This window comes from Bacillus sp. FSL W7-1360 (genome assembly GCF_038592975.1).
GTDB classification, from domain to species: domain Bacteria; phylum Bacillota; class Bacilli; order Bacillales; family Bacillaceae_D; genus Shouchella; species Shouchella lonarensis.
This window is the reverse complement of the sequence record NZ_CP151950.1, coordinates 461372-518701: the sequence shown is the minus strand read 5'-3', so window position 1 is coordinate 518701 and position 57330 is coordinate 461372. Positions and strand designations below refer to the sequence as shown.

Genomic DNA, 57330 nt, shown 5'->3' with positions numbered 1-57330 from the left:
TCTGCAGCACCGTCACGTGTAAACATATAAGCGGTCACCAACACAATGACGATGAGAAACCCGCCACCACCAATGAGCAACAACTGCCGATGTTGCATGTATTTTTTCATATCGACTCATCCTCCTGTCACCTTTAAAAATTCACTTCATCCCGAAAAAATTTTCTCTATAGTGAATGATGAAAGACACACCTTGCATACGTTTAATAAAGGAAAAAAGAAAAGGGGGGGATCCTATGAAGATCGGTTTTATTGGTACAGGTAGCATGGGTAGCATGCTAATTGAAACATTCCTTGCCTCAGGAACATTGAAAGAGGAAAACATTGTTATTACAAACAGAACGACAGAAAAGGCCTACGCTATACAAGATCGTTATCCCAATATAACTGTGACGAAACATATTGCCACTTGTATTGCCCAAAGTGACTGGTTATTTCTTTGTGTCAAACCAAAAGATATGCCAGGATTGTTCCAAAAAATGGCACCGCTCGTCCGAGCTGAACAACTTGCAATCTCGATCACAAGTCCCATTTCCACTGCCGCACTTGATAGTGCTTTACCGTGCAAAACATGCCGCGTCATCCCAACAATTTTGAACCGTGCCCAAGCGGGAGCGACGTTGATGAGTTTCGGTGAACGCTGCACAACGAGTGACAAACACGACGTATACACATTCATGTCAAAAATATCCACACCGCTCGTCATTGAAGAAAATATTACGCGTGTCTCTTCAGACATTATTAGTTGTGGTCCCGCCTTTTTTAGTTTTCTTGCACAACGATTAATTGAAGGCGCATGCAGCCAAACGCATATCTCAGAAGAGAAAGCGACTGCATTAACCACATCGATGTTAATTGGGCTTGGGAAATTACTTGAAGAAGGACATTACACATTGCCCGCACTACAAGAGCGGGTATGCGTGCCTGGTGGCATTACAGGGGAAGGGATTGCCGCGCTCAGTCAAGCGCTAGGAGATGGGTTTGACATACTATTTCAACGGACACATGAAAAATATGAGGAAGAGAAAAAGCATCTAACAGAAAGACTGACGTATCAGTGAAAGAAGACAAGGTTCCTCCTCCCTTGTCTTCTTTCTACATCCTCTGACAGAAATCCTGCTATTTTTTTATACATTTGAAAAAAAGTCGCTCACTATGTTCTGTCGGTGCTGCTTCTGTGAAATCGGCTGTCACGACTACCTCAGAAAAACCCGTTTCATAAAGCCACTGCTCATACTGAGATACGAGAAATGTCCGCTCTTCATGTACTTCCTCAAATCGAACATACATCCCCGTCTCGTCTTGAACAAAAAACGTCAGCTCATGCACGACGCTTAATGGCCCTTCATCTGAAAACGACTGCCAAATGTAAGAGACATCCTCACTCGCATCTGCAAAAGTGAGCCCAGGAAACTTTCTCATCTTCTCAGGCGAATGCACATCGAATAACAACACCCCACCCGGCTGTAATGACGCAAAAAATCGGGCAAATGCTTGTTTGACAGCATCTTCGTCTGGTAAATAATTAAGTGAGTCACAAAAGACCGTGATCACATCAAAATGACCTAATGCTGGCAGCAAACTCATATTAGCTTCGTACAATTGCGGTTTGTACCCAGAACGAATTAGTTTATCATGTGCAATGGATAACATTTCAGGGGAGAGATCGACACCAACAGGTTGCCAACCTTTTTCATGCATGAGTAACAACAACGCCCCGGTTCCACAACCGACGTCAAGGATCGTTTTCATTCGTCGTCCACTCTGCTCCTCCACTACCTTTTCAACAAGACGAAGCCAATCATCATACGGTACATGGCTCATAAGCCGATCATACCAAGCTGGAAAATACGTATAACTCAACGGAAAGCACCCCCCAGCATTCACTTTTTCGTCGAAGAATCTCGTAAATATGTCCAGCCATCTCGTTGCTCAATTTTGCCTTCCTTCATCAACTTCCCAAGCGCACGCTTAAATGCTGATTTGCTCATTTGAAACCGACTCACAATTACATCTGGCGTCGATTTGTCACCATAAGGCATACGACCGCTCCGTTCTTGCAATACGTGCAAAATTCGGTTGGCATCCGTTTTTTGCTGTTCTGTTCGCAATGGACGTGCTGTCACATTGACGCGACCATCTTCACGAACGAATTGCACGCGACCGGTGATGGCTTGTCCCAAACGTGGCATACCGAGCGCTTCATCGCGATGTAAAAAAGCAATCGGACCGTCTTCAATGAACAGTGCCGCTCCTTCTTCAAGAAAATGATAAATCGTTCCCGTTACTTCACGTCCAAGCCACGTCTCGTCTGCCGAGATAGCTTGCGACATGACCGGTGCTCCTTTCACAAGGCGCCCCATTAACCGACCTTTTTTATCCCATGTCAATGAACAAAAAAGACGATCTCCAACAGCAGGCCACGCTTCACGTTCAGTAGGTAGCTCATCTATAGATACAAACAAATCTCGGGAAACCCCGTTATGAACAAACACACCGTGGTGTGGCTTCACACCAACAACGGTTAACCAACCGATCTCGTCATTTTTAATAATCGGCTCTACCATCGTTGCTGATAAACGGTTGTCATGGTCATGATATAAAAAGACAGTAACCTCATCCTCAGGCATTAGCGTCGTAGTCGCCTCACGATTATGCAGTAGGATGTCTTCTGTCCCGTTACTCAAAAAATAGCCAAATGCTGCGACACGAACAACCGGCAATGTCACCATCATTCCTGGTTTTAACATGAGGACAAAATCTCCCCTACATCAACGCGCGGTGCGTCGCCCCACAACTTTTCCAAGTTGTAATATGTCCGCTCATCTTTATGAAATACATGTACGACAATATCACCTATATCAACAAGTACCCAGCGCGCTTGGTCATAACCTTCCAGACGCTTCAATTCAATATTTGCTTCTTGCGCACATTTTTTTAATTCATGGGCAATCGCTTGCACTTGTTTTTCAGAATTGCCGTGACAAATGACAAAATAATCTGCTACTGGTGAAATCCCTTGCACATTTAAAGCCACCATTTGCTCGGCTCGCTTATCATCAATCGCTTTTACCGCTAATTTCAACTGTTCATTCAATGGTTGAACGCCCCTTTCTTTTTAAAAACGCGTGGTATGCACAAACCGTCTCTGGATGAATCGGCACTTCTTTCTGTAATAAGAAAGTCATTGTTTGTTGTAAAGCATATAAACACGCGCTGTCTAGGCTTTCTTCTGCAAGCAGGCGCGCCTTTTCTACACCTGGAAATGCACGATTGGGCTCAATATAATCAGCAACAAAAACAACTTTTTCCACTATACTCATATGGGCTCGTCCTGTTGTATGCGATTTAATTGCTGCTAAAATGTCGTTATCACAAATCCCCAAATGATGTTGCACATAATGTGCGCCACACGGGGCATGAAGTAATTCGTCTCCATACTGTGCCCAATGCGGTTCTTTTAACACCTCGGTCACTGTTTGTCTCATATCACGAACGTCGTGCTCTTTACAAATATCATGTAAAATGGCTGCGAGCTCACATTTTTGTATGTCCGCACCATAGCGTTTCGCCAGTGTGATGCTCACTTCGTGTACACCAAGTGTATGGGTATAGCGAGGCGGGGAAAGATGTGGGCGTACATGTGCGAACGCTTCTTCAATCGTCATCAACATATAAATGTCGCTCCTCTATCGTGCGGGCCACACCAAAAGGCACGAAATATTGAATGGGTCGACCGTGCTTGAGACGTGTTCGAATCATCGTTGAGGAAATCGGCCACGCTTCAAAATCCACCACGTCCACATTTGCTTCTGTACGATCGATTTGTGCACCCGGACGTACAAACGCTACAAACGTCACAAGCGTGCGTAATTCATCAATGTGTCGCCATGATGAAAGGGTCTCCACCATATCGCCACCAATAATAAAAAAGAAAGCTGTCTCAGGATGTAATACCTTTAATTCACGCACTGTGTCTATTGTGTAGGACTTTCCTTCACGTCTTAATTCAATATCTTTAATCGCAAACCGCGGCTCATCTTCAATCCCTGCTGCGAGCATTGCCACGCGATCTTCCCCACTTGTCAACGTGTCTCTTTCTTTATGTGGCGGCGTCTGCACAGGAATAAACCAAACCTCATCTAATTCACATGCATGGAGTGCTTCTTGGGCAATTAAAAAGTGTCCGATATGGGGTGGATCAAATGTCCCACCAAGTAAACCGACTCGCTTTAACATGATACACGCAACCTTTCCTTATGATTCTGGCAACATGATCTTCGGTTGCTTTTGCGCACGCTTATATAAAACAATGGTGTGCCCAATCACTTGCACAATGTATGATGCTGTCCCTTCTAATAATGCTTCGACAACATCTTCTTGATCCATCATACAGTTTTGCAATACCGTTATTTTAATTAATTCTCGTGCTTCTAATGCTTCGTTTATTTGCCGAATCATTTGCTCGCCCACGCCAGCTTTCCCCACTTGGAAAATTGGCTGCATGTGATGAGATTGTGCACGTAAAAATCGTTTTTGCTTTTTCGTTAACATGGACATGCTCCGATCCCGAAATAATGAATTCAGTCGCCAACAGGCAAATTTTCAAACGTTCACCTCTGGAAACACCCTTTATTCACTTCGTTAATTTTAATACTGTCTCAGTCATTGGCACACGATCAGGCCATCGCTGTGTCCAATAATAAATAGACAGCGCGGCTTGCTCGACAAACATGCCAATACCTGGACTTGTTTTGTTCCCACGTGCTTTAGCTGTTTTTATTAATGCTGTCTCAATCGGATGATAAATGATTTCACTCACAAACGTATGCTGAGCCAACGTCTCAAGAGATAATGGGATTTCTCTCACATGGGGGGTCATCCCAACTGAAGTCGTCTGAATCAACACATCATAAGGAGATAAATCCTCTTCGACTTGTAAGAGTGGTGCTGCTTTAACTGGCCACTGCGGAAAATGAGCAACAAGCTGTTGTGCACGTGTAAGCGTACGATTGGCGACCGTCACGTAACCGACACCATGCTTACATAACGCATACACGATCGCCCTCGCTGCACCGCCCGCGCCAATGACAAGCACATTTGCACAAGCGAGTTTTCTTGCATCGACATGTGCCAGTAAAGCGGTCATATAACCTGTCCCATCAGTATTCTTTCCAATCAAACGATGACCACAGCGTACAATCGTATTGACTGCCCCAATCGCGTGCGCATCTTCATCAAGCTCGTCAAGGTATGGCAGAACAGCCACTTTGTGAGGTAAGGTCACATTTAGTCCATCTATATTTCCCGCTCGTACCTTATGCAACATTGCTTTTAGTTGCACAGGGGGCACATCCATTGCTTCATACGTCGCATCTAAATGTAACGACTGATATGCAGCAGCATGCATTTGCGGACTTAAACTATGGCTAACTGGGTGACCAATGAGACCATATTTTCGCTCCATGAAAGTCACCTCGTGTTCCGTAATACAGCATTCAGTCGCCAGAAGTCTTTTCTTACTCTGACCTCTGGCCCCTGACTTCCGACTTCTGGCTATGCGTGCATCGACATTCTTACAGAAACGCCAATACCGGCGGGTGCGTACGCTTCAATTGCAACACCATCACTTTGTACCGTCACCCAGCCTAATCCAGCATATACGACATCCACGCGTCCTGCTTGCAGTCGAAAAACATGTCGTTCCAGCGCGGGCAACGTCTCCTGCGGAGTAGGAGGACTAAGTAACGTCCCAATATGTTGTTCAAAAAGCGCATCTGCATTCGACAACTTTGTACGATGAATTGGAACACTATTTGCTGCGTACACAATAAACGAAGCAGGCGCACCTTTTTTAAAATCCAGTCGTGCAAGACCGCCAAGAAACAACGTTTGCTCTTCTTGCAACTGGTATACACGTGGTTTCAATTCTTTTTTTGGCGTAACAGCCTTTAAACTTTCTGGAGACAAAAGATGTGCCATTTGATGGCGATTAATTAATCCAGGTGTATCAACGAGCATACGCTCATCTTCTAATGGAATTTCAATAAATTGTAACGTCGTTCCGGGAAAATGAGACGTCGTTACAAGTGGCGGGTGGGCATCTTTGGCACTACGTGACAAAATGTCATTAATAAAAGAGGACTTACCTACATTTGTACAACCAACGACATACACATCTCTCCCACGACGATACGTATCAATGTGCGCACAGACGTCTTCTACATTTTCACCTGTCTCCGCGCTCATGAGTAAGACATCAACTGGTTTTAATCCAAAGTCAGCAGCCATTTTCTTAAGCCAGTGACGGACTTTTCCACGATTCGTTGATTTCGGTAACAAATCCACCTTATTTGCAACAAGCAAAACTTGATTGCGACCAACAAATCGCTGTAACCCCGTAATCCAGCTTCCGTGTACATCAAATACATCAATCACTTTTACAATAAGCGCATGCTTGTCGTATAACGTTTGAAACAGTTCGGAAAAATCATCATCCGACATTTGTACAGGCTGCATTTCATTGTAATGTGTCAACCGATAACAACGTCTACATACAACAACATCGCGCGCGCATGCTACTTTTGGCGCATAGCCTAGCTGTTGTGGGTCATCTGTTTGGATTGCGATCCCACAACCAGAACAATGCAAGCTTGTTGTCTTCTCTGTCATGACTTGTCCTCCCAAGTAATATACCCTTTTCTCCTCATCCATTTTAACACAATTCGCTCCATCCGCCGGTTCATCCTTGTCATCCATCCATCCGTTTTGACGACCGGCACAACAAGAATTGTATGTAGGCCGGCTCGGTTTCCACCTAATACATCCGTAAACATTTGGTCACCTACAACAACGGCTTCCTCGGGACGAACCGCCATTTGCTTACACGCTTGCTGAAATGCACGCTTGAGCGGTTTTCTTGCATTATAAATAAATCTTACTTTCTCTGGATCGCAAAAATCCTTTACACGTTTTTCATGATTATTTGACACAACCATAATTTGGAAACCAGCTTTTTTCAGAGCCCCAAACCACTCACAAACTTCAACCGTTGCTGTCGGGTAGTCCCACGCGACCAATGTGTTATCTAAATCTGTAATTACTGCTTTTACACCGCGCTCACTTAGTTCTGCCACATCAATCTCATAGATGTTCTTCACATATTGATCCGGTAGTAAATGTTTCAACATCATATAAAACCTCTTTTCTTATGTACATGACGAACCGATGTCTCTAAACTTCTGCAAAAGAACTTATCAAACACTCACTATACCGTTAAAAACACATTTTATCAATCAAGAGAATTCATCCGATATGTGTCGAACTAAAAAAACTTTCCGACAAAACCAGACACCACTTCCAACTGTGGATAACGTTGTCCACGAAATAAATCCTTTTATGTCAATAAAAATGAGTACACATTCACACAATGCCCACAAGCTATCCACATAGTTATGTGGATAGCTAGAACGATTGTTCCAGTTCTACAAACGTGCTACACTGTGCTTAGTAAATGATTTGTCCCTTTCACAAGCATTCAAACGTTATCTTATCTCAATTGTGCACATGAAACAGCAATTGATCTAATACCCATCACTATATTTTCGCGAGGAGGTGAACCTGTCGCTCTTAACGACGGGACCTAATGCACACGCTATCAGACGAACTCTTGATCGAGACATACCATAAAGCAATTGAATTAGAACTTCAACAAGATTTTATTGATTTAATCCACGATGAGCTCCATCGTCGCTCTCTCATTGATCGTATTAAGCTGTCTTCATAACCCTACCCTCAATTGATATAAAAAAGGACCGTTACAGGTCCTTTTTCTGTTGTTCGCCCGTATCTTGTGGAAACCATTTAATATATTCACGCGGCAAAAAGCGGTTTGGATCATTTTTTTTTATAGAAATTCCGGAACGATCTGGTCCACGTGTATACGTTTCACCTAAGCTATCCAACCACCATCCACTTACACACAAAATCATGAACACAGCTATACAAATGAGTACTTTAGGTTTTAATCGAATAAGCCATCACCCTTTCTAGCGAACAGCAGTCAGCCACCGGAGACACAAATTTTATGTTCAGTATTTCCTCTCTCAACCGCTTATATTCTATATTTGAACTTCCGACCTTCGACTTCTGTTATCATAGGTTTGACATTTTAGGGCACAACTTATACTGACACCTTTTTAATTTTTTTTTTGCTAAAATCACCTCGTTTGTACATATTAATAAGTCTGTTTTTGAGCAGCGTTACACGTATCTCAGGGGGTGCACGTCTGCTTCATTTACGTTATAATGACGAAGATCCCCTCATTTGACGATCAACGGGACATCTATAAAAAAGGAGGCAGGACATGTCTAGTGTTCATTTAGCTATTCTCGCTCCATTTATCGTGGCGGCTATCATCCCTATGATTTACCCATACACGAAAAAATTACATACAGGCTGGTTTGTTTTATTCGTTCCAGCTTCATTGTTTATTTTCTTTATCTCATTTCTACCGATGACGACAAGCGGGGAAACCATGTTATTGACCCTCCCTTGGGTACCGTCACTAGGCATTCACTTTAACTTATATGTTGATGGGCTCAGCTTACTATTTGCCTTATTGATTACCGGTATCGGTACGCTTGTCGTTTTTTACTCGATTTACTATTTAAATAAAAAATCAGAGCGGCTCCATCATTTTTACATTTACCTCCTGCTATTTATGGGTGCGATGCTTGGTGTCGTATTATCCGACAATTTGATCACGCTTTATATTTTTTGGGAACTCACAAGCCTTGCCTCGGCGCTCTTAATTAGTTATTGGTTCCACCGAAAAGAATCCATCTATGGTGCGCAAAAATCGATGCTAATTACTGTGTTTGGCGGGTTTGCCATGCTTGCTGGCTTCTGTTTGCTTTATGCCATTACAGGCACTTTCAGTGTACGTGAAATCATCGACCAGTTAGATGTGGTCGTCTCCAGTCCACTTTTCATTGCGACAATGCTTTTAATTTTGCTCGGTGCTTTCACAAAATCAGCGCAGTTCCCATTCCATATTTGGTTGCCAGATGCGATGGCTGCGCCGACACCTGTTAGCGCCTACTTACACTCTGCCACAATGGTGAAAGCCGGCATTTATCTCGTTGCCCGCCTGACGCCTATTTATGGTGGGTCCCCTGAATGGTTTTGGATTTTAACCATTTTCGGGTTGCTCACCTTAACTTGGGGATCGATTTCCGCTGTGAGACAAAAAGATTTAAAAGGGATTCTTGCCTACTCTACCGTCAGTCAGCTTGGACTCGTCATGTGTTTATTAGGCGTTGGTTCTGCCCCACTTCTCGATCCTGAATTTTCTATTGCCGTGATCACAACCGCTGTCTTCCACTTAATTTCACATGCAACGTTTAAAGGAAGCTTATTTATGACAGCAGGGATCATCGACCATGAAACAGGCACACGTGATATTCGTAAACTCGGTGGGTTAATGGCGATCATGCCGATCACATTTACGATTTCCGCTGTTGGACTCGCTGCCATGGCTGGTTTACCACCGTTTAATGGCTTTATTTCTAAAGAGATGTTCTTTACAAGTATGATAAAAGCAACCGAGCGCAGCTTTTTTGGATTAGGAGACGTTGGCCTCTTGTTGCCAATCATTGCTTGGATCGCAAGTATTTTCACCTTTTTATACTGTGCAGTTATGTTCTTTAAAACGTTTACCGGACAATTTGAACCATCATCGTTTAAAAAGCCGGTTCACGAAGCACCGCTTGGGCTACTCATTAGTCCACTCATTCTCGGATCGCTTGTGATTATTTTTGGGTTATTCCCGAACGTACTCGCGAACACCATTGTAAAACCAACCGTTGAGAGTGTGCTCCCTACGCTTCCACCTGGGCAAATTAGTGTGATGTTAAGTCTCTGGCATGGCGTGAATACTGAACTAATGATGACGATTGGTGTTGTTTGTCTTGGAAGTGTGCTGTTTATTTTCATGAAGAAATGGCAAAACCTAGCGCTCTACAAACGAGACCGTGATCCACTCCATTGGTTTTATGATCAAGGGTTAATAGGGTTAACGGCGACATCACAAGCCATTACACGAACACAAATGACTGGGCGTCTTCGTGACTATTTCGCTTACATGATCATCTTTATCTTGGCATTGCTCGCGTGGACGTTCTCCTATACAAATGCGTGGTCTTTCCGCATCGATCATATGACTGACATTCCATGGTTTATGTATATCGCTGCATTGATTTTCATTGCTGCGACCATCGCCTTACCGTTTATTAAACAGCGCCTCACACTCATCATCTTTGCCGGGATTATTGGCTATATGATGGCCCTATTTTTTGCGCTTTTCCGGGCACCAGATTTAGTATTGACCCAGCTCCTTGTTGAAACCGTCACAGTTGTGTTACTCGTACTCGCCTTTAGGCATCTACCAGAGATCACAAAGGAAATTCGCTCAAAGAAAACAAAAGTTTTTCACATCGCCATTTCCGCAGCTGTCGGTCTCTTTGTCACTGTCATTGCCATTAGTGCGTACTCGTTTGGGACAGAAATTGGACTACGCTCAATTTCCGATTACTATATTGAAAATGTATACGAGCTTGGCGGCGGTACAAATATGGTCAATGTCATTTTAGTTGACTTCCGTGGTCTGGATACCATGCTTGAAGTACTCGTTCTCGGCATTGTCGCACTTGCAGTGATTATGCTTGTCAAACATCGCTTTAAGGGAGGAGAAGACGTATGAAGTTTTCACGATCACACGACATATTACAACGAACATTTATTACAATTGTGATCTACTTCCTGCTCGCATTTGCACTGTATTTGTTCTTTGCAGGTCATAACAACCCTGGCGGCGGCTTTATCGGCGGATTAATGGCAGCATGTGCCTTTATTCTCGTCTACGTTGTTTTAGACAAAAAACAAGCGACGGCGGTGTTGCGCATCTCCTTCGTCCCGGTCATTGCCATCGGGTTATTGCTGACGATTGTCGTCGGTTTCATCGGTGTCATCTTTGGAAAAGCGTATTTAGAACATTTTTTTGATTACTTCCATTTCCCTTTATTTGGGAAAACAGAACTGACGACGGCGTTACCCTTTGACCTTGGCATCTTTCTCGTCGTCATTGCCGTCACCATGGTCATCACATTAACAATTGCGGAGGATGATCAGTAATGGAATTATTAGTATTTGTGATGATCGGTGTCCTCTTCGCAGTTGGCACCTACCTTTTACTCAGTCGTAGCATTTTACGTATCATCGTTGCACTCATGATCTTCTCTCATGGCGCGCATTTACTCATTCTTACCATGGCTGGACTCGGGGGGAAAAACCCACCTTTATACCACCTTGGTGACGGAGACTTTATGGATCCACTACCACAAGCATTAATTTTAACAGCGATTGTTATCGGCTTCGGGATTACAGCTTTCCTCGTTGTCCTTGGCTACAGAACGTATAAAGTACACAAAACGGATGATCTTGAAAAATTGAGGGGATCTGCTGATGAATAACTTACTCATACTACCAGTCATACTCCCCTTTGCGGTAGGGGCTTTGTTAATTCTCTTTGCAAAATATGGGCGCCTTCAGCGCATCATTAGTAGTATCGCCGTCATTTCTCTGCTATGTGTTTCCGTCTACTTAGCCTATCGTTCCTATATAGACGGGACACAAACATTGGAATTAGGCAATTGGCAAGCACCTTTTGGCATTGTCTTTGTCGGTGACTTATTTTCAACCTTTATGGTTGTCCTTTCTTCCATCGTCGGTGTCGTTTGCTTATTCTTTGCCTTCTGCACACTTGACCGAAGAAGAGAACGCTTTTACTTCTATCCGTTCTACTTTTTCTTGCTTACTGGCGTAAATGGTGCTTTTTTAACAGGAGACTTATTTAACCTCTTCGTATTCTTTGAAGTCATGCTCCTATCGTCTTATGCTCTAATCGCTTTTGGTGGCACCGGTTATCAACTACGTGAGGGATTTAAATACACTGTCATTAACGTATTTGCCTCTGCACTCTTCCTCGTTGGTGTCGCTTATTTATACGGCATCACGGGCACATTAAATATGGCAGATCTTGCTGTTCGTATTGGAGAAATCGGTCAAACCGGCACACTGCAAGTTGTCGCGATGATTTTCTTTATTGTCTTTGCAATGAAAGGCGCCCTCTTCCCCCTTTACTTCTGGTTGCCAAACTCTTATTACGGACCACCAGCAGCAATTGCAGCATTATGTGGGGGGTTACTAACAAAAGTTGGAATTTATGCGATCATCCGCTCTTTTACGTTAATCTTTACAAACGACACGGGTTTCACACACACACTATTGCTATGGATTGCTGGACTGACGATGTTCTTTGGGATTTTAGGTGCGGTTGCTCAATTCGACTTCAAGCGAATTCTCCCTTACAACATCATTAGTCATGTCGGGTATATTATTATGGGACTCGGTTTGTACACGCGTATTGCCCTTGCTGGTGCCGTGTTTTACATCGCCCACCATATCATTGTCAAATCATCACTGTTCCTATTCGAAGGCGCGACAAAGAAAGTGACCGGAACAAGCGATTTAAGGCAAATGGGTGGCTTACTAAAAACGCATCCATGGCTGGCATGGCTGTTCCTCATTTCCGCTTTATCATTAGCTGGTATTCCACCATTTAGTGGCTTTTTCAGCAAACTTCCGTTAATACGCGAAAGCTTAACGATCGGAAACTACTGGATTGCCGCTGTCGCTTTAGTCGTTGGCATTTTAACGTTGATTTCAATGATGAGGATTTTCTCACATGTCTTTTGGGGAGAACAAAAACATACAGAAGAACAAGCAGCCATCTCACTCAAAAAACCGTTGCTTGCGATTGTGCCGTTAGTTATATTAACCATCATTCTTGGATTGGGAGCCGAACCGGTCTTCTTGTATTCACTAGAAATTGCCGACCAGCTCCTAGATCCAACCACTTACATTGATGCGGTATTAGGGGAGGCGAAATAGCATGATGTTTCAATTAGCAGTAAACTTCACGATTGCCTTCTTATGGATATTGTTTCAAAATAGCTTAACAATGGCAGACTTCATTGTCGGCTATGCAATTGGTATGGTCGTTGTCCTCGTCCTCGTCCATTTTCAAGATGGGTACTTTTACATGCATCGTGTATGGTCATTGATCAAACTGATGGGTGTTTTCTTAAGAGAATTGACGTTAGCAAACATTGACGTAATGAAAATCCTGTTACGGAAAAACATGAATATCTCCCCCGGCATCATTGCTGTGCCGACAGAATTAAAAACGAATAGCGAAAAAGCCTTATTCGCACTTTTAATGACACTCACACCTGGCACGTTGTCCATTGAGTTTTCTAAAGATGGCACCCAAATTTTTATTCATGCATTACAAGCTGAAAATCCTGAAGACGTGGTCGCTCAAGTGAAGCGAACATTTGAGGCGAGCATATTGGAGGTGACCCGCCGCCATGTTTAATACATGTTTATCGGTCGCGCTAATCATTTTAGGAATCGCCGCGCTCCTCTGTCTCGTTCGCGCGGTCATTGGACCGACCGTATATGATCGGATCGTCGCCTTAGATACATTAGGATTGTTATTAATTAGCTTCATTGGCATTCTCATGATGCTACACGATACAGTCGCTTATACCGAAGTCTTACTTGTTATCGGCATTCTTGCTTTTGTTGGTTCTGTTGCAATGGCAAAGTTTCTTGAGAGGGGCGATTTATTTGACAGTGATTGAATGGGTTATTATTGTTTTGGTCATTGTAGGTTCCTTATTCGGTCTATTGACAGCCGTTGGCATCATTCGCTTTCCTGATGTGTATTCTCGCCTACATGCAACCGGAAAAAACGCTACTTTTGGTGTCATGATGATTATGACAGCGACGTTCTTACATTTTCTTATCCATCACGGACAATTTATTGGGAAAGTATTGCTCACCATTTTGTTTGTTTTTATGACGGTGCCTATTTCGGCACTTGAAATCTCGCGCTCTGCTTACCGCACCGGCATCCCCCTTCATCCGTCTTCTACACGTGATGAAATGGCACCTTACTATGCGACAAAGCGAAAGAAACAACAGCAGTCATCTGAGTGAACAGTGAACCTCAAAATCGGTGAGGCTCCATGCCTGGGAACAGACGAACCATATGAAAAGCACCTCTCCTTACGGTATTGCGGTTGTTCCATCCGCATCACTGCAAGGGTGAGGTGCTTTTCGTTTTTCAACTATGGGATGTACATCCATCTGGATCAGCACTATGTCATTACATCTACCAAAATAGGACTGTTTTTAAAGATCACAATGATCTTTAAAAACAGTCCTGATGCCTTTTACAACAACTCCCCAATCACTTCCCCCATTCTCACCTCGTCCCCATTTTTTACTTTTATATCGACTGTTCCGTGCTCATAAATCAAAACGACCGTCGAACCAAATGAAAAATAAGCAACTTCTTCTCCTTTCTTCCATATGTCACTTTTATTCGTTCGGATAATACTGTTGACATTTGTCGCGCCAACATTTACAAGTGCCATCTTTTTTTGAGATGGTAACAATAGTTCGAGCACTTGTCGGTAGTTTTTTGATAACGCCTGTTTGCCGTATTTGAGCCCTAATTCGTTCACGGGGTACGAACGCCCGCCAAGCACTCGTTCACATACACATGTCGCATCAACCGGACTATGGATACGGTGATAGTGGCTCGGGCTTAAATATAAGACAACGTATTGTCCCTTTTCATATTGGCTCGCCACATCTTTCCCTCCAAGGAGTTCTTCAGCTGCGTACTGTTTTCCCTTCACTTGAAAACACATCTCAGGCGTCATTTCACCTGCCTCCACGCAAACCCCATCGACAGGAGCAACCATTTCATTCTCACCTAAAGCGATCGGCCTTGCACCTTTTTTTAATTCTCGAATAAAAAAGTGATGGAGACTGTCAAAGTCATCTATTGGCGCTTTTGCTTCAGATACGTCAACTTGATATGTACGACAATACCACGGGATCAAACCTTTACTCATACGTGACTGCGAAAATTTTTTTAACAATGCGCTTGCTACTTTGTGATTATGTAGTTCAATACACGCACGAAATAATTGTTTTTTCATGAAATCCTCCAACGGCATCCTTGTATATTTACTTCCAAAATAAATTGATACGCGATATATTCTTCGACTCCTCATTGTTTTATGATATAATATACGTTCAAGAAGGGGATCGACCTTCTAGAGAAGAGGTGAACAACATATGTTTTTGCTCGAACAACTTTCCATCACAACAAAAAAGATAAAAACACAACTTGCAAACATCGCCACGCTGGCCAATTTAGGTGCAGGCGTCACGGCTATCCTTCTGACATTGCAAGGAAATACGAACGCAGGACTTTTATTTATTATTATTGCTGCCATGCTCGATCGTTTAGATGGCTATCTTGCCAGAAAATTAAACATTACCTCTGAACTTGGAAAACAATTGGATTCTTTAAGCGACCTTGTCTCATTTGGCGTCGCACCTGCTGTTCTCATCTTTCAACTAAGTTTAACGGAAATTGGTTTTATCGGTGGGGTGGCCGTTGTTCTCTTTATCACTTGTGGTGCACTACGCCTCGCCCGATTTAATATTACTGAATCGCAAAATGAATTCATCGGGCTACCCATTACTGCTGCTGGCTGCTTACTCGTTTTCTTTTCATTATTTCATGGCAACATTGGCGCACCCATGTATACCGTGCTCATGATTTCATTGGCTGGGCTCATGATTAGTAACATCAGAATTAAAAAAGCATAAGCTTGGGAAGTCCTCTTCCAGTGTACCAAATTTTTCATCATAAGAGGAGGCTTCCAAGCCAAAAACAAAAAAAATCCTACTCTTTTTCTCTTAACCCTTGACATCACAAGCATTCCTAAGTAAATTAAGGACAGGCATCACGTCTCTCCTTGTCCTTGTGACATTTGCAAGCCATGTACTTAAGTAAGAACGAACGCCATTCTATAATAAGAAAAGGAGTTTTTCAAAATGAACAAAACAGATTTGATTAATGCAGTTGCAGAAGAAACAGATATCGCAAAGAAGGATGCCTCAAAAGCTGTTGACGCAGTTTTCGAGAAAATTACATCTGCACTTGTAGAAGGTGAAAAAGTACAACTTGTTGGTTTTGGCAGCTTTGAAGTCCGCGAACGCGCTGCTCGTAAAGGTCGTAACCCACAAACAGGTGAGGAAATTGAAATTGCAGCAACAAAAAATCCTGCATTCAAACCAGGTAAGCAATTAAAAGACGCTGTCAACGGCTAATTCCCCACCCGTGTTTTATATACGCTTGTAGGATTCATCCGTACAAGCGACCTTAAAAAACCACTTCTCACATGCAGAAGTGGTTTTTTACGATTTCATCCCAACTACTTTTTAATGAATTGACATCGTACAGACACACCAGCCCAATTCAGTGCATACATTAAAACAACGCATGGGAGGGGGAATGTGCGATGTCTAGCATCCTTGCAGCTATGACGTACTTTATAAAAGAAATTGTTGTTTTTGTTTCTTATGTTAAAAATAACGCCTTTCCACAGCCATTAAATAAATCAGAAGAAAAAAAATGCCTTGAATTAATGGCCGAAGGAGATATTGAAGCACGGAATCGTTTAATTGAACACAACCTCCGTCTCGTAGCACATATTGTCAAAAAGTTCGAAAATACACGTGAAGACACAGAAGACCTTATTTCGATTGGTACGATTGGTCTGATTAAAGCAATTGAAAGTTATTCCGCCGGGAAAGGCACCAAACTTGCCACGTATGCAGCACGATGCATTGAAAATGAAATCCTTATGCATTTAAGATCATTAAAAAAAGTTAGGCGCGATGTTTCTTTACAAGATCCTATTGGTACGGATAAAGAAGGCAATATCATTTCTCTTATTGATGTCATTCAAGAGGAATCTGATGACATTGCTGATATTATCCAAAAAGAGATGGAGAAGAAACAACTACATGAATATATCCATATTTTAGACGCACGTGAGCAAGAAGTGATAATGAGTCGGTTCGGTTTACAAACGGATAAAGAAAAGACACAACGGGAGATTGCAAAAAAATTGAACATCTCGCGTAGTTACGTCTCAAGGATTGAGAAACGTGCATTAATGAAATTGTTCCATGAGTTTTACAAACAAAGCCGGGGGCATTTACATCCTCAAAAAAGAAGTCGGGAAGAATGAACGCCCCCAGCTACTGCGGGATTTTTGTCATAGGCAGTTAATCTTTCACCTTAAGCAATCGTAAGCTATTTAAAATGACGAGTAACGTCGCGCCAACATCAGATAAAATTGCAACCCAAAGTGTGAGCCAACCTGGGATCACAAGCAATAAAGCGAACAATTTTAAGCCGAGCGCAAAAGAAATATTTTGTTTAATAATCGCTAAAGCCCGTCGACTTAGTTTCATCGCGTACGGTAACTTTTTTAAGTCATCTGACATCAGTGCGACATCGGCTGTTTCGAGTGCGGTGTCGACACCCGCGCCACCCATCGCAACGCCGACCGTTGCAGCTGCCAATGCTGGTGCATCATTTACCCCATCGCCCACCATGGCAACTTTTCCGTGCTCCTCGCGGTACGACTTTACTGCATCAAGTTTATCTTCTGGCATGAGCGAGGCGCGTACTTCTGTGATCCCAACCATTTGCGCAAGCGCCTGTGCTGTCGTCTCATGATCACCTGTTAACATGACCGTTTTCTTTACCCCAAGTTGTTGTAACTTCGAGACGACGTGCTTGCTTTCTTCACGTACTTGGTCAGCAATTGCCAGCACGGCGATCAAGTCGCGATCTGTCCCAAATACAATTACACTTTTTCCTTGACGTTGAAAGGTGGTAATTTCAGCTTGTAATGACGCGTTCTCCACTTCCTTTAAACGTGACTGAAAAAATGCCGGACGACACGCGTAATATGTGATACCATCAATCACACCGCAAATCCCTTTCCCAGTCATGGAAGAAAAATCGTCCACTTCCAACTGTTGAAAAGCAATCCCTTCCGCAGAGATCTGCTTTAACACCGCAGATGCGAGCGGATGCTGTGAACGGCTCTCAAGCGCCGCCAGACAAGCAAGTGCTTCTACCCGATCGAACACCCCATGCATACGTACATCGGTCACAGCAGGCACGCCAGCTGTCAATGTGCCCGTCTTATCAAATGCGACGACTTTCATGGAGCCGAGCGCTTCTAAATACGCACCGCCTTTAATGAGCACACCGTGTTTTGCGGCGTTGCCAATCGCAGTCACAATGGCAACTGGTGTGGAAATGACAAGCGCACATGGACAACCTACAACGAGCACCGCTAACCCTTGATACACCCACGCTGACCAAGAGGCACCAAATAACAATGGTGGGATGATCATTACAAGTAATGCGACAATGATAATTGCCGGCGTGTAATATTTAGCAAACCGATCGACAAACGCTTGTGCTGGCGCGCGCGCTGCTTGCGCTTCTTCAACGAGTTTAATGACTTTCGCAATCGTTGTATCGGCCACATGTTTTGTAACCTCGATCTCTAACCAGCCCTCTTCATTCAACGTCCCTGCATACACTTGGTCTGTCACTTTCTTCTCAACTGGCAAGGATTCACCTGTAATGGCGGCCTGATTCACTGTCGAATGCCCCGTTACAACCGTCCCATCTAATGCAATTTTCTCACCTGGTTTCACAATCATCATTTCACCAATTGTGACATCCTCTACTTTTACACTCACCTCGTGACCATCACGTTTCACTGTGGCAGTCTTCGGTGTCTTTCCCATTAACGAACGAATGGACTGTCGGGCGCGATCCATCGAAAATCGTTCCAACGTCTCACCAACCGCAAACAACACAACGATAATTGCTCCTTCAACCCATTCACCGAGAATAGCGGCACCAATGACTGCAATCGTCATTAACGTCTTCATATCAAAGCGGGCGTGCAGAAGATTACTAAATCCTGTTATAAACAGTGTATAGCCACCAATAATCATCGCAAGTGCAAACGGCAAAATTGTAAAAAGCCAATGCGCACCTGTGTAGAAAGTCAGGATCAATCCAGCAACCACAAGAAACGACGCCATGAGAATATGTCCATACCTTTCTATTAATGAGGTGCTTTTCACATCTTCTGCGGCATGACCAGCTTCTTCGTCTACTTTAACAACGAGCTTTTCAAAAGCGCCTGCCTTTTCTAATGCGGCTATCGTGGTTGTGCCATAAACCGTAATCTTTTCAGCCGTAAAGTTTACTTTAGCGTCTTGCACCCCGTCTAGCCGTTTCACATTTTTTTCAAACGTTTCAGCACATCCAGGACAACTAAAGCCTTTCACACGGTAAATTTCTTTTTTGTCTTCACGCGCGAGTGATTCACCCATGACCCGACATCTCCTTACTATGGATATTGGCAATATGAACCAAGTCTTTTACATGGTCGTCTTGTAAAGAATAAAACACGAGTTTCCCCTCTTTGCGACTCTTTGCGATGCCTAACAAGCGTAAATGCCGCAAGTGATGCGAGGCTGTCGCCGTTGTTGCACCAATGATTGTGGCAATGTCGCACACGCATAGTTCCTTTTCTTGTAACAAGCAATAAGCAATTTTCAAGCGTGTCTCATCTGCTAATGCTTTAAATATATTTGCGACTGGCGCAAGATCCTCTTTTGCTACTAATAAGGAAACACGTCTCACTTTTTCTTCGTCATAGCAAAATGTTTCACACACTTCTTTCGTTTGCTTCTTTGTTGTCATCCGCCACCCACCTCAATCAAATGATTATTTGATTATTAGTTTATACATAGGCTACCCTTTTGTCAATATGTTATTCAAATAAATATTTGAGTGTGCTTCACTCGACCTTTCTCCTTAAAGACGGTATACTTTAGTTGATGAATCACACGAAAGGAGCCACTCACATGAAGTTTATTGACAATGAACAAATTACTGATCCACGTATTAATCTTGCCATTGAGGAGTGGGCATTGAAACATTTGAACGAGGATGAAACATACTTACTGTTTTACATTAATGAGCCTTCGATTATTATTGGCAAAAATCAAAATACGTTTGAAGAAATTAACTTAGATTATATAAAGGAAAATGCCATTCATGTCGTGAGGCGACTATCCGGTGGTGGCGCAGTCTATCATGACCTCGGCAACTTAAACTTTAGCTTTATTACAAAAGATGATGGCGCATCTTTTAACGATTTCCAAAAATTTACTGAGCCCGTCGTCCGTGCACTTGCGGAACTTGGCGTTGATGCAAAGCTGACTGGACGTAACGACATTCAAGTTGGGGAGCGAAAAATTTCTGGTAATGCACAGTTTACAACGAAAGGACGGATGTTTTCACACGGGACACTGTTATTCAATTCAGAAATCGAACATGTTGTGTCGGCATTGAACGTGAAAGATGAAAAAATTCGTTCCAAAGGGATTAAATCGATCCGCAGTCGTGTTGCTAACATCGCCGAGTTTTTAGCTGAACCTATGTCGATGACAGACTTCAAAGCACATCTACTCAAACACATTTTTCATACAAACGAAACCATCCCAACATACAAACTGTCGCAACAAGATTGGACAGACATTCACTCGTTATCTGAAGCACGCTATAAAAATTGGGATTGGAATTTCGGCAAGTCCCCCGCGTTTGATATCCAACGCGCCAAGCGTTTCCCCATTGGCACAATTGATGTGCGCTTAAATGTACGTAAAGGAGTCATTACATCTTGTAAAATTTATGGTGATTTCTTCGGGACGCAAGATGTTGCCGAGCTTGCAGATGTGCTTATTGGCACACGGTATGCGTTTGAACCTTTACAACAAGTGCTCGCTCCTGTCGATTTACAAGGCTACTTTGGCACTATTGACGCTGATGATTTTCTCCAGCTTCTCTATGCGTAACAGAATACTTCGTTGAAAGGAAGATGCCTTTTGCCTACAATTGACCAAATCGAACGGCTGTTTACAGCACACCCAGCCCCATCATCTCCACCTGCTAAACAAGCGGCAGTTATTTTGCCGCTTGTCACTATTGGTGGACAGACGCATGTACTGTTTCAGACGCGCGCACATACATTGAAAAAACAACCTGGGGAAACATGCTTTCCCGGCGGGCACGTAGAACCATTTGACAATACCCTCGCGCACGCTGCGATTCGCGAATGTACTGAAGAGCTAGGGCTTGCACAAACAGATATTACCATGATCGCACCGTTGCCAAAAGTTGAAGCCCCTCATCAACAGCTTGTCATCCATCCATACTTAGCAAACATTCGTGATGTTCACCAGATCACCATCGATCCAAGTGAAGTCGCCGATTGGTTCACGATCCCACTCGCCTACTTATTGACGAATCCACCACAGATTGGACACTTCAATGTAACGGTCGAACCAGCTGAAGATTTCCCAATCGAAAAAATTGCAAATCAAGGGGGGTACATCCGTCGTACCTACATGTTACAAGAGTTTTTCTACACATATAAAGGTCGAACCGTTTGGGGATTGACAGCACGAATCTTACAGCAATTCCTTAGTCATTTGCAGCAGGAGATGACGTCTTCTGATCACCTTTAGGGACAAATATGTTTACAATGAAAATGCACACTGCAAATATGGCAATCGCAATGAAAACGGCTGACAACCCACTAGAAAGACTATTTGCAATCAGTGTCTTCTCTGCCTCAGGGAGCACTGATTGTTGATTCAGCAGTTGATTCACTTTCTCAAGCGATGGCTGTTCAGTAAATGATGTTTGCAGTCGTGACAACTCGGTCGCTAAACGCGCATTTAACAGACCACCTAAAAAAGAAACACCCATGACCCCACCTAGCTGACGCGTGAACATTAGCATCGCTGTCGCCTCACCACGTACATTCCAAGCGACACTGGACTGGAGAGACACAATATACGTCATCGAGCAAAAGCCCATTCCGACACCAATAATTAAAGACGCACACGCAGCGAGCCACACTTGTTCTGTCACATGCAACAATACATATAAACTCGCACCTATTAATAACGCCACAGCCCCAATTGCTGCTGTTTTTTTGAACCCCGTTTTTAACATCATCTTTCCGGCAACAACGGCAGACGTCGACCAACCGACAGAAAGCGTCGTAAGTGACAGCCCTGCAATGAGCGGAGACACTTGCAATACCCCTTGCATATATGTAGGCAAAAAGCTCGAGATGCTTAAAATGATTGCCCCAATAAATAAACTGCCGACATTGATCGTCCATACCGTCCGCCGACGCCAAAGTGGCAACGTCATCATTGGATGTGTCGTGCGCAGCTCATGTTTAATGAACAAAAACAAACTGAACGCACTAACGATTAACAACAACCAAATAAAGATAGACGTTTGTAAAAATGATTGTTCCTGCACAAGGACGAGCATGAGTGTCATCGTTGCCACAAGTAACAACGCAGCCCCTTTGTAATCAATCGGTTGCTTCTCTTTTGGAACAGACTCCTTTAAAAAGAGGATAATTCCAACGACTGAGATCAACCCTATTGGCACATTTAACCAAAAAACCCAGGACCAATGTACGTACGTAATTAGCAACGCACCTAAAAAAGGGGCTGTCACCGCCGCAATTGCCCACACACTAGACAAATAGCCTTGAATACGCGAACGTTCTTCCTTCGTATATATGTCACCAACGATTGTCGTCGCAATTGGTTGCACCGCCCCCGCGCCTAAACCTTGTATACAACGAAAAACAATGAGCCAGGCCATTGACGGTGCAAAGCCGCACAGGACAGATCCGATTAAGAATATTAACACACCAATGGTAAAAATACGTTTTCTTCCATAAATGTCCGCGAGTTTACCATAAATTGGAATGGTGACAACTTGCATTAGTAAATAAGCTGAAAACACCCAGCTAAACAATGAAAATTGACCAAGGTCACCAACAATTTGTGGCATAATGGTTGCCACAATCGTTGCCTCCACCGCAGCCATAAACATTGCAAGTAATATGGCTGCTAGTACAAATGGGCGTTTTGTTCCTCTCATTTTTACGCCCCCTCTTCTTGTGACATCTTTCCCTCATTGAGAAAAAGCCATGCAAATGCACGGCTTTTTCTCATCATACTTACTCATTCATTTGCTCACGTGCCCGCTTTGCTCGCACAGATAACCAACAAAATATAGCTGCAACCATAAATGTGACAATCACAATGAGAACATACATCGGCTGTGCTTTCACATCTATTCGGTAGCCTGGTGGCAATAAAAAGCCTAGCGTCAAAAATAGCCCTAATGATAGAAATAAACAACTAAACCGATGATAGTCTTGCTGTGCTGCCTCCAATTGTTTCTCCATCTGCTCGTCCTCCTAAGATATAGGACATCTTTATTCTTTATCTACAAAAGTGTCTTCTTTTGTATCTTAACAAATATGATAGATGACGTGAGAAGAGAAATTTTGGTATTATGCCGCCAAAGCACGCAACATGTGTAACACTTGTTGCGCTGAGTGATCTGCAGCCTTCTTTAAAAAGGTTTCATAAGATCCGTGTGCCTCGCCCCCAGCTACATCTGACAACGCCCGAATAATGACAAACGGTGTTTCAAATTGATGACACACTTGGGCAATTGCCCCTGCTTCCATTTCGACACAATAAGCCGTTGGAAATTGCCCTTTCACTTGCTGCACACGTGTGGCTTCTCCCATAAAAGAATCACCCGTCAGCACAAGACCTGTCTCCGTTCGGATGCCCACTTCTTGCGCTGCTTGCTTTGCAATATCAATGAGCTTCTTTGCAGGCATGTAGGCAGGCACAGAGCCGGGGACTTGTCCATATTCATAGCCAAATACCGTTGCATCAACGTCATGATAACGCACTTCTGTTGAGATGACAATGTCACCAACAGCCATAGCTTCATGCACTCCCCCAGCAACCCCTGTATTCACAACGTAATCTGGACGATAGCGGTCGTTTAAAAGCGCTGTCGCCATCGCCGCATTCGCTTTACCGATCCCACAAAGAGTGAGCACAACCTCCACACCTTCAATTTTACCTAATGTAAACGTACAATGAGCGACTGTTTCTACAACTGGTTCGACCATTTTCCCCCGCAATTCATTAACTTCTTCTTCCATTGCACCAATAATACCAACCCGCACGTTATCTCCTCACTTTTCCAACTCTTGTTTTATCGGTATGGGTTGCTTGTCATTTGCTCGACCGATGTCACTTCCCAACCAACACCGTCTACCCACTTTAATTGTACTTCTTGTGGTGTATCATGACTGCCAGCAGCACTAATCACAGCACGCGCTGCAGATGAACCACCATTTTCTAAACGCCATAAGATCGCACCATTGACTCCATCGCGTAAATTCGTACCTAAATAAACGGCTTCTTCCATTTCATTCCAATTCTGACTACCCATAGTAAAATCGTTTGGTGTTGGATTTTCTTGCGCTGTTTCCACTTGCTTTTCTTCTGAGGTCGTTTCTTCTTCCTCTTCTTTTTCTTCCTCTGTCTCTTCAGATTCAGAAGGTTTCTCTTTTTCTTCTTCCTCTTCTGCACGCGCGTCTACATTCGCAGATGCTTGCTTGTCCTCGTCTTTACCATCTTCAACAAGCGCTGGCCCATTGTTTTCTTTTTCTGGTTCATTGTTGCTCGCCTGTTGCGTATTTGAAGACATCCAATGCGTCACAAGCGTCACACCTAATACGACGATTAGAACACTGACAACTGCGATTGCAATATTTAACAACCGATTAATCCGTCTACTTTTCCGGTTCTCATATCGCTTGCTCATATGCTCACACTCCTTTAACCATCTACAAACACACGTTGCGCTATTAACGAATCTCTAAAATCTTGACCTCTAACTCTCCACCTGGTGTATTTACGACGGCCTTGTCATTGACCGTTTTACCTAGCAAGCTTCTCGCCATTGGAGAATCATTGGATATTTTCCCGTCAAGCGGGTCTGATTCTGCGCTTCCAACAATTGTATATTCTTCTTCTTCTCCATCCGGCAGCTCGACGAGGCGGACTGTTTTCCCGAGAGAAACGACATGGTCTTCTGTCGTTGTTGCTTCAATCATGACCGCATTGCGAATCATCTTTTCCAGCTGTGCAATGCGCCCTTCTACAAAAGCCTGCTCTTCTTTAGCTGAATCGTACTCTGAATTCTCCGATAAGTCCCCAAAACTCCGTGCCACTTTTATCCGCTCCACCACTTCCTTACGGCGAACAGTAATAAGTTGTTGTAACTCATCTTCCAACTTTCGCTTTCCTTCTTCTGTCATATAATGCTTTTTTTCTGCTGCCATCATCGTCACTCCTCATCAATTTCGTTTTTATTTTCTACTAAAATTACTGTCATATCGCTAATTAGCTGCCTTATTACCCGTGTAATGATTTGTTCGCCACAACTGTACGAATCTTTGTTGCCAACAAATCGATGGCTACTTTATTTTGTCCACCTTCAGGAATGATCACATCCGCATAACGTTTTGTAGGTTCTACAAACTGCAAGTGCATCGGGCGAACAACGGATGTGTACTGTTCAATAACCGAGTCAATCGAACGACCTCGCTCTTTTGTATCTCGCATGAGACGTCGAATAATACGGATATCTGCGTCTGTGTCGACGAACGCTTTAATATCCATCAAGCTCCTTAGACGTTCATCTTCTAAGATGAGAATGCCTTCTAGGATGATCACATCTTTTGGTTCAATTCTCGTCACTTCTTTTGCCCGTGTATGATTCGCATAGTCATAACTGGGCTTTTCAATTGGCGCCCGATCAGCCAACTGTAGTAAGTGCGTGTATAACAATTCATTGTCAAATGCGAGCGGATGATCATAATTTGTTTTTAAGCGCTCTTCAAAAGATAAATGGTCTTGATTTTTATAGTAAGCGTCTTGTTCAATTAAAACAATCGATGAGCCTTGAAACTGCTTAAAAATTTCTTGCGCGACGGTCGTTTTTCCTGAACCCGTCCCTCCTGCTACACCAATTATCACGGGTCTGCTTGACTGCATGCTCTTCTCTCCTATACAAGTAAAACTTAAATCATCCTACACGAAAACAACGACTTTTATGACGCGTTCGGTTACAATTTTTTTACACTGCATGCAACACCGTCACCAATTGGATAAACACGCGTCTCATACGTTGGATGCTTCATCAACCACTCATTGTAGTGACGAATTTTTTTGACGAGGGGACGCAATCTCTTTTCAGAAATTTCTTCATCTGCCGCTGCAACCAAACCTCGAAACAATACATTGTCACTCCATATAACGCCACCTGCTTTAACAAATGGCTCATATTGCTCAAAAAAAGTGCGGTACTGTCCTTTTGCTGCATCAATAAATAATACATCAAATGGCTGAAAATGTACAACTTGGTTTACGGCTTCTGTTGCATCTGCATGAATAAGTGTGATCCGGTCTTGTAATTTTGCTTCCGTTACAAAACCTTCCGCTTGCGCAAATCGTACTGGATCGCGTTCAATCGTCACGATATGAGCAGATGGTATGGCAAGTGCCATCCGGATCGCCGAATAACCGATTGCCGTACCGATCTCTAAAATGCGCTTTGGTTGCTGCAATAACAGATGTGACAACATCATCTCGAGTGAAATGAGTTCCATAATCGGGACGTTTTCCACTTTAGCGACGCGCTCCATTTCTTGTAATAATGGCACGCGGTCAGGAATCCATGATTCAACATAGCCCTTTACGCGGTTATTTATCATGTGAACCATCCTTTTTTACGTCCTTTGTGGAAGATGTCATATTTACTCATCATCTTTTTTCTTGTTTTCCTCCCACTCGCTCCTATACTTATTGCGGGCAGCTTCATGCGCCTCAAGATCAACATTATAAATAATCTCTCCATTATAACGAGCGTAAAAAAATAAGTAGTCCGTCTGTGTTGGATCAGCCGCAGCCATAAAGGATTCCTCACGCATGTTCGCAATGGGTCCAGGTGGCAAGCCTTTATTTTTATACGTATTGTATGGTGAATCGACCTCAAGATCCTTAAGGGACGTCATATATAAATGCTCTCCCTTTGCGTAGGCAACAGTAGGATCAACTTGTAATTTCATGTCTTTATTTAGACGATTATGCAACACACCTGAAATCATGAAACGATCTTCTTGCTCTAATGCTTCACGCTCGACAATGGCACCAATGGTAAGTAACTGATGAATTGTATACTTCCCTTCATTTGCACGAATGAGTGCTTGCTTATCATCGATCATCTTTTGCGTACGGTCAAGCATTGCCTTAATCGCTGCATCAAGTGACATATTTTCTTCTGTAAAATCATAACGGGACGGATATAAATAACCTTCAAGCGGGTGACGAATATGTTCATTCAAAATTTCATCTGTCAACATATCGTACTTTTCAATGAGTGACTTCACATAGTCATGGTCATCCATTTTTGCTAAAATCTCTTCCTTTTTTTCAGGGACATGTTCAGCCACACGTGCAGCAATTTGCTGTAGTGTCCATCCTTCGGGAATAATAAAAGAATGCGCCGCATCTGCTGTCGCACTTGGGTCTTTCAACGTGGCAATCAATTGATCAATATCCATCTCAGTGCTAAGGTTATACTCACCTGCTTGAAAATCTGATGCATTTTTATAACGTGTATAGTAGCGAAAAATGGACGCATTACGTATGAGCCCCTGTTCTTCTAAAATGGCACCAATTGTTGTCGTTGAAGAGCCTATTGGAATTGATACATGTACATCTCGTCCCTCTCCGTCTGCATCCATTGCTTTTAAGGCCAATGAAACATAAATATATGCACCAACACCTACGACCACAATGAGCGATAGCAGAGATACGACACAAATAAAAACAATTTTTCGAACGGTCTTTGCCCGGGAAACTTGTTCCTCGTATTGCGTCATAAACTGTTTATCTTGTTTTTTGGACATAACTGCCTCCCCATACCAAACAAGTGGAAAAAGGGTGTAAGTAGATTCAACCCCCTTTGCCACAAATATTTCAAAGGAAACCCGCGCTACCTAATGGGCACGGGTTCCTTGTTTTATTCTTCCTCGGCTCCCTCTTCTTCCGAAAAAGTATTGAGCATTTCCTCAATGATTTCCCATTCCTCGTCTGTCTCTACTGGAAAAAGGGCAATGTCGTTGTCTGGATCATCACGATCTTCATAACGGAACGCGAACACCTCAACTTCTTCCTCTTCTGAGTCAGCGCCCTCCGGGATTAGCATAATATAAGAACGTCCTGTCTCGTCTACAGTGAACCGAAATAACTCATCAAATAAATGTTCATTTCCTTCTTCATCAGGGATTACAATGCGTTCTCTTTCTTCTTGGGACATTTTTTTTCCTCCAATTGTCGTTAGATAGATGTCGGTCGATGGCTCGCGTGGTCTAAATAGCTTTGCAATATAAGTACTGCTGCCATTTTGTCAATCACTTTTTTACGTTTTTTTCGACTGACATCGGCGTCAACGAGCACGCGTGTTGCTGCTGCAGTTGTTAATCGCTCATCCCAGAGCACGACTTGTACATCAACATGCTCTCTTAGCATTTTAGCAAAAGTTTCACTCCTGCGTCCACTTTCACCAATCGTGCCGTTCATATTTTTAGGATAACCAACGACAACAGTTCGTGCTTCATGCATATTTATTAATGACACCAGCTTGCTAAACATGTCGCTTTTGTTCTCATCATTAAACGCTATCGTTTCCAATCCTTGCGCCGTCCAACCAAGTGCATCGCTTAAAGCCACACCAACCGTTTTTGTTCCAACATCTAAACCAATTATCCTCATTTATAGGTCCTACCGTGTTGCATCAAATAGGATTTCACTAATGTCTCAATTAATTCATCTCGTTCTAACTTTCGAATGAGCGTTCTTGCGTCACGATGACGTGGAATATAGGCCGGATCCCCTGATAATAAGTAGCCAACAATCTGGTTAATTGGATGATAACCTTTTTCCTCAAGCGCATCATAAACAGACAAGAGCACTTCTTGTACATCTGCATCGAAGGAGTCATCATTGAAACTGAATTGCATCGTATGATCGATTGAACTCACCGCTCTCACCTCTTCTTCGCATATTCCTAAAATACCGGACAAATATCTTATCCCTTACATTGTACACTATCTATCGCACATTAGGAAAGGGATTTTACGTACTCGTAAACATAAGCAAGTGCTTCATCAATTTTTTCTGGTCTTTTGCCTCCGGCTTGTGCCATGTCTGGACGTCCACCGCCTCCACCACCTGCACGTGTCGCAACTTCTTTCATTAATTTACCGGCATGATGTCCTTTTGCAATGGCATCCTTTGTAGCAGCTGCAACAAAGGTCGCTGCCTCACCTGTCTCGGCTCCAAGTACGATGACCGCAGCATCATATTTCTGTTTCAGTACGTCAATCATCTTCCGAAGCGCCTCCGTATCTTTCGCAGAGACTTTTGCTGCAAGCACTGTCACACCATTAATTTCTTGCGCTTGTGACATTAAATCACCAGATGCTAGTTGCCCGACCTTCGCTGTAAGTGATTCGTTCTCACGCCGTGCTTCGCGAAGTTCTTCTTGAATGCGTTCAATGCGCGTTGGCACATCCGTTAATTGTTTTGCTTTCAACCGCTCGGCAGCATCTTGCAACACCATCACTTGATCACTTAAAAATTGATATGCCCCTTTTGATGTCACTGCTTCAATTCGGCGTACACCGGCGCCAATGCCCACTTCAGACACAATTTTAAACAAACCAATTTCTGCTGTGTTATGCACATGGCAACCACCACACAACTCCAAACTATAGTCACCAAGCTGTACGACGCGCACATGTTCACCATATTTCTCACCGAAAAGCGCCATCGCACCCATTGCTTTTGCTTCTTCCAATGTTTTTGTTGCGATGTTTACTGGCAATGATTGCCACACTTTCTCGTTCACGCGTGTTTCAATTTGGGCAAGCTCATCTTTTGTAACAGCACCAAAATGAGAGAAGTCAAAGCGTAATCGCCCTTCTTCCACAAGCGATCCTGCTTGATTCACGTGCGCCCCGAGCACATCTTTGAGCGCTTGATGAAGCAAATGGGTCGCTGTATGATTTTTTTGAATGGCTAATCGCTCGTGTGCAGAAATAGATGCATTAAGCGATTGACCGACAGACAACGTGCCTTCGATCACTTCCACAGTGTGCAAGTGTTGACCATTCGGCGCTTTTTTCACGTCACAAACACGTGCCTGCGCGCCGTCAGTTACAAGTAAGCCACAGTCAGCTACTTGACCACCACTTTCAGCGTAAAATGGGGTTTCATTCAACAGTACTTGTACCGTCTCACCTGCTTGCGCCTGCGTCACAAGCGCTTGTCCAGAAATGATCGTTGTAATGACTGCAGGCACATCAAATTTGTCATAACCAACAAACATACTTTGTACATTAAGATCACTTAAGACACCTTCTTGGATGCCCATTGAAGCTACTTCTTGTCGTGCTTGACGCGCACGCGTCCGTTGGGCTTCCATTTGCTTGTCAAAACCCGCACGGTCAACAGTGAGTCCTTGTTCTGCAACATATTCTTCTGTCAAATCAATCGGGAATCCATATGTGTCGTACAAACGAAACGCCTCATTACCGGCAATGACTGTCGTCCCTTCTTGCTTCGCACGGGTCATCACATCATTTAGTAAACCTAAGCCTTCATTTAACGTCTCATGAAAACGTTCTTCTTCTGTACGAATGACTCGCTGAACGAAATCACGTTTTGTCGTCACATCCGGATAGAAATCCACCATCACTTCCGCAACTACAGGCACAAGCTCATACATAAATGGTCGCTCAATTTTAAGCGTTTTTGCAAAACGAACCGCTCGTCGAAGTAGCCTTCTTAATACATACCCTCGCCCTTCATTAGAAGGAAGCGCGCCATCTGCAATCGCAAATGAGACGGTTCGAATATGATCCGCAATGACTTTAAATGCTGTCCGCTTCTCGTCTGCACTTTCCATATATGTTTCTTTTGTAAAACGCTCTGTCTCCTTAATAATCGGGATAAACAAGTCGGTTTCAAAATTTGTCGGCGCCTCTTGAATGACCGATACCATCCGCTCAAGCCCCATACCCGTATCAATATTTTTCTTTGGTAGCGGTGTATATGTGCCATCAGCATTATGATTAAATTGCGAGAACACTAAGTTCCAAATTTCTAAGTAACGATCATTTTCTCCACCAGGATAAAGCTCAGGATCATTTTCGTCATCACCATATGCAGGACCGCGGTCATAAAAAATTTCTGAGTTCGGTCCACTTGGTCCTTCTCCTATATCCCAAAAGTTCCCCTCTAGTCTGACGATCCGTGTAGACGGGATGCCAATGACATCGTGCCAATACGTATATGCTTCTTCATCTTCTGGGTGCACGGTCACCGATAACTTGTCTGGATCAAAACCAATCCACTGATCACTCGTTAAAAATTCCCAAGCATAATGAATGGCTTCTTCTTTAAAATAATCACCAATAGAGAAGTTCCCGAGCATTTCAAAAAATGTATGGTGGCGGGCTGTCTTTCCGACATTCTCAATATCATTTGTACGAATTGATTTTTGCGCATTTGCCATCCGCGGATTGTCCGGCACAACCCGACCGTCGAAATATTTCTTCAATGTTGCGACACCACTATTAATCCATAAAAGACTGGGGTCCTCAAAAGGAACGAGTGATGCACTTGGCATCACCGCATGTCCTTTTTCAGCAAAGAAATCCAAAAACATTTGTCGAACTTGTGCTGAGGTTAGTCGTTTCACAATGATCGCTCCTATCTATGTATAAAAAATGAAAAAAGTCCTCTCCAAACTCGGACGAGGATCGCTATGACGTATTGAAAACCTTCCCAAGGATAAGTAACCCTATTGTCACCTATAGATTCGGTTATGTCACGCATCCGTATGCCAATACTTGTCATTCTTTCATCATGACCTTTATTATACCATAAAGTATATGGGCTTCACTAGTACTGTTACTGACTTCCCCTTTCTTTTTCACAATTTCTTTCACACTTTATCGCCCGCTTGATCTAGATATTTGCGTACGTGCAAAAGTGTCACTTTTACAATTGCCAAAATAGGCACCGCTACGAGTAAACCGATAATTCCAGCCACTTCCACACCAATAAGCAATGCAAGAATAATAAAAACCGGATGCAAGTGGACAGTCCGCCCAACAATGACTGGAGAGAGAACATTTCCTTCTATTTGTTGGATCACAAAAATGGCAATGATGGTGTACAGGGCTAGCGTTGGTGAACTCATAAAAGCAACAACAACAGCAGGGGCTGCCCCAATAAAAGCACCAAAATAAGGAATCAAGTCCGTTGCCCCAATAAACAATCCTAAAATCAACGAATAAGGAATTCCGAGCAACCAGAAGGCGATAACAGAAAGCATCCCAACGCAGAGCGCAACAAACAACTGACCGCGGATGTACGCTCCAAACGTCACATCTACTTCATGAACATACTGATGCAGCGGCTTTCGCCATCTCCTCGGTGTTAAATAATAACTTACGCGAACGAGTAGCGTGTAATCCTTTAGTAAATAAAAGACTAAAAAAGGGACAACGAGCCAAACGATCATTGATTGCGCTACGCGTAACAACCCTTGCTCCAGTAAGTCTAATGCTTGAACACTCCATCCTTCTAGCCGTCCGGTCCAATCATCCATGTAATTATCTACTGGTTCAGGTAACCGATCTACAGTATGTTGCACATGCAATAGCAACTTTTCAAGCTCAGCGAGTTGTCCAGGCAATACGTCTATCGCTTCTGTTATTTGTCTAATCAGGATCGGCACACCAAAAAATACTACCGCACCAGTCACCACAATGAATGTTACAAATAAGCTCACGACAGCCCATGTGCGAGACATACCTATATGAACAAGTTTCTCTATGATAGGGTGTAACAAATAAGCAAATAATCCCGCCACACAAATAGGCCAAAATAATGTACAGATGACCTCCCAAACGGGATGAAAAAAGGGCATTAACCGACTTGCAATAAGGAAAAGAAGCGCAATGATCAGCCATTTTGTCCATTTTAACAAGTTGCCAATATGTTGCTCATTGTTCATGTGTTCATTCCCTTTCATCCCATGTTTTCGTTAGGATGTACCATCAAGTGAAAATCTAATCGCAAATAAAGCGACATCGAGTCATAAAGCAAACATAAAAAAAGAGCGGTCTGTCTTAGACCACTCCTTACACTTAACGAAACATGTGTCGCAGCTTTTTCTTCGCTTTTTTCCATACTCGCGTATCCATAAGCTGTCGATCCATTGCCAATACTGGCGCAAGAACGTGTTGCATTTTCCGTTTCGTCTTTTTATCGCTCATTGAGTACCAAGCAGCACCAAGGCCTAATACAACGAGCGGGGTCATTGCTTTTTTCATACGACTCACCTCCGGATTGATCGTCACAAATTGATGCGACGCTCATTTTCTTCAAACAAGTCGTCAAGCGAGCTGAGCGAACCGTCTTCCTCCACTTGGTGTAAAGACAAGCAGCCATCCACTAAGCTCATTTCAATAAAGCAATGCCAACAATAATATTGGTTCATACCAATTTTACCGATGTCTTTTCGTTGGCAGTTTGGGCAACGCATCGTCTGGGCCTCCGTTTTTTCGGAATGATCTTAGATGACGACTTTTCTCCATCATGAATCTAAGCGCTCATAGAGACAACACCGCGCGATCTTTACTAATCACAAGGTCTTTGCCTCGAACAATCTTTCGCCCTTCTGTGATGTCAGAAAGCCAACCATCCGTCACTTCATACCCTTCGATTGTACCCAGCTCAACGTCGAAGTATACATCTTCTACCAACCCAAGCGTCTCACCTTCTGAAGACAACAATGGCTTGCCTCGAAAACGACGTTTCCCCGTGACAATTGAATGACATTGCTTATGCTTTTGAGACACTGGTTCGAGCGCACAAGCATGCTCAATCATCATTGCTTCTGCACCTGCACTTGTGACAGCATCTACGGATAGAAAATGGGTATGAGAAAAGACGCGCCGCTTCTGCACTAAAAAGCCTATGATACGTGATTCAAAAAGCAGCCCATCAACGACACGACCCTTTTCTATTCCAGTAGCGCGCTCAATGACCGGCAACCCGACAAACGCTTGTACTGTTCGCAAAGTAGACACCCACCCTTCCGAACAGTTTTAGTTTAAGCAGCTCCACACGACGCTATGCAACCGAGAAGACGGAAGACATTTCCTAAAAGTTACTCGTCCCGGACGCCCTCACTTTGGATTTTGGCCTCTGCTCTCTCACTTGTAGTCATGCTGAGACGTTCTTGCAGCTTTGAATACCGCTCAATATCATGAGTATTTTTTGCAGCCATTTCAATGGTACGTATGTCTCCACACAACAACAAAAACTGTTGCGCACGCGTAATGGCTGTATACAATAAGTTGCGACGTAACATACGATGATAATTGGCAACGATAGGCACAACAACAATCGGAAATTCGCTTCCTTGTGCTTTATGAATGGATGAGCAATATGCATGAGTAATATTACCTAAATCCTTTTTCTCATACGTCACCTCAACCCCATCATAAGAGACAACCACTTGATCGCGTTTTTCCACCGTTTCTTTTGCATAAATGATTCCGACAATCTCACCTCGGTCACCATTATATACACCATCTTCTGCGTTGTTAATCAATTGTAAAACCATGTCCCCTGTACGAAATACCACGTCCCCATATGATAGTTCTCGTCGTCCTTTTTTTGGTGGATTAAATAACGATTGTAACCACTCATTTAGCGCAATAATACCGGCAGGCCCTTTATACATCGGCGCTAATACTTGGACATCTTTTGCCGTGTAACCTTTTTTTACTGCATTCATACAAATTTGACCGACCATCTCTTGTACTTGTCCTGCGTGACAAGGAAAAAAGCGGTAGTCTGGTTTCTGAGCTTGAAAATCGCTCGGAATGTTACCGTCCTTGACAGCATGCGCTAGTTCAATAATGGATGATCCTTCCGCTTGGCGGTAAATCCCTGTCAGCTGCACGGTGGGAATGTTTCCGCAAGCTAACAAGTCTTTTAGCACTTGTCCAGGGCCTACGGACGGCAATTGGTTTTCATCCCCAACAAGAACAACCTGCATCCCACGCGGAATCGCCTTAAATAATTGATGTGCGACCCAAGCATCCACCATGGATACTTCATCGACAATGAGTAATTCGCCGTCTAATTGGTCATGATCACCTTTGCCAAAACCGATGTCACTTCCTTTCCATTCAAGCAAGCTATGGATCGTACTCGCTGGTAACCCTGTCGCTTCGGCCATACGTTTACTCGCTCTACCTGTTGGCGCTGTTAATTTTAACGGAAAAGGATTGTTCTCGCTGTATGTCTCAACAGCAAGAGAAATACCATGTAGGTGGGCATAGGCCTCCACAATGCCTTTAATCACTGTTGTTTTTCCCGTCCCTGGACCACCTGTCAATAATAATAATGGTAAAGACAGCGCTTTGTGTATGGCCTCTTTCTGCGCAAGCGCGTACGTCACCCCGTGCGATTCCTCCAAAAACCCTAACGTCTTTTCAATTTCTGAGTCTGGAAATTGCTGTTTCATTGTTTGCGACAACAAGCGATGCGTATTGCGGGCAATGCCTTTTTCAGCAAAGTATAATGTCTTCATATAGACACGATCTTCTTCAATGAATAATAAATCTTCTTCACTCATCTCGATGAGTGTTTTGTTCAATTCATCTACAGTAATCTCAGTATGTGGGTGACTTAGCAAGGCGCTCGCTTCTTGTACAAGATCAAACTGCAAAAGGTACATGTGCCCTTGCTGCACACTTAATTCGCCCAGCAAATAAAGTAGCCCTGCGCGCAATCGTTCAGGATGACTCCCAGTCAAACCAACTGCCGCCCCTAACTGATCCGCACGGCGAAACCCAATTCCTTCGACATCTTCAATCAACTTATATGGGGTTGTACGAATAATATCCAGTGCTTGGAGCTTATACGCACGGTAAACTGCCATCGATAGTTCTGTTCCGAATCCATACTGTGACAACTGTAACAATACTTGTTCTGCCCCTTGTTGATCGAGCAATTGCTCGTATAACCTATCAGCAACTTCTTTTTTAAGTTTCGGCACATCGTCAAGGACAGACCGGTCTTCCACAATGCACGAAATCGCACGTTCTCCAAGCGTATCGACAATCACCTCTGCTGTCTTTATTCCCACACCCGGAAAACGATCACTTGCTAAGAAACGCACAATCCCATTTTTTGTCTGAGGTATGTCACGGCGGAAGGCTTCCACACGATACTGTGTACCAAAACGTGGATGTTCTGTCAGTTGTCCTTGAAAAATAAACAGTTCATGTAGCTCCAACGTCGGTAAATGGCCCACGATGGTGACTTTTTTTGTATGAAGTTCTTCATTTGTTTCATGCACACGTAATAACGCCACTGTATAATCATTTTCATCGTTACGAAACAGGACGTGGACAATTTCACCTTTAATAAAACCTTGAATACTCAGCTCTGCTGGACGTTCCATGCCGGTCATCCTTTATTTAATGCGTCTTCTACTACACGCTTGCCATTTCCAGCAAGTAAATGATCGGGCTGGTAATGTAATGCGCGGGTAAACGATGCCAATGCTTCATCTATTTCATTATTTGCAGCTTGTGCAACCCCTAAATTATAATGGGCGTCCGCATGTGTTTCATCTAATGACAACGTTTTTTCAAACAGCCTACGTGCCTCTGTTAGCTGTTCTAATTGCGCCAAGCAAAGACCGTATTGGAAACAAACCTCTACATCCATCTCATTCATTTCATGCGCTCGACTAAAGTTTGCCAATGCATGCGGCAACGTCCCTTGCTGGTAATAACTCATCCCAAGCATATAATACAAGTCCGCTTCATCTAAACCGTTTTTATGTGCCTGTTTAAAATGTTGAATCGCCTGCTCATACATTTCTTGCTCATAATACAGTGTCCCAGCACTGTAATAAGCGACGGCCGAATCAGGTTCTAATTCAATTGCACGTTCAAAAAAAACGTGTGCCCGCTCTTGATCGCCCAACACATGGAGCAAGTTCCCCATATTCACATAACCTATCGCATCTTTTGGATTTTCCTCAATATATGCAGTGAAATACTTTGCTGCCTCTTCATACTTTCCTTCGCGCATGAAAATTGCGCCTTGTTGTTCATCCATTTTTTATTGCTCCTCCCAATGGCAACAGCCGCCTGTTACAACGTTTTTAATACTTGATCAATCGTTGCACCACCAATACAGCGATCTCCTTCATAAAAAACGACCGCTTGACCAGGCGTAATTGCTCGTTGTCGCGTTTCAAAAGTGACGCGCACTTTCCCTTCTTCGCTTGGCACAACCGTCACCGCCTGGTCCGCTTGGCGATAGCGAAACTTTGCCATGCATGAAAAAGGTTTTGCCGGTGCTACTTTTGAAATCCAATTGACATCCGTAGCGATCAATCCAGTGCTATATAATCCTTCATGGTCATCCCCTTGCCCAACCACAAGTACATTGCGGGCAATGTCTTTGTCAATGACAAACCAAGGTTCACCTGCGCCACCGATTCCTAGACCTTGACGCTGACCAAGTGTGTAGTACATTAAACCGTCATGAGTACCCTTCACTTCTCCAGCAGCGGTTTCCATCCGACCTGGTTGAGCTGGCAGGAATGTTTGTAAAAATGACTTGAAATCGCGCTCACCAATAAAACAAATGCCAGTGCTATCCTTCTTTTTTGCGGTTGCCAGCCCTGCATCCTCCGCACGTTTACGCACTTCTACTTTCGGCAATTCGCCCAGTGGAAACATCACTTTCGACAACTGCTTCTGACTCAATGCATAAAGAAAGTACGTTTGGTCTTTGTTCTGATCCAACCCTTTACATAACTGATATTCACCATCTTGCACTTCAAGTCGTGCATAATGTCCGGTTGCGACATAATCGGCACCTAGTGTGAGCGCGTGATTTAAAAATGCCTTGAATTTAATCTCTTTATTACACATCACATCTGGATTCGGTGTTCTTCCAGCTTTATATTCATTTAAGAAGTAAGTAAACACTTTATCCCAATACTGTTTTTCAAAGTTTACAGCATAATAGGGAATATCTAGTTGTTCACACACACGTGCGACATCTTCATAATCTTCTTGCGCTGAGCAAAAGCCGGCGTCGTTCTCTTCATTCCAATTTTTCATAAAAATACCGATGACATCGTACCCTTGTTCTTTTAATAATAATGCTGTCACCGATGAATCTACACCGCCAGACATGCCCACAACCACACGCGTTTTTCTCTGTGCTTCCATCACCTTGCCACCTTCCTTATTTCCGCAATACTATTGAATAAATGGCTCGTCCACCTGCGCTTGTCGCACATATTTGGCGAGCATTGTGCCCACGTAAGTTGCTTCTGCGCATGTATTTGTATAACCAAAACTAATCCGAATCGATCCTTGTACTCGCGGTGACTGTTTTCCATACATTGATTGTAAAACATGTGATGGTTCAAGTGTGCCTGCGGTGCAAGCAGAACCACCCGACACAGCAATGCCAGCTAAATCTAATTGGGCAAGCAGCGTCTCCGTCTTCACTTTCGGGAAATGGATATTCAGAATGTGCGCCAACGTACGTTCACTTGTGCCATTAATCTCATAAGACACACCTTCACGCGCTAATATCGTCAACAATGCTTGTCTGAGCGTCATGTAATGCTGCTTTCGTATGTTTTGCTCTTTGGTAGTGATTGCAAATGCTTTCGCAAACCCGACAATGCCCGGTACATCTTCTGTTCCTGCTCGGCGCTTTTGTTCCTGTTCGCCACCATAAAGTAACGGTTTTAGCACAATACCATTACGCACATACAAACAGCCTACTCCTTTTGGTCCGTTTACTTTATGACTAGAAATTGACATTAAATCTACGCCGAGTGCATCCACATCAAGCAAACAACTACTTGCAGCTTGTACCGCATCTGTATGAAACACTGCCGGATGACCCTTCAGGAGTCTACCAATTTCTGGAACTGGCGCAAGTGCACCTGTTTCATTATTCGCATACATAATGGATACAAGCACCGTGTCATCTGTCAATACGCGTTTAATCGCTTCAACGGAGACCACACCTGATTGGTTAACGGGTAAACGCGTCACTCGGTACCCTTCCTGTTCTAGCTCAGAAATTGCATGTGCAACCGCGTGGTGTTCAATTTCGGTTGTAATGATATGAGCCCCTGGACGACCGTACTGTCGCACATAGCCAAATAAAGCAAGGTTAATCGACTCTGTGCCACCACTGGTGAATAAAACAGAGGCAGGGGATGCAGAAAGCAACGAAGCAATGGTTTGGCGGGCAGCCACTACCGCTTTTTTTGCTTCACGCCCAAATTGATGCAAACTTGACGGGTTACCGTACTGTTCTAAAAAGTAAGGACGCATTGCCTCGAAAGCGACCGGATGCAATCCGGACGTCGCTGCATGATCCATATAGACCGCTTCCTTCGTTTCCATGAGATCACTCCCTTTTTCCAGAAGCCAGAAACGAATCCTTTTCACTGGCATTCATCGCAAATCAGTTTTAAATATAAAACATGTAATATTCCTGCTCACGCTCTTGTTTAAAATTGGCTAAATCTGCTAACGTCGTTTGATCAAGGACCTCTTTTACCGCATCACGAATTTTGATCCATAAATCTCTTTTGGCTGGCTCTTCATCTTCTAATACTTCAACTGGACTGATTGGTCCTTCCAGTACACGAATAATATCACCGGCCGTAATTTCTTCTGCTCGTTTATTTAACATATAACCACCATAAGCGCCTCGCACACTTTTGACAAGCTCTGCATGACGCAATGGTGTAATCAACTGTTCCAAATAGTGTTCCGACAACTTGTGTTCCTTGGCGATCGACTTTAATGAAATCGGTCCTTCTCCAGCCTTTTTCGCAAGTGCCATCATCATCGTTAAGCCGTAACGCCCTTTCGTTGAAATCTTCATCTTATCACCCTTTATCGTCTCAATGGCGCAACTTTCTTGCATCACTGCTCTTTTGAATTTCCACTATTAAATATGCTTCTTTATCCGTCCATATTATAACATGTTTCTCTATAACGTTAACACCCACGATTGAAAAAGGAGATGCGACAAAAATAACAAATAAATCAATATTAAAGTTAATTCTGTTATTTATGTACCGATTTTTCCTACGTAACACAAAAGAAAACAAAAAGGTTCCTCTGGTCTTTGAAGCCTGTATCTAAGTAAGCAAGGAACCTCATTACACAATCGCTATCACTTATCGTACTATTTATGCCTCATGTAATAATGAACGAGCTGACAAAACCCCTAATAACCGGCTATGTTCCTTCTGTTGTCGCTTTAAAACTTGCATATTTTCGTCAATCTCATGTACTTTGTCATTCGTTTCCAATACAGCTTGCTTCATCTGTTGCTGCTCCATTTTCATAAACGATTGTTCTTCTTTCATTGATAACAGATCTTCTTTCATTGATGACTGATCTTGTTTCATCACTTTAATATCCGCTTCCATATCGCCTAGTTTGTGTAAGATTTTTTCCAGCATTTGTTCACTCATTTGCTTTGTCACACCTCCCTTTTGCCCTCAAAATCGTGAAAGGATGTTATACTTTATAGTATACACTGCCGAAAATGAGAATGAAAGGATTTTTCACTGTTAGTTTACGAAATTCTTCTTCTTTACACGTATAATAGTATGAAATTGGAAGAGAGGCGAACGACCACCTATGAAAAAACAACCACTTGCTTACCGCATGCGCCCAACCGACATTGCACACATCATTGGTCAATCCGCGATTTTAGGAGAGGGGATGTTGCTGCGTAGGATGATTGAAACAAAACAGTTATCTTCCATGATCTTATACGGTCCGCCTGGCACTGGAAAAACTTCGCTTGCCCGCGCCATTGCTGGTACATGCGGTTACCCGTTTCGCATGCTTAATGCAGCTACACACCAGAAAAAAGATATCGTCGTCGTGATTGAAGAAGCGAAAATGTCCGGTTCACTATTACTAATATTAGACGAGGTACACCGGCTTGACAAAGGAAAACAAGATTTGCTCCTCCCTCACCTTGAAAATGGACAATTATGCCTTATCGGTGCCACAACTGCTAACCCTTATCACGCGATCAATCCTGCGGTACGCAGTCGCTGCCATATTTTTGAACTAGCCACCCCGCAGCCAGATGACATTGAAAATGTGCTTCGACGCGCATTAAGAGATAGCAAAAATGGCTTTGGCGAAGCATCTATTCATATGGAAGAAGAAGCCATCCCTCATCTCGCACGCGCTTGCGGTGGGGATGTACGCGCTGCTTTAAATGCGCTGGAGCTAGCCGTTTTATCTACCCAAAAAAATGAACACGGCGAACGCCACATCACTTTAAAAACAGCGGAACAAAGCATTCAAAAAAAATACATTCAGCATGACAAAGATGGCGATGCACACTATGATGTCCTCTCTGCATTCCAAAAATCTATTCGCGGCAGTGACGTCAATGCAAGCCTTCACTATTTGGCGCGCTTGCTTGTCGCTGGAGACTTTGCAAGTATTCATCGCCGTCTCCTTGTGATCGCCTATGAAGATATTGGACTTGCGAATCCACAAGCTGGACCTCGTACACTCGCTGCCATTGAAGCTTCCGAGCGATTAGGACCGCCAGAAGCACGAATCCCACTTGCTAACGCTGTCGTAGAACTCGCACTGTCCCCTAAAAGCAATAGCGCCTATCAAGCGATTGATCATGCCATTGCTGCATTACACAAAGGAGAGAGCGGGACAATTCCACGCCATTTAAAAGATGCACACTATCAAGGCGCAAAACAATTAGGCAATGGTCTTACCTATCAATATCCACATAACCACAAATCTGGTTGGGTGAAACAACAATACTTACCGGATGCCATTGCGCACCACCAATATTATGATGCAAAGAAGACAGGAAAATTTGAACAAGCGCTTGCGCAAGTTTATGAAACGTTACAGCACAAATGATATGACGAGGTTGATCATCCATTTTGTCTCACTTCCTCATGCAAGACTTGTATAAAATTCTTTTTGTAAGGAAATATTATAGTCATACCATAGCAAAAGGGGTTGAACATATGAAAGTGAGACAAGACGCATGGTCCCACGAAGACGATGTCCTGCTAGCTGAGACAGTCCTCACTCATATCAAAGAAGGTAGCACACAATTAAGAGCGTTTGATGAAGTAGGCGATCTATTAAACCGGACATCCGCTGCCTGTGGCTTTAGATGGAACGCCGTTGTCCGTAAAAAACACTTGCAAAATATTGAATTAGCAAAACGGGAGCGAAAAGAAAGAAAACGCGCCCAAACAACGCACTTTTTCTCACAACCTCGCAGGCAAGAAACGAGACAACCCGTTTCACGATTCTTTCAAATGGATCACGAGCAAGCACATACGCCAACAAATGTAACACTCGCGTCCATCATTCAACAACTGCAACAATATGCAACAACTGAACAACAACATACAGGCTTGCTACAAGAAAATGAGCAACTTCGGAATGAACTCCGACAGTCACAACAACGTTTACAGGAGCTTGAAACCTCGCTCCAAAAACATAAACAAGATCATAGTATGATTGAAGAAGATTATCAATCACTCATTCAAATTATGAACCGGGCGCGCCGCATGGCCATTTTAGAAGATGAACAAACTGACAGCGCGACTTTTCGAATGGAGCCTAATGGTAATCTTGAAAAGCTCTCCAATTAAAGAGTGCGTATCAACCGATTCGTTTCACATAAAAGAACCATGCCCTCTGGCTTGGTTCTTTTATGGTTGCCGCTCAATCTTTATCCCTTCAAGCAATCGATTAATCACATGGCCTGCCATCATCAAGCCAGAAATAGACGGCACAAATGCATTAGATGACGGCGGCATTTTCGCCTTCCGAATCGGTCCTTCTTCCGCAGCAGGCGGGACAATATCGGCACGCACTTCTTCCCGAATCCGAATCGGCTTCTCATCAGAGAAGACAACGTCAACCCCTTTATGGATACCGACTTTACGAAGACGCGTCCGCACCACTCGTGCAATCGGATCATAACTTGTATTAGATATATCCACGACACGCAATCGTGTTGGATCCATCTTATTCGCCACACCCATACTTGAAATAACCGGGATACCCCGCTTTTTACATTGTTCAATTAAATGTACTTTATAAGAAATTGTATCGCTTGCATCTATGACGTAATCAATCCCATATTCAAAAAAACTTTCATATGTTTCCTCGGTATAAAACATCTTTAATGCCACCACATCACAAGCTGGGTTAATATCTTTTATACGCGCTTCCATTAGTTCCACTTTCGGCTGACCTACCGTCGAGAGAAGTGCGTGGATTTGTCGATTCACATTTGTAATATCAACATCATCCTTATCGACAAGGATGATCCGGCCAACACCTGAACGCGCCAATGCTTCAGCAGAGAACGAACCAACACCACCAACACCTAAGACAGCGACCGTGCTCTCCTTCAACCGCTGCAATCCTTCTTGACCAATTGCTAACTCATTTCTTGAAAATTGATGTAACATCGCCGACCCTGTCCTCTCTCATGTTCGTATTCACATAAAAAAGTACCCACTTGGGTACTTTTTTATGTCCCGCTAATGCCGTAAAAGGTGACGCTTTGAACCTGCTACGCAGGTGGGCGCTCTGCATTTGCCTTTTTACGTCCCCTTCACTTCCAAGGCTTGTAATCGGACAAACAACGCCAAGCTCCCTCGTCTAAAGTGTTGGCTCAAAGAAAAACATCTTACGCACATCACAGGATCATGTGATTTCTTGATTTGATTATATCAGACTACATTGCCCTATGCAAGTTGTTCTGAAAATTCACCTAACATTTTTTTAACTTTGCATCCGCTCATTGTATCCTCGCTAATGTTCCGTTACACTATCTATAGGATAAAAAATATTTGACCACTAAAAAGGTGTGAAGTTTATGGACGCACGTGCAACGCAACAATGTATTGAAGTAAGACAAGAAATAAATTCACTTGAGAAAAAGGTGACGCAAATTCCTTTCACAATGTCTTTATACGATGATCACATTGACGTAAAAGGAGAAAAGATCGCTCTTTCTATCATTTTTGACGTCTCTTATCGGTTACCGAGTGGCAAAAAAACGATTGGATTTTTATATTTGCATACAAGCCGCGGTGTCCTCACTTACCAAATTAACACCAACCCGAAAGCATTCATTGCCGCTTTTAAAACCCTTGTTCCCGAAACAACTTTCCGCTCACAAACATGAAACGCGCCTCCTTACTGTCATTCAGAAAGGAGGCGCTGTGCATACTTATTTTCTTTGTACAGATACATGTAAATCTAACAACTGCGCGAGTGCCACTTCATTTGGCGCATCCATTAGCAAGTCACTTGCACTTGCTGTTTTTGGAAAGGCAATGACGTCACGTAAATTTGTCTTGCCTGCCAGCAGCATAACAATCCGGTCTAACCCGAGGGCAATCCCGCCGTGTGGCGGGGCACCATATTCAAATGCCTCTAGTAAGAATCCAAACGCTTCTTTTGCCTCTTCTTCACTAAACCCGAGTAATTGGAACATCCGTGTTTGTAATTCACGCTCATAAATCCGCTGTGATCCGCCGCCGAGCTCATAACCATTCAATACGAGGTCATACGCTTCTGCCCGTACTTTTTCAGGAGCCGTCTCCATTAAATGCTCATCTTCTGCTTTCGGCCGTGTAAATGGATGATGTAACGCGACGTAGCGCTTTGCCCCGGCATCATACTCAACAAGCGGGAAGTCGACGACCCATAAGAAGTTGAACTTCGTCTCGTCAATCATACCAAACTGTTTCGCTAGCTTTAACCGCAAGGCGCCGAGCGCATCATACACAATTTGACTTTTGTCTGCGGCAAACAAGAGCAAGTCCGATGGCTTGGCGCCCATCGCTGTCAACAATGCCTTTGTTTGATCCTCATCAAAGAACTTCGCAATCGGTCCAGCAATGCCTTCTTCGGTCACTTTAAGCCACGCTAGCCCTTTTGCTCCGTACGGCTTCACAAATTCAGCCAGTGCATCAATTTCTTTACGCGACAGCTTGTCTGCGCCTCCAGCAAGTGTCAATCCTTTGACGATGCCACCTGCTTCAAGTGCACGTGTGAATACTTGAAACGTTGTATCCGCCACTACTTCACCAAGCTCAACTAACTCCATCGCAAAACGTGTATCCGGTTTGTCAGAACCATAGCGATCCATCGCTTCAGCATACGTCATTCGCGGGAAAGACTCGGCTAGCGTAAGGGCATGTGTCTCTTTTAACAACAGCTTCATCATAGACTCTGTCATCGCCAATATTTCTTCTGTACTTGAAAAACTTGTTTCAATATCAATTTGTGTAAACTCTGGTTGTCGGTCGGCACGAAGATCCTCGTCACGGAAACAACGAACAACTTGAAAATATTTTTCAAACCCTGCTACCATCAGCAACTGCTTAAACATTTGTGGCGATTGTGGGAGCGCATAAAATGAGCCCGGATGTACCCGACTCGGGACGAGGTAGTCCCGTGCCCCTTCTGGTGTGCTTTTCGTCAACATTGGCGTCTCAATTTCTAAAAAGCCATCACGGTCGAGAAAATCACGCATCACCTTTGTCACCCGGTGACGCAATGCAAAAACAGTTTGCATATCAGGGCGACGCAAGTCAATATACCGATGGTGTAACCGGACATCTTCTGAGGCATCTGTATTGGCTTCAATTTGGAAGGGCAACGGCTTCGCTGCATTGATTAATGTCATTTCATGGACATGCACTTCAATCGCACCTGTCACAAGCTTTGTCGAGACATTTTCTGGCTCGCGTGCCACCACCGTACCACTAAGGGATACGACATACTCATTCCGCATTTTCTCCGCTTCTTGTAATGCCGTTTCATTAATTTCCGGGCTACAAACCGTTTGCACAATCCCCGAATGATCACGTACATCTAAAAAGATTAGTTGCCCCAAGTCGCGGCGCCGCTGTACCCATCCTTTTAAATGAACAACTTGTCCGATATGATCGCTCCCTAATTTCCCGCATTGATGTCGACCTTTACTCATGATGTTCCTCTCCCTCCAATTCTTGTCTCAACCACGGCACGAGCTCACTTAGTGCCACTTCTTGTTGTGTCCCTCGTTGCATATGCTTGACGACCGCACATGAACGCGCCAACTCGTCTTCCCCTAAAATCACCGCATATTTCGCGTGATACCGGTCAGCGGCTTTGAACTGAGCTTTCATCTTTTTATCTAAATAATCTTTATCTGCATGCACACCCGCTTGGCGTAAGTCATATAACAATTTCATCGCCTGCATGTGCGCATCTTTGCCAAGAGCAATGACATAAGCATCCAATCCTTGCGCTTCTGGTAACGCCACACCTTCCGTTTTCATTGCCAAAATCAATCGTTCAATGCTAAACGCAAAACCAATCCCTGGTGTCTCTGGCCCGCCAAATTGCTCAACAAGTCCGTTGTAACGCCCGCCACCACACAAAGTAGTAATCGCACCAAACCCTGGCGCCGTACTCATTAACTCAAATGCAGTATGGTTATAGTAGTCCAGCCCACGAACGAGGTTAGCATCGACTTCATAAGGAATTTCTAGCAAATCAAGTGTCTGCTTCAATTCCGCAAAATATTGGCTTGACTCCTCATTCAAATGATCTAACACCGACGGTGCTGTCGCCATCAACGGGTGCGCGTGGTCTTTTTTACAGTCTAAAATTCGGAGAGGATTCTTTTCAAATCGCTGCTGGCAATCACCACATAATGTATGTAGCTCCGGTTCAAAATGTTTCATGAGCGCTTCACGATGAGCCACGCGACTCTCCGTGTCACCTAACGAATTAATGACTAATTTTAAATGCGTTAATCCAAGTCGCCGACAAATATCCATTAATAATGCCATTACTTCAGCATCTAGTTGCGGGCTCGCACTCCCTAGTGCCTCAACCCCAAATTGAACAAACTGGCGCATCCGACCAGCTTGCGGACGTTCATAGCGGAACATCGGTCCAGTATAAAAGAGTTTTGTCGGCTGTGCAGGTGAACCATATAACTTATGTTCCACGAATGCACGAACAACAGAGGCCGTTCCTTCTGGACGTAACGTCAAACTTCGATCACCGCGATCTTTAAACGTGTACATCTCTTTTTGAACAATATCGGTTGTGTCGCCGACACCTCTTGCAAACACTTCCGTATGCTCGAATATCGGCGTGCGAATCTCCTTAAAATTGTACGCCGCACATGTTTCCATCGACACTTTCTCAATCTGTTTCCATACAAGTATATCCTCAGGTAAAATATCTTGCGTTCCCCGTGGAAGCTGCATCGCCATCATGAAAAGCCCCTTTCTTTTTTCACGTTAGAAATAAAAAAACTCTCGCCCCAGATGCATGAATCATCTGGGACGAGAGAATCTCCCGTGGTACCACCCAATTTGAGGCAAAAAACTGCCTCCACTCTGTCTGTTAACGCCAGCAACGTTCTTTCCTACTGCAATGTATCGGTTCAGAAAGAAAACCTCGAAGGTGTTCACTCATTTAGACAAATGCGATCGCTCTCAGCCACGACGATCTTCTCTTTAGCATTTGTATTCTAAATGACATGCCTTGTCATCAGTTGATATATTAATGTCAGTAAAAGTTAGTTTCTAAACTATACGCATTCTTTTTTCATCCGTCAAGCGATCATGTGTTCTTTTATGTAAATCTTTCTTACGAATCGTTCCTAGTGTCTTTCTTGTTGCTTTTTATATAAAAACAAGTCGGCAGACGATAAGCCTGACTCATGCCACGTCTGTGATTGCACATTTTCCTCAACCAGCAAAGACTTCTCTTGTTCCGGATGTTGCTGGGTATACAGACTTTTCTTCGGGTGAATACGCACGCGCAATTCCGCTCCTTTCATGTACAGTATTAAGATCGCCTATTATGGACGATCTTAATCGGTTTATGAAAAGAAAAGAACAAATTCGCTAGCTACAGCGTGAAATAAAAAAGGGGAAGCGCCCCCAACTAAATGAGATGTACTATTTATCATCTGCGTGCGACTTAATTTCTGGCTTGCCACCTCCGCCTCCAGCAGTTTCGACCTCTGCACTTGCATGCGAACCTACAACACCAAGCACAACCACAGCAGCAAATAAGAAACATTTTATCACCTTCATTTAACTTCCCCTCCCAAATTAGTAGTAGGGCTTTCCAGTTGTTGTTGAATAAGCATGACCAAATGGGCGTAGCTCTTCTCTTTAAATTGTCCTAATGCCGACCACAAAAGCTCTTTCTTCCCTGTCGCCATTCCTTTATACCATGTCAAATGAGGATCACTTTTTACTGACACTTCTAACTCTCCAATTAAACGCAACGCTTTCTCACGCTCACCACGTACAATATATTGGTGCGCTTGTTCTTCAAGAGTAATCCCCTCTACAGAAACTGTTTCCCCTAATATACTACGGGCAAACGGATAATATTGACGCTCTAAACACTCTTGATATGCATATTGTCCTGTCTCTTTTGCAATCCGGATTGCTTCTTGGAAATAATACGCGCACTGTAAGCGATCTCCTTTGCACATCATGATCAACCCTAATCCATGATTAGGGGCAACTTTTGCTGCTTCTGGTGTGGATTCGTTTACAGTCACCGCTAAATAGTTTTTTTCTGCGTTTTCTACGTCTCCTTCGCCATACAAATAGTAATTACCTACCAACAATAATGTACGGCTTGCCAACACACTCTTTGTGTACCCTGTTTCAATTTTCCAGAGATCATCCACTAACCTTTCAAGCAACAAAGACGATTCTCTAATACTTCCCATTTGATCATAAGCATTTGCGGCTAGTATCTTCAAGCGTATCTTCAAAACGGGTTCTTTCACATTAACATCAAGATGCCGTGCTTCATCAATAATCTCCTCATACGTAAATGGATCTTCCAGCACCCGCAACAACAAGCGGTACACATGAACCCATTCCACCAGACATTCGTCATCATGATACCGTTCAATCAGTTGATGGAGGATGTCTCGTTGTTGAAATAATGCGGCATACTCAAATGCATCTTTAATATGAGGTAAAGAATGCAGCGATAACGCATATTCATTCATCAGTGCAGTCATTCGGGATTTTGCCATCTTCTTCACTGAATATGCTACTTGTTCAAAACTAAATTCCCGAAAGTCTTCGCGCCCAAGCCGGCGCATTAGCGCTGGCGTCCATTCCTTGTCCTTATTCCACAAGTTCATTTGCTTGAGCCGCTTTTCTGTGTCTTCCGTTATCCTACGAAGGGTATTGCCACCAAACAAACCAGCATAATTTATTGCCAAAACGTTGACCTCCCTTGATTCTGTTGTTCCTCCTCCTTTTCGACGGCAATAACCGCTTTCCCTTCCTTAATTTCCATTTTTCGTACGACAAATACCCTCATTTTGCACGCGTTTTTTGGTAATATTGTCACATTTTGTCATACATCGTTGTCTTACTTATCCATAAAACTAAAAACCACCCGTCGCTTCTGGTGGTTTTGTAAAATCTCATTACTCATTCCCTTCATAAATCCTCTCTATCATCGCCGACACCATTCGCGCTTCCTCTGGTCGCACGTGCGGTTCTGCTTCTCCTAGACAACTCGCGATAAACTGCTGCGCTTGGGCGAGGCTTTGGTCGGTGTCATACATACTCCAGTCCACTGTTGTTGTCGTGAGCAGCCCTTGACCCGATTTGTTTAGCGTGAGCGGAAACAAATCAATGCCACCTTCTGTTCCTGCAATGCGGACTGTTTCCCGATCTTCCGGGATATTAGCTGCCCAAGACGTCTCAAACAACATCGTCGCTCCGCTCGCGAATGTAATATATGCACTAGCATGGTCTTCCACATTCATCGTGGCCACATTATAAGTACCCCATTCATTCACTTGATCAATATCGCGACTGACGGCCGCATACGTTTGTCCATGAACAGATTTTACCGGCGGAAAGTCGGCGAGCCACAACGCCAAATCAAGCAAGTGACACCCGTAATCCATTAAACAGCCGCCACCTTGCAGGTCGCGGTTCGTAAAAACGCCCCAGCCAGGTACTTTGCGGCGCCGCAACGCTTCCACTTTGATGACGAGCGGCTCACCAATTTCCCCAGCTTGCACAAGCTGCTTCGCTGCCAATGCTTGCGGGTGAAAACGATAATGATAGGCGATTTGCAGCACACACCCAGATGTCTTTGCCGCTGCTTCCATTTCCAAACATTCCGCTTCCGTGAGGGCCATCGGCTTCTCACATAGTACGTGTACCCCTGCTTGCAACGCTTCGAGTGCAGCTTCATGGTGAAAGCGGTTTGGTGTACAAATGACAACCGCATCTACCATCTGAAGTAACTGTGCACGTGACGTCGCCACGTGTGGGATATGAAACTGTTTGGCTACTTCCATGGCGCGCCCTTCATTGACATCATAAACCGCCGTTAGTGCAACCGTTTGCACTCGCGCAAATGCTGGAATATGCCGGTCGATCGCAATCCCTCCGACACCAATAAAACCAATTTTTATCGACGCTTTCATGTTGTTCTCTCCTCTAGTTGTTTACTCGTGCTTCTCCGTATATCGGCGCTGGGCGTTTCGTCGGTGCTGCCCAGCGAACAGCATTAGAAATGACGCGCCTAATTTCAGGATGTTTATAAGTCGGATACGTTTCATGTCCCGGGCGGAAGTAAAAAATCTTTCCTTGTCCACGTGTATAAGTACAACCACTGCGGCATATTTCTCCACCTGCAAACCAACTAACAAATAACAGTTCCTCAGGTACCGGAATATCAAAATGCTCGCCGTACATTTCTTCTTTATCGAGTTCAATACATTCCGGTACACCTTCAACAATGGGATGATTCGGTTGCACGACCCATAGCCGCTCTTTTTCACCCGACTGACGCCATTTTAAATCACATGTGGTTCCCATTAGCTTTTTAAAAATCTTTGAGAAGTGTCCTGAATGAAGCACAATCAAGCCCATTCCATTTAACACCCGCTCGTAAACACGGTTGACAACCGCTTCTGCCACTTCTTCATGCGCCATATGTCCCCACCAGATGAGGACATCTGTCTGTGCCAAAACGTCTTCTGTCAAACCGTGTTCTGGCTCATCCAGCGTCGCTGTGTTCACTTTTTCGACGCCACTTTTACGTAAAAAAGAGGCAATCTCTTCGTGCATGCCATTCGGATAGACAGACGCCACTTCCGCATTTTGGCGTTCATGTCTATACTCATTCCAAACTGTGACATTCATTTGTTTGTGCTCCTCTAACTCGTTATTCTAGGTTGTTGACCTCTTCTTTTAACCGTTCACATAAGCGCGACAACAATGGTTGATAGGAACATTTAATTTTGTCATAGATACGTTTAGACTCCGCTTCATCATACAAATGCGACGTTTTATTGCGGTCTATCAGCATATCTATCCACGTTTCCCCGTCCTCAATCAAACCGTAAGCAAATGCTTCTTTAAACGTTGTCCGCGGGCTACTTGGCTCAGTCACACCCATATACGCTAAAAATACCTTCATCACTTTCCAACTTAACTCAAATGTAAACTCGAATCTCTGGATCACACCGTCATAAATAATCGTTGCTTCTTCCTTGATCAACGTCGCTTCGTAAAGCCTCATTTGTGCACGTTCGTAATTACTTAGTTTTTCAAGCAATCTGTCCTTGTCCATATACAACGACTCCCTCTTTTTGAATACGCGTAAGAAGTGCCTCTTTCCTTAAACGATCAACGAAAGTGATGTCTATCTTCAATGGTGTAGGTATATCTAAAATAGCTTGCGCAATGAGGTTTTGCGTAGAGTGAGAGATAGGCTTGGTCACAATGGCTAAATCAATATCTGAAGTACGGCGATAATCCCCTCGTGCGCGTGAACCAAATAAAATGACTTTATCAATGTGCTCATGCTGCGCACAAAAGTGTTGTAACTCCGATACAAAGCGTGTGGAAATACCGGTCTTACGCCATAAGGATGTCACGATATTCCCTCCTTTCAATACTCTCTATCCCACTAAAGACCGCTCTCCACGATGAGTGTGACCGGTCCGTCACCGACAAGCTCCACTTCCATCGTTGCGCCAAACACACCTGTCTCAACGTGTAGACCGTATGCGCATAGTTTCTCATTGAAAAAATCATATAAAGAAGCGGCTTGGTCAGGCTTTGCGGCTTGCATGAAATTCGGGCGTCTCCCCTTACGACAATCACCGTACAACGTAAACTGCGATACGGACAAAACATGGCCGCCACGCGTGAGAATAGAATCATTCATTTTGTCATTTTCATCATTGAAAATACGCAAATGGGCAATTTTATCTGCGCAATAAGCCACATCTTCTTCTGTATCTTGATGCGTCACACCAACAAGCAAGACAAGACCGGCACCAATTTCCCCAACAACATCACCATCGACCCGTACACAACCGCGTGTGACGCGCTGAACAACGACACGCATACAACCACCCTTTCCAGACGACAGGTCAAAACTGCTCCGTACCCGTTTCTCGAATTCTGATCTCTCACTTCCGATTTAGTGTGTCACCCGACGCACCGAATAAATATCTTTTAACTGTTTAATCTTATCGACGATTTTTTGTAAATGGGCCACATTTGAAATGAGTATACTCATTTCAATCGTTGCCAGCTTCTGCTTATGATCTGAGCGTCCAGATACGGTCTGAATTTGTGTCCGCGATTCCGTCACGACATGCAACACTTCATTTAGCAAACCGTTACGGTCATACCCAATAATTTCAATATCAACTGGATAGGACTTCGTCTGTGAACCATGACATTCCCATGCCACTTCTAACAAACGTGCGCGGGTCTTTTCATCTGTCACATTTGCACAATCTGAACGGTGGATTGATACGCCCCGACCTTTTGTAATGTAACCAACAATCTCGTCTCCAGGGACAGGTGTACAACAACGTGACAAACGTATGAGCACATTGTCTACACCTTTAACACTCACACCAATTGTATTTTTACGTTTACACGGAGAGAAAGTCTGAATATCATTCAATGCCTCATCTAAAGACTGCGGCTCATGCTCTTGTTCTTTTTCTTTTTGCCACTTCTCCGTTAGACGATTCACGATTTGTTTGACACTAATGCCACCATAACCAACGGCTGCATACATATCTTCTTCTCCAGCAAAACTGAATTTCTGTATCACTTCTGCTAGGTGCTCTTGGGTCAATACTTCTTTTGGCTCCAAGGAACGCGCGCGAACTTCTTTTTCAATCATTTCTTGCCCTTTTGTAATGTTCTCTTCACGTTTCTCTTTTTTAAACCATTGTTTAATTTTATTTTTGGCGTGAGATGATTTGGTAATTTTGAGCCAATCATGACTTGGACCATACGAATGTTTTGACGTCATGACTTCAACAATATCACCTGTTTTCAATTCGTGGTCAAGCGGCACAATTTTATTATTTACTTTTGCCCCGATACAGCGGTTGCCAATTTCACTATGAATGCGATAGGCAAAATCAAGTGGCACTGAGCCACGTGGCAACTCGATGACATCGCCTTTTGGCGTGAACACAAATACCATATCAGAGAACAAGTCCATTTTCATGGATTCCATAAATTCTTGCGCGTCATTTGTCTCTGTTTGTGATTCAATGACATCACGGAACCAACTTAATTTATCTTCAAAAGAGTAGCGTGGGCCCGACAGTGTTTTTCCTTCTTTATACGCCCAATGCGCGGCCACCCCAAACTCGGCCACCCGGTGCATATCTTCTGTGCGAATTTGCACTTCTAGTGGATCGCCATTTGGACCGACAACCGTTGTATGCAAAGACTGATACATATTCGCTTTTGGCATCGCAATATAATCTTTGAAACGTCCTGGCATCGGTCGCCAACAAGTGTGAATAATCCCGAGCACAGCGTAACAATCTTTAATATTCTTCACGATAATCCTTACCGCGAGCAAATCGTATATTTCATTAAATTGCTTTTGTTGTAAAACCATTTTTCGATAAATACTATAAATATGTTTCGGACGTCCAGACAATTCCGCAGTCACATGAACCTCTTCTAATTGGCGTTTAATTCTCTCCATGACATCTGACAAATACGCTTCCCGCTCTGCACGTTTACGTTTCATTAAGTTCACAATACGATAATATTGTTGTGGGTCTAAATAACGTAATGATGTGTCTTCTAATTCCCACTTAATAGTTGAAATCCCTAACCGATGTGCCAACGGTGCAAAAATTTCTAATGTCTCATTCGATGTAACACGTTGTTTACGTGGCGGCATAAATTTCAATGTACGCATATTATGCAAGCGGTCCGCTAATTTAATGAGAAGCACACGCATATCTTTGGACATTGCTAGCAACATTTTTCGGTGGTTCTCTGCCTGCTGCTCTTCTTTTGATTTGTATTTAAACTTTTTTAATTTTGTTACACCATCAACAAGCATCGCCACTTCCGCGTTGAACGTTTCTTCTAACATGTCAACAGTGACATCCGTATCTTCCACCACGTCATGCAAAAAAGCAGCTGCGATTGTATTGGGATCAAGCTGAAGTCCAACGATAATCCCCGCTACTTGAATGGGATGTAAAATATAGGGTTCCCCTGATTTTCGATATTGTCCGCTATGTGCACACTTTGCAAACCCATACGCTTGCTCAAGAAAAAGAAGATCCTCCTCATGTAAATATGCACGCGCTTTTTCCAGCACTTGATCCAAAGTCATACAATCACCTTACTTATTTAACAAGTTTTTCTTCATTATCCGCTAACAGGCGGCTATTGTAAAGGGCAAACATCAAAAAAAGACTACTTTGCGTACACAAAGCAGTCCTAAATGCACTATTGATATGTCGTTAAAGAGAAAATATCATAACGCGTCAGCTTGTTTCGTCCATTCAAATAAGCAAGTTCAATCAAAAACGCTAAACCAACAACTTCTCCACCAAGCTCTTCAACCATCTTAATTGTCGCTTCAATTGTCCCGCCAGTAGCAAGCAAATCATCGGTAATGATCACACGTTGCCCTGGGTGGATGCTATCTTTATGAATCGTCAAGCAATCTTTTCCATACTCTAACCCATACTCGCAGCTAATGACTTCACGTGGCAATTTCCCTTTCTTACGCACAGGAACAAAACCAATCTCAAGCGCTGTTGCAACAGGACAGCCGACCACAAAACCACGTGCCTCTGGACCAACAATGACATCTGCTTGCTTTTCTTGTGCAAATGTGACCAACTGACCAATTGCCTTCTTGTATACAGGACCGTTTTGCATTAATGTCGTAATGTCTTTAAATCGAATGCCCTCTTGAGGCCAATCTTCCACAATTGTAATATAATCTTTATAATTCATCCTTACTTCGCTCCTTCTTTAACTCGGGCAGGTTCGATCACTTGATCAAACCAAGTTTTTAATTGTTCATAAGACGCATAAACAAACATTTGCTCTAACCATGTTTGTTCTTGCTTTTTTCTAAAGGTTGGAGAATCTTCTAACGACTTCTTGATTGGATCAGAAACAAAACGAACAACGCCTCTCTCAACAGTAATAAAACCAAGCTCTTCAAATACTGTCGTCATAAACGCAACCGTTTCTGCTGACCAGCCTCGATGTGCTTCCAACTTTTTAGCTAATTCACCAACCGCAAATGTGCCTCGTTTTTGTAAAAAAGCATAGTACCATTTAAACTGTTCTCGATTTGGATTCGTCCGAAAAAAAGCTTCTTCTTCTTCAGAAAACACGACATAAATACGATGCGGTACGCCTTCATGACGTCGGAAAAACTGAATGAAGTCATCTCTACTGTCAGGTAAGTCAAGAAAAACAATATACGCACCGTTGAGAGATTGTTGTTCATCTTGATGATGAATCACATCAACCGTCAAATGTAATCGTTCTAGCGTCGTTGACTGAAATGCAACGGGCAAAACAGGCGCATCTGAAAGTGCTGCCAGTCTCGTATTTAATTGCTTTGCTTGAATGCTACGCCAGTCAAATAGTTGCCAGTGCGACACGGCGACATCTTTGATAAGAAATTGTGGCTTCACGTGGCCATTCCATTCGTTTATTTCCGCCGTTCCAACGACAGAAAGCGTCGCTTGAGGGGTCATTTCCTCGTACAAATGACCTTTGCGGAAGGCAACGGCATCAAGTGAGGTGTCTCCGTCAACAAACTGACATTTTAAATGATTTAACTCGCTGCCAATTTGGCGCATCTCCCCTAACGACACATGGGTAAGTAGCATGAGTGGTTTTCGGTTCCCTACACCAAAAGGGGCTAGCTGTTGCAGCTCGCGCGTCACCTCAAGGGTGACGTCTGATACTTTTGCAACCAAGTCAATCTCCATTGTCGGTGTGAAATCGGTTTCTGTCAATACTTCTTGCGCATATTCATCTAATCTCGCTTGTAATCTTGTCACATCTGCTAATGCCATTGTTAAACCAGCTGCCATCGGATGACCACCAAAGTGTGGCAAGAGATCGCGATTTTTTGAAAGCGCTGAGAAAATATCGAAACCAGCAATACTACGCGCAGAACCTTTCGCCAACCCTTTTTCTTTGTCTAAACTAAGTACAATTGTTGGGCGATAAAATTTTTCCACAAGACGCGAAGCAACAATGCCAACTACGCCAGGATTCCAACCTTCTTTCGCAACGATGATGACACGTTGCACCTCCGCTACTTGCATCGTTTCAACAAGCATGATCGCTTCTTTTGTCATCTCATCTACAACTGACTGGCGCATTTGATTATACTGCTCAATTTCCTCTGCAAGCGTCTTGGCTTGCGCTTTATCTGTTGCCAAAAGCAGCGCGACAGCAGGCTCAGCTGAGTCAAGACGCCCAGCTGCATTGAGACGTGGACCGATCCCAAATCCAATCACATCTGTATCGACCTCTTTTTGCCTCGCACCACATAACGTTTTTAACGCTTGAATACCTGGTCGATGACTCGCTTCCAACGCACGTAATCCTTTCTTTACAAGGAAACGATTTTCGTCTACAAGTGGAACCAAATCAGCAACCGTCCCAATGACAGCATAATCTAGCAACTCAAGTGCGTCATCTCCAAGCAGCGCTTGTGCCACTTT

The 57330-nt window shown here is 43.6% G+C and carries 66 protein-coding genes, 1 other RNA gene and 1 other annotated feature (2 of these 68 only partly in view); of the genes, 17 read left to right on the top strand and 50 right to left on the bottom strand.

Going from position 1 to position 57330, the window contains the following annotated elements; translation table 11 throughout:
• A protein-coding gene (locus tag NSQ26_RS02610; protein WP_245701176.1) for a helix-hairpin-helix domain-containing protein crosses the window boundary here: on the bottom strand, positions 1–110 show its 5' end (the start). 499 nt of this gene lie to the left of the window's left edge; only the first 110 of its 609 coding nucleotides appear in the window; the start codon lies at positions 108–110; its stop codon lies off the left edge, out of view.
• Between the two features lie 125 nt (positions 111–235).
• On the opposite strand from NSQ26_RS02610, the gene comER reads away from it, so the two are divergent.
• The gene (gene comER / locus NSQ26_RS02605) at positions 236–1060 is read left to right on the top strand and encodes a late competence protein ComER (RefSeq protein WP_090775848.1); all 825 of its coding nucleotides are present in this window, start codon (positions 236–238) and stop codon (positions 1058–1060) included.
• A 58-nt stretch (positions 1061–1118) separates the two neighbouring features.
• On the opposite strand, the gene NSQ26_RS02600 is transcribed toward comER, so the two are convergent.
• The 9 genes from NSQ26_RS02600 to NSQ26_RS02560 all read right to left on the bottom strand — a co-directional run bounded on the left by NSQ26_RS02600 (position 1119) and on the right by NSQ26_RS02560 (position 7189).
• Positions 1119–1862 (bottom strand): class I SAM-dependent DNA methyltransferase, encoded by a 744-nt coding sequence (locus NSQ26_RS02600; protein WP_499719043.1) that lies wholly within the window; start codon positions 1860–1862, stop codon positions 1119–1121.
• Between the two features lie 20 nt (positions 1863–1882).
• Entirely contained in the window at positions 1883–2749 is an 867-nt protein-coding gene (locus NSQ26_RS02595; RefSeq protein ID WP_090775847.1) for a CvfB family protein, read from the bottom strand.
• Positions 2743–3096 (bottom strand): ribosome silencing factor, encoded by a 354-nt coding sequence (gene rsfS / locus NSQ26_RS02590; protein WP_090775846.1) that lies wholly within the window; start codon positions 3094–3096, stop codon positions 2743–2745. The genes NSQ26_RS02595 and rsfS overlap by 7 nt, the downstream gene beginning before the upstream one ends.
• Positions 3089–3673, bottom strand: a complete 585-nt coding sequence (gene yqeK / locus NSQ26_RS02585; RefSeq protein ID WP_499719042.1) for a bis(5'-nucleosyl)-tetraphosphatase (symmetrical) YqeK — start codon at positions 3671–3673, stop codon at positions 3089–3091. Before yqeK ends, rsfS begins: the two co-directional genes overlap by 8 nt.
• Entirely contained in the window at positions 3657–4238 is a 582-nt protein-coding gene (locus NSQ26_RS02580) for a nicotinate-nucleotide adenylyltransferase (RefSeq protein ID WP_499719041.1), read from the bottom strand. The genes yqeK and NSQ26_RS02580 overlap by 17 nt, the downstream gene beginning before the upstream one ends.
• Before the next feature lie 18 nt (positions 4239–4256).
• On the bottom strand, positions 4257–4553 hold the full coding sequence (gene yhbY, locus NSQ26_RS02575) for a ribosome assembly RNA-binding protein YhbY (RefSeq protein ID WP_499719040.1): 297 nt from the start codon (positions 4551–4553) through the stop codon (positions 4257–4259).
• An 82-nt stretch (positions 4554–4635) separates the two neighbouring features.
• Positions 4636–5466, bottom strand: a complete 831-nt coding sequence (gene aroE, locus NSQ26_RS02570; RefSeq protein ID WP_499719039.1) for a shikimate dehydrogenase — start codon at positions 5464–5466, stop codon at positions 4636–4638.
• 89 nt (positions 5467–5555) lie between these two features.
• Positions 5556–6671, bottom strand: a complete 1116-nt coding sequence (gene yqeH, locus NSQ26_RS02565) for a ribosome biogenesis GTPase YqeH (RefSeq protein WP_499719038.1) — start codon at positions 6669–6671, stop codon at positions 5556–5558.
• Positions 6668–7189: a YqeG family HAD IIIA-type phosphatase gene (locus tag NSQ26_RS02560; protein WP_090775996.1), complete on the bottom strand. Its 522-nt coding sequence runs from the start codon at positions 7187–7189 to the stop codon at positions 6668–6670. The genes yqeH and NSQ26_RS02560 overlap by 4 nt, the downstream gene beginning before the upstream one ends.
• A gap of 455 nt (positions 7190–7644) precedes the next feature.
• On the opposite strand from NSQ26_RS02560, the gene NSQ26_RS02555 reads away from it, so the two are divergent.
• The gene (locus NSQ26_RS02555; RefSeq protein ID WP_090775841.1) at positions 7645–7785 is read left to right on the top strand and encodes a sporulation histidine kinase inhibitor Sda; all 141 of its coding nucleotides are present in this window, start codon (positions 7645–7647) and stop codon (positions 7783–7785) included.
• 31 nt (positions 7786–7816) lie between these two features.
• On the opposite strand, the gene NSQ26_RS02550 is transcribed toward NSQ26_RS02555, so the two are convergent.
• A complete protein-coding gene (locus NSQ26_RS02550; RefSeq protein WP_499719037.1) occupies positions 7817–7963 on the bottom strand; it encodes a hypothetical protein in 147 nt (48 codons plus the stop codon).
• 402 nt (positions 7964–8365) lie between these two features.
• Here NSQ26_RS02550 and NSQ26_RS02545 point away from each other — a divergent pair, with 402 nt between their 5' ends.
• Genes NSQ26_RS02545 through mnhG form a run of 7 tightly spaced genes read left to right on the top strand, consistent with a single transcriptional unit; the run spans position 8366 to position 14124 of the window.
• Positions 8366–10762 (top strand): Na+/H+ antiporter subunit A, encoded by a 2397-nt coding sequence (locus NSQ26_RS02545; protein ID WP_499719036.1) that lies wholly within the window; start codon positions 8366–8368, stop codon positions 10760–10762.
• Positions 10759–11193 carry an MnhB domain-containing protein gene (locus NSQ26_RS02540; RefSeq protein ID WP_090775839.1) on the top strand — a complete coding sequence of 145 codons (435 nt, stop codon included), beginning with the start codon at positions 10759–10761 and terminating at the stop codon, positions 11191–11193. The genes NSQ26_RS02545 and NSQ26_RS02540 overlap by 4 nt, the downstream gene beginning before the upstream one ends.
• Entirely contained in the window at positions 11193–11531 is a 339-nt protein-coding gene (locus tag NSQ26_RS02535; protein ID WP_090775838.1) for a Na(+)/H(+) antiporter subunit C, read from the top strand. Before NSQ26_RS02540 ends, NSQ26_RS02535 begins: the two co-directional genes overlap by 1 nt.
• Complete coding sequence (locus tag NSQ26_RS02530) at positions 11524–13011, top strand: Na+/H+ antiporter subunit D (protein ID WP_499719035.1); 1488 nt, start codon at positions 11524–11526, stop codon at positions 13009–13011. Before NSQ26_RS02535 ends, NSQ26_RS02530 begins: the two co-directional genes overlap by 8 nt.
• Before the next feature lies 1 nt (position 13012).
• Positions 13013–13498, top strand: a complete 486-nt coding sequence (locus NSQ26_RS02525) for a Na+/H+ antiporter subunit E (RefSeq protein ID WP_090775836.1) — start codon at positions 13013–13015, stop codon at positions 13496–13498.
• Entirely contained in the window at positions 13491–13766 is a 276-nt protein-coding gene (locus tag NSQ26_RS02520; protein ID WP_499719034.1) for a Na(+)/H(+) antiporter subunit F1, read from the top strand. The genes NSQ26_RS02525 and NSQ26_RS02520 overlap by 8 nt, the downstream gene beginning before the upstream one ends.
• The gene (gene mnhG, locus NSQ26_RS02515) at positions 13759–14124 is read left to right on the top strand and encodes a monovalent cation/H(+) antiporter subunit G (RefSeq protein ID WP_367576292.1); all 366 of its coding nucleotides are present in this window, start codon (positions 13759–13761) and stop codon (positions 14122–14124) included. Before NSQ26_RS02520 ends, mnhG begins: the two co-directional genes overlap by 8 nt.
• A 236-nt stretch (positions 14125–14360) precedes the next feature.
• Here mnhG and NSQ26_RS02510 read toward each other — a convergent pair whose 3' ends face one another.
• On the bottom strand, positions 14361–15137 hold the full coding sequence (locus NSQ26_RS02510; RefSeq protein WP_499719033.1) for a phosphatidylserine decarboxylase: 777 nt from the start codon (positions 15135–15137) through the stop codon (positions 14361–14363).
• 139 nt (positions 15138–15276) lie between these two features.
• On the opposite strand from NSQ26_RS02510, the gene pssA reads away from it, so the two are divergent.
• From pssA to sigK, 3 genes are all read left to right on the top strand, one after another.
• A complete protein-coding gene (pssA, locus tag NSQ26_RS02505) occupies positions 15277–15816 on the top strand; it encodes a CDP-diacylglycerol--serine O-phosphatidyltransferase (protein WP_090775631.1) in 540 nt (179 codons plus the stop codon).
• Between the two features lie 228 nt (positions 15817–16044).
• Complete coding sequence (hbs, locus tag NSQ26_RS02500) at positions 16045–16320, top strand: non-specific DNA-binding protein Hbs (RefSeq protein WP_090775632.1); 276 nt, start codon at positions 16045–16047, stop codon at positions 16318–16320.
• Positions 16321–16511: 191 nt separating this feature from the next.
• The gene (sigK, locus tag NSQ26_RS02495; protein ID WP_090775633.1) at positions 16512–17246 is read left to right on the top strand and encodes an RNA polymerase sporulation sigma factor SigK; all 735 of its coding nucleotides are present in this window, start codon (positions 16512–16514) and stop codon (positions 17244–17246) included.
• Positions 17247–17283: 37 nt separating this feature from the next.
• Here sigK and NSQ26_RS02490 read toward each other — a convergent pair whose 3' ends face one another.
• Together NSQ26_RS02490 and NSQ26_RS02485 are read right to left on the bottom strand one after the other, a co-directional pair.
• A complete protein-coding gene (locus tag NSQ26_RS02490) occupies positions 17284–19428 on the bottom strand; it encodes a heavy metal translocating P-type ATPase (protein WP_499719032.1) in 2145 nt (714 codons plus the stop codon).
• Entirely contained in the window at positions 19421–19801 is a 381-nt protein-coding gene (locus tag NSQ26_RS02485) for an ArsR/SmtB family transcription factor (RefSeq protein ID WP_090775635.1), read from the bottom strand. Before NSQ26_RS02485 ends, NSQ26_RS02490 begins: the two co-directional genes overlap by 8 nt.
• A 164-nt stretch (positions 19802–19965) precedes the next feature.
• On the opposite strand from NSQ26_RS02485, the gene lplA reads away from it, so the two are divergent.
• Positions 19966–20958, top strand: coding sequence for a lipoate--protein ligase (lplA, locus tag NSQ26_RS02480; protein ID WP_499719031.1), 993 nt, complete (start codon positions 19966–19968; stop codon positions 20956–20958).
• A gap of 30 nt (positions 20959–20988) precedes the next feature.
• Positions 20989–21630, top strand: coding sequence for an NUDIX hydrolase (locus NSQ26_RS02475; RefSeq protein WP_499719030.1), 642 nt, complete (start codon positions 20989–20991; stop codon positions 21628–21630).
• Here NSQ26_RS02475 and NSQ26_RS02470 read toward each other — a convergent pair.
• The 22 genes from NSQ26_RS02470 to NSQ26_RS02365 form a co-directional block, all read right to left on the bottom strand.
• Positions 21587–23077 (bottom strand): MDR family MFS transporter, encoded by a 1491-nt coding sequence (locus NSQ26_RS02470; protein ID WP_499719029.1) that lies wholly within the window; start codon positions 23075–23077, stop codon positions 21587–21589. The genes NSQ26_RS02475 and NSQ26_RS02470 overlap by 44 nt on opposite strands.
• Before the next feature lie 79 nt (positions 23078–23156).
• Positions 23157–23387, bottom strand: a complete 231-nt coding sequence (locus NSQ26_RS02465; RefSeq protein WP_499719028.1) for a YrhC family protein — start codon at positions 23385–23387, stop codon at positions 23157–23159.
• Between the two features lie 108 nt (positions 23388–23495).
• Positions 23496–24191, bottom strand: coding sequence for a 5'-methylthioadenosine/S-adenosylhomocysteine nucleosidase (gene mtnN, locus NSQ26_RS02460; protein ID WP_499719027.1), 696 nt, complete (start codon positions 24189–24191; stop codon positions 23496–23498).
• Positions 24192–24220: 29 nt separating this feature from the next.
• On the bottom strand, positions 24221–24835 hold the full coding sequence (locus tag NSQ26_RS02455) for a DUF1510 family protein (RefSeq protein WP_090775641.1): 615 nt from the start codon (positions 24833–24835) through the stop codon (positions 24221–24223).
• A 43-nt stretch (positions 24836–24878) separates the two neighbouring features.
• Positions 24879–25355: a transcription elongation factor GreA gene (greA, locus tag NSQ26_RS02450; RefSeq protein ID WP_090775642.1), complete on the bottom strand. Its 477-nt coding sequence runs from the start codon at positions 25353–25355 to the stop codon at positions 24879–24881.
• A gap of 73 nt (positions 25356–25428) precedes the next feature.
• The gene (gene udk, locus NSQ26_RS02445; RefSeq protein ID WP_499719026.1) at positions 25429–26070 is read right to left on the bottom strand and encodes a uridine kinase; all 642 of its coding nucleotides are present in this window, start codon (positions 26068–26070) and stop codon (positions 25429–25431) included.
• 71 nt (positions 26071–26141) lie between these two features.
• Entirely contained in the window at positions 26142–26789 is a 648-nt protein-coding gene (locus tag NSQ26_RS02440) for an O-methyltransferase (protein ID WP_499719025.1), read from the bottom strand.
• A 42-nt stretch (positions 26790–26831) separates the two neighbouring features.
• The gene (mltG, locus tag NSQ26_RS02435; protein WP_090775645.1) at positions 26832–27986 is read right to left on the bottom strand and encodes an endolytic transglycosylase MltG; all 1155 of its coding nucleotides are present in this window, start codon (positions 27984–27986) and stop codon (positions 26832–26834) included.
• A 113-nt stretch (positions 27987–28099) separates the two neighbouring features.
• Positions 28100–28396 carry a DUF1292 domain-containing protein gene (locus tag NSQ26_RS02430; protein WP_090775646.1) on the bottom strand — a complete coding sequence of 99 codons (297 nt, stop codon included), beginning with the start codon at positions 28394–28396 and terminating at the stop codon, positions 28100–28102.
• Positions 28397–28416: 20 nt separating this feature from the next.
• Positions 28417–28851 carry a Holliday junction resolvase RuvX gene (gene ruvX, locus NSQ26_RS02425; RefSeq protein ID WP_499719024.1) on the bottom strand — a complete coding sequence of 145 codons (435 nt, stop codon included), beginning with the start codon at positions 28849–28851 and terminating at the stop codon, positions 28417–28419.
• A complete protein-coding gene (locus NSQ26_RS02420) occupies positions 28848–29120 on the bottom strand; it encodes an IreB family regulatory phosphoprotein (RefSeq protein WP_090775648.1) in 273 nt (90 codons plus the stop codon). The genes ruvX and NSQ26_RS02420 overlap by 4 nt, the downstream gene beginning before the upstream one ends.
• 80 nt (positions 29121–29200) lie before the next feature.
• Positions 29201–31843, bottom strand: a complete 2643-nt coding sequence (gene alaS, locus NSQ26_RS02415) for an alanine--tRNA ligase (RefSeq protein ID WP_499719023.1) — start codon at positions 31841–31843, stop codon at positions 29201–29203.
• 246 nt (positions 31844–32089) lie between these two features.
• Positions 32090–33166, bottom strand: coding sequence for an AI-2E family transporter (locus tag NSQ26_RS02410; protein ID WP_499719022.1), 1077 nt, complete (start codon positions 33164–33166; stop codon positions 32090–32092).
• A 133-nt stretch (positions 33167–33299) separates the two neighbouring features.
• Positions 33300–33485: a DUF3918 family protein gene (locus tag NSQ26_RS02405; protein ID WP_090775652.1), complete on the bottom strand. Its 186-nt coding sequence runs from the start codon at positions 33483–33485 to the stop codon at positions 33300–33302.
• A 23-nt stretch (positions 33486–33508) separates the two neighbouring features.
• Positions 33509–33697, bottom strand: a complete 189-nt coding sequence (locus NSQ26_RS02400; RefSeq protein ID WP_090775653.1) for a YrzR-like zinc ribbon domain — start codon at positions 33695–33697, stop codon at positions 33509–33511.
• A gap of 67 nt (positions 33698–33764) precedes the next feature.
• Positions 33765–34235 (bottom strand): PRC-barrel domain-containing protein, encoded by a 471-nt coding sequence (locus tag NSQ26_RS02395; protein WP_499719021.1) that lies wholly within the window; start codon positions 34233–34235, stop codon positions 33765–33767.
• An 89-nt stretch (positions 34236–34324) separates the two neighbouring features.
• Positions 34325–36634, bottom strand: coding sequence for an SF1B family DNA helicase RecD2 (gene recD2 / locus NSQ26_RS02390; protein ID WP_499719020.1), 2310 nt, complete (start codon positions 36632–36634; stop codon positions 34325–34327).
• 5 nt (positions 36635–36639) lie between these two features.
• On the bottom strand, positions 36640–37299 hold the full coding sequence (locus NSQ26_RS02385) for a tetratricopeptide repeat protein (RefSeq protein ID WP_499719019.1): 660 nt from the start codon (positions 37297–37299) through the stop codon (positions 36640–36642).
• A gap of 35 nt (positions 37300–37334) precedes the next feature.
• Entirely contained in the window at positions 37335–38426 is a 1092-nt protein-coding gene (mnmA, locus tag NSQ26_RS02380) for a tRNA 2-thiouridine(34) synthase MnmA (RefSeq protein ID WP_499719018.1), read from the bottom strand.
• A gap of 30 nt (positions 38427–38456) precedes the next feature.
• Complete coding sequence (locus NSQ26_RS02375) at positions 38457–39626, bottom strand: cysteine desulfurase family protein (protein WP_499719017.1); 1170 nt, start codon at positions 39624–39626, stop codon at positions 38457–38459.
• Positions 39627–39693: 67 nt separating this feature from the next.
• Entirely contained in the window at positions 39694–40113 is a 420-nt protein-coding gene (gene cymR, locus NSQ26_RS02370) for a cysteine metabolism transcriptional regulator CymR (protein WP_090775822.1), read from the bottom strand.
• Between the two features lie 310 nt (positions 40114–40423).
• Positions 40424–40723 (bottom strand): hypothetical protein, encoded by a 300-nt coding sequence (locus tag NSQ26_RS02365; RefSeq protein ID WP_499719016.1) that lies wholly within the window; start codon positions 40721–40723, stop codon positions 40424–40426.
• Between the two features lie 157 nt (positions 40724–40880).
• Here NSQ26_RS02365 and NSQ26_RS02360 point away from each other — a divergent pair, with 157 nt between their 5' ends.
• Complete coding sequence (locus tag NSQ26_RS02360) at positions 40881–42149, top strand: replication-associated recombination protein A (RefSeq protein ID WP_499719015.1); 1269 nt, start codon at positions 40881–40883, stop codon at positions 42147–42149.
• A gap of 110 nt (positions 42150–42259) precedes the next feature.
• The gene (locus NSQ26_RS02355; RefSeq protein ID WP_090775660.1) at positions 42260–42898 is read left to right on the top strand and encodes an RsfA family transcriptional regulator; all 639 of its coding nucleotides are present in this window, start codon (positions 42260–42262) and stop codon (positions 42896–42898) included.
• Positions 42899–42958: 60 nt separating this feature from the next.
• Here NSQ26_RS02355 and NSQ26_RS02350 read toward each other — a convergent pair whose 3' ends face one another.
• Together NSQ26_RS02350 and ssrS are read right to left on the bottom strand one after the other, a co-directional pair.
• Complete coding sequence (locus NSQ26_RS02350) at positions 42959–43726, bottom strand: tRNA threonylcarbamoyladenosine dehydratase (RefSeq protein WP_090775661.1); 768 nt, start codon at positions 43724–43726, stop codon at positions 42959–42961.
• Between the two features lie 62 nt (positions 43727–43788).
• Positions 43789–43968, bottom strand: a non-coding RNA gene (gene ssrS / locus NSQ26_RS02345) — 6S RNA.
• A gap of 168 nt (positions 43969–44136) precedes the next feature.
• Here ssrS and NSQ26_RS02340 point away from each other — a divergent pair.
• Positions 44137–44448, top strand: a complete 312-nt coding sequence (locus tag NSQ26_RS02340; protein ID WP_499719014.1) for a hypothetical protein — start codon at positions 44137–44139, stop codon at positions 44446–44448.
• Positions 44449–44493: 45 nt separating this feature from the next.
• On the opposite strand, the gene aspS is transcribed toward NSQ26_RS02340, so the two are convergent.
• From aspS to recJ, 12 genes are all read right to left on the bottom strand, one after another.
• Entirely contained in the window at positions 44494–46260 is a 1767-nt protein-coding gene (gene aspS / locus NSQ26_RS02335) for an aspartate--tRNA ligase (protein ID WP_499719013.1), read from the bottom strand.
• A complete protein-coding gene (gene hisS, locus NSQ26_RS02330; RefSeq protein WP_499719012.1) occupies positions 46253–47542 on the bottom strand; it encodes a histidine--tRNA ligase in 1290 nt (429 codons plus the stop codon). The genes aspS and hisS overlap by 8 nt, the downstream gene beginning before the upstream one ends.
• 65 nt (positions 47543–47607) lie before the next feature.
• Positions 47608–47832, bottom strand: a binding site (T-box leader).
• Positions 47833–48235: 403 nt separating this feature from the next.
• Positions 48236–48373 carry a hypothetical protein gene (locus NSQ26_RS02325; protein ID WP_176763855.1) on the bottom strand — a complete coding sequence of 46 codons (138 nt, stop codon included), beginning with the start codon at positions 48371–48373 and terminating at the stop codon, positions 48236–48238.
• Positions 48370–49533, bottom strand: coding sequence for an AimR family lysis-lysogeny pheromone receptor (locus tag NSQ26_RS02320; RefSeq protein ID WP_090775665.1), 1164 nt, complete (start codon positions 49531–49533; stop codon positions 48370–48372). Before NSQ26_RS02320 ends, NSQ26_RS02325 begins: the two co-directional genes overlap by 4 nt.
• Before the next feature lie 210 nt (positions 49534–49743).
• Entirely contained in the window at positions 49744–50760 is a 1017-nt protein-coding gene (locus tag NSQ26_RS02315; RefSeq protein ID WP_499719011.1) for a Gfo/Idh/MocA family protein, read from the bottom strand.
• Positions 50761–50773: 13 nt separating this feature from the next.
• Positions 50774–51481 carry a ThuA domain-containing protein gene (locus tag NSQ26_RS02310; RefSeq protein ID WP_499719010.1) on the bottom strand — a complete coding sequence of 236 codons (708 nt, stop codon included), beginning with the start codon at positions 51479–51481 and terminating at the stop codon, positions 50774–50776.
• 22 nt (positions 51482–51503) lie between these two features.
• Entirely contained in the window at positions 51504–51911 is a 408-nt protein-coding gene (locus tag NSQ26_RS02305; RefSeq protein ID WP_499719009.1) for a nucleotidyltransferase substrate binding protein, read from the bottom strand.
• On the bottom strand, positions 51889–52218 hold the full coding sequence (locus tag NSQ26_RS02300; RefSeq protein ID WP_176763856.1) for a nucleotidyltransferase domain-containing protein: 330 nt from the start codon (positions 52216–52218) through the stop codon (positions 51889–51891). Before NSQ26_RS02300 ends, NSQ26_RS02305 begins: the two co-directional genes overlap by 23 nt.
• A 32-nt stretch (positions 52219–52250) precedes the next feature.
• Positions 52251–52694 (bottom strand): D-aminoacyl-tRNA deacylase, encoded by a 444-nt coding sequence (gene dtd / locus NSQ26_RS02295; protein ID WP_499719008.1) that lies wholly within the window; start codon positions 52692–52694, stop codon positions 52251–52253.
• Positions 52695–52769: 75 nt separating this feature from the next.
• Positions 52770–54959, bottom strand: a complete 2190-nt coding sequence (locus NSQ26_RS02290; protein WP_499719007.1) for a RelA/SpoT family protein — start codon at positions 54957–54959, stop codon at positions 52770–52772.
• 116 nt (positions 54960–55075) lie between these two features.
• Positions 55076–55591 (bottom strand): adenine phosphoribosyltransferase, encoded by a 516-nt coding sequence (locus tag NSQ26_RS02285; RefSeq protein WP_499719006.1) that lies wholly within the window; start codon positions 55589–55591, stop codon positions 55076–55078.
• 2 nt (positions 55592–55593) lie between these two features.
• On the bottom strand, positions 55594–57330 hold the 3' portion of the coding sequence (recJ, locus tag NSQ26_RS02280; RefSeq protein ID WP_499719005.1) for a single-stranded-DNA-specific exonuclease RecJ. The gene runs 612 nt beyond the window's last position; 1737 of the gene's 2349 nt are visible here — the last part of the coding sequence; the start codon falls outside the window, past its right edge — the gene reads right to left on this strand; it ends in the stop codon at positions 55594–55596.

What these genes read in the sequence shown, in the direction of transcription:
- comER (WP_090775848.1), top strand. Translation starts at nt 236, where the DNA reads ATGAAGATCGGTTTTATTGGTACAGGTAGCATGGGTAGCATGCTAATT.
- NSQ26_RS02595 (WP_090775847.1), bottom strand. Translation starts at nt 2,749, where the DNA reads ATGTTAAAACCAGGAATGATGGTGACATTGCCGGTTGTTCGTGTCGCA.
- yqeK (WP_499719042.1), bottom strand. Translation starts at nt 3,673, where the DNA reads ATGTTGATGACGATTGAAGAAGCGTTCGCACATGTACGCCCACATCTT.
- NSQ26_RS02580 (WP_499719041.1), bottom strand. Translation starts at nt 4,238, where the DNA reads ATGTTAAAGCGAGTCGGTTTACTTGGTGGGACATTTGATCCACCCCAT.
- yhbY (WP_499719040.1), bottom strand. Translation starts at nt 4,553, where the DNA reads ATGTTAACGAAAAAGCAAAAACGATTTTTACGTGCACAATCTCATCAC.
- aroE (WP_499719039.1), bottom strand. Translation starts at nt 5,466, where the DNA reads ATGGAGCGAAAATATGGTCTCATTGGTCACCCAGTTAGCCATAGTTTA.
- yqeH (WP_499719038.1), bottom strand. Translation starts at nt 6,671, where the DNA reads ATGACAGAGAAGACAACAAGCTTGCATTGTTCTGGTTGTGGGATCGCA.
- NSQ26_RS02560 (WP_090775996.1), bottom strand. Translation starts at nt 7,189, where the DNA reads ATGTTGAAACATTTACTACCGGATCAATATGTGAAGAACATCTATGAG.
- NSQ26_RS02555 (WP_090775841.1), top strand. Translation starts at nt 7,645, where the DNA reads ATGCACACGCTATCAGACGAACTCTTGATCGAGACATACCATAAAGCA.
- NSQ26_RS02545 (WP_499719036.1), top strand. Translation starts at nt 8,366, where the DNA reads ATGTCTAGTGTTCATTTAGCTATTCTCGCTCCATTTATCGTGGCGGCT.
- NSQ26_RS02540 (WP_090775839.1), top strand. Translation starts at nt 10,759, where the DNA reads ATGAAGTTTTCACGATCACACGACATATTACAACGAACATTTATTACA.
- NSQ26_RS02535 (WP_090775838.1), top strand. Translation starts at nt 11,193, where the DNA reads ATGGAATTATTAGTATTTGTGATGATCGGTGTCCTCTTCGCAGTTGGC.
- NSQ26_RS02530 (WP_499719035.1), top strand. Translation starts at nt 11,524, where the DNA reads ATGAATAACTTACTCATACTACCAGTCATACTCCCCTTTGCGGTAGGG.
- NSQ26_RS02525 (WP_090775836.1), top strand. Translation starts at nt 13,013, where the DNA reads ATGATGTTTCAATTAGCAGTAAACTTCACGATTGCCTTCTTATGGATA.
- NSQ26_RS02520 (WP_499719034.1), top strand. Translation starts at nt 13,491, where the DNA reads ATGTTTAATACATGTTTATCGGTCGCGCTAATCATTTTAGGAATCGCC.
- NSQ26_RS02510 (WP_499719033.1), bottom strand. Translation starts at nt 15,137, where the DNA reads ATGAAAAAACAATTATTTCGTGCGTGTATTGAACTACATAATCACAAA.
- pssA (WP_090775631.1), top strand. Translation starts at nt 15,277, where the DNA reads ATGTTTTTGCTCGAACAACTTTCCATCACAACAAAAAAGATAAAAACA.
- hbs (WP_090775632.1), top strand. Translation starts at nt 16,045, where the DNA reads ATGAACAAAACAGATTTGATTAATGCAGTTGCAGAAGAAACAGATATC.
- sigK (WP_090775633.1), top strand. Translation starts at nt 16,512, where the DNA reads ATGTCTAGCATCCTTGCAGCTATGACGTACTTTATAAAAGAAATTGTT.
- NSQ26_RS02490 (WP_499719032.1), bottom strand. Translation starts at nt 19,428, where the DNA reads ATGGGTGAATCACTCGCGCGTGAAGACAAAAAAGAAATTTACCGTGTG.
- NSQ26_RS02485 (WP_090775635.1), bottom strand. Translation starts at nt 19,801, where the DNA reads ATGACAACAAAGAAGCAAACGAAAGAAGTGTGTGAAACATTTTGCTAT.
- lplA (WP_499719031.1), top strand. Translation starts at nt 19,966, where the DNA reads ATGAAGTTTATTGACAATGAACAAATTACTGATCCACGTATTAATCTT.
- NSQ26_RS02470 (WP_499719029.1), bottom strand. Translation starts at nt 23,077, where the DNA reads ATGAGAGGAACAAAACGCCCATTTGTACTAGCAGCCATATTACTTGCA.
- NSQ26_RS02465 (WP_499719028.1), bottom strand. Translation starts at nt 23,387, where the DNA reads ATGGAGAAACAATTGGAGGCAGCACAGCAAGACTATCATCGGTTTAGT.
- NSQ26_RS02455 (WP_090775641.1), bottom strand. Translation starts at nt 24,835, where the DNA reads ATGAGCAAGCGATATGAGAACCGGAAAAGTAGACGGATTAATCGGTTG.
- greA (WP_090775642.1), bottom strand. Translation starts at nt 25,355, where the DNA reads ATGGCAGCAGAAAAAAAGCATTATATGACAGAAGAAGGAAAGCGAAAG.
- udk (WP_499719026.1), bottom strand. Translation starts at nt 26,070, where the DNA reads ATGCAGTCAAGCAGACCCGTGATAATTGGTGTAGCAGGAGGGACGGGT.
- NSQ26_RS02440 (WP_499719025.1), bottom strand. Translation starts at nt 26,789, where the DNA reads ATGATAAATAACCGCGTAAAGGGCTATGTTGAATCATGGATTCCTGAC.
- mltG (WP_090775645.1), bottom strand. Translation starts at nt 27,986, where the DNA reads ATGTCCAAAAAACAAGATAAACAGTTTATGACGCAATACGAGGAACAA.
- NSQ26_RS02430 (WP_090775646.1), bottom strand. Translation starts at nt 28,396, where the DNA reads ATGTCCCAAGAAGAAAGAGAACGCATTGTAATCCCTGATGAAGAAGGA.
- ruvX (WP_499719024.1), bottom strand. Translation starts at nt 28,851, where the DNA reads ATGAGGATAATTGGTTTAGATGTTGGAACAAAAACGGTTGGTGTGGCT.
- NSQ26_RS02410 (WP_499719022.1), bottom strand. Translation starts at nt 33,166, where the DNA reads ATGAACAATGAGCAACATATTGGCAACTTGTTAAAATGGACAAAATGG.
- NSQ26_RS02405 (WP_090775652.1), bottom strand. Translation starts at nt 33,485, where the DNA reads ATGAAAAAAGCAATGACCCCGCTCGTTGTATTAGGCCTTGGTGCTGCT.
- NSQ26_RS02400 (WP_090775653.1), bottom strand. Translation starts at nt 33,697, where the DNA reads ATGCGTTGCCCAAACTGCCAACGAAAAGACATCGGTAAAATTGGTATG.
- recD2 (WP_499719020.1), bottom strand. Translation starts at nt 36,634, where the DNA reads ATGGAACGTCCAGCAGAGCTGAGTATTCAAGGTTTTATTAAAGGTGAA.
- NSQ26_RS02385 (WP_499719019.1), bottom strand. Translation starts at nt 37,299, where the DNA reads ATGGATGAACAACAAGGCGCAATTTTCATGCGCGAAGGAAAGTATGAA.
- mnmA (WP_499719018.1), bottom strand. Translation starts at nt 38,426, where the DNA reads ATGGAAGCACAGAGAAAAACGCGTGTGGTTGTGGGCATGTCTGGCGGT.
- NSQ26_RS02375 (WP_499719017.1), bottom strand. Translation starts at nt 39,626, where the DNA reads ATGGAAACGAAGGAAGCGGTCTATATGGATCATGCAGCGACGTCCGGA.
- cymR (WP_090775822.1), bottom strand. Translation starts at nt 40,113, where the DNA reads ATGAAGATTTCAACGAAAGGGCGTTACGGCTTAACGATGATGATGGCA.
- NSQ26_RS02360 (WP_499719015.1), top strand. Translation starts at nt 40,881, where the DNA reads ATGAAAAAACAACCACTTGCTTACCGCATGCGCCCAACCGACATTGCA.
- NSQ26_RS02355 (WP_090775660.1), top strand. Translation starts at nt 42,260, where the DNA reads ATGAAAGTGAGACAAGACGCATGGTCCCACGAAGACGATGTCCTGCTA.
- NSQ26_RS02350 (WP_090775661.1), bottom strand. Translation starts at nt 43,726, where the DNA reads ATGTTACATCAATTTTCAAGAAATGAGTTAGCAATTGGTCAAGAAGGA.
- NSQ26_RS02340 (WP_499719014.1), top strand. Translation starts at nt 44,137, where the DNA reads ATGGACGCACGTGCAACGCAACAATGTATTGAAGTAAGACAAGAAATA.
- aspS (WP_499719013.1), bottom strand. Translation starts at nt 46,260, where the DNA reads ATGAGTAAAGGTCGACATCAATGCGGGAAATTAGGGAGCGATCATATC.
- hisS (WP_499719012.1), bottom strand. Translation starts at nt 47,542, where the DNA reads ATGGCGATGCAGCTTCCACGGGGAACGCAAGATATTTTACCTGAGGAT.
- NSQ26_RS02325 (WP_176763855.1), bottom strand. Translation starts at nt 48,373, where the DNA reads ATGAAGGTGATAAAATGTTTCTTATTTGCTGCTGTGGTTGTGCTTGGT.
- NSQ26_RS02315 (WP_499719011.1), bottom strand. Translation starts at nt 50,760, where the DNA reads ATGAAAGCGTCGATAAAAATTGGTTTTATTGGTGTCGGAGGGATTGCG.
- NSQ26_RS02310 (WP_499719010.1), bottom strand. Translation starts at nt 51,481, where the DNA reads ATGAATGTCACAGTTTGGAATGAGTATAGACATGAACGCCAAAATGCG.
- NSQ26_RS02305 (WP_499719009.1), bottom strand. Translation starts at nt 51,911, where the DNA reads ATGGACAAGGACAGATTGCTTGAAAAACTAAGTAATTACGAACGTGCA.
- dtd (WP_499719008.1), bottom strand. Translation starts at nt 52,694, where the DNA reads ATGCGTGTCGTTGTTCAGCGCGTCACACGCGGTTGTGTACGGGTCGAT.
- NSQ26_RS02290 (WP_499719007.1), bottom strand. Translation starts at nt 54,959, where the DNA reads ATGACTTTGGATCAAGTGCTGGAAAAAGCGCGTGCATATTTACATGAG.
- NSQ26_RS02285 (WP_499719006.1), bottom strand. Translation starts at nt 55,591, where the DNA reads ATGAATTATAAAGATTATATTACAATTGTGGAAGATTGGCCTCAAGAG.